The sequence below is a fragment of the Mesorhizobium sp. Z1-4 genome (genome assembly GCF_004000235.1).
Taxonomy (GTDB): domain Bacteria; phylum Pseudomonadota; class Alphaproteobacteria; order Rhizobiales; family Rhizobiaceae; genus RCIO01.
This window is the reverse complement of record NZ_RCIO01000008.1, coordinates 56,693-106,543: the sequence shown is the minus strand read 5'-3', so window position 1 is coordinate 106,543 and position 49,851 is coordinate 56,693. Positions and strand designations below refer to the sequence as shown.

General features: G+C 62.0%; 58 protein-coding genes (1 of these 58 running past the window's edge). 41 read left to right on the top strand and 17 right to left on the bottom strand.

The genetic code is table 11. The features are described from left to right. Positions 1–147 precede the first annotated feature (147 nt). The 4 genes from betB to EP165_RS19190 all read right to left on the bottom strand — a co-directional run bounded on the left by betB (position 148) and on the right by EP165_RS19190 (position 4,491). Positions 148–1,611 carry a betaine-aldehyde dehydrogenase gene (gene betB, locus EP165_RS19200; protein ID WP_127524466.1) on the bottom strand — a complete coding sequence of 488 codons (1,464 nt, stop codon included), beginning with the start codon at positions 1,609–1,611 and terminating at the stop codon, positions 148–150. Positions 1,612–1,626: 15 nt separating this feature from the next. After that, positions 1,627–1,773 carry a hypothetical protein gene (locus tag EP165_RS20460; RefSeq protein WP_164743101.1) on the bottom strand — a complete coding sequence of 49 codons (147 nt, stop codon included), beginning with the start codon at positions 1,771–1,773 and terminating at the stop codon, positions 1,627–1,629. Positions 1,774–1,835: 62 nt separating this feature from the next. Next, the gene (gene betA / locus EP165_RS19195) at positions 1,836–3,485 is read right to left on the bottom strand and encodes a choline dehydrogenase (protein ID WP_206075951.1); all 1,650 of its coding nucleotides are present in this window, start codon (positions 3,483–3,485) and stop codon (positions 1,836–1,838) included. Positions 3,486–3,498: 13 nt separating this feature from the next. Then, on the bottom strand, positions 3,499–4,491 hold the full coding sequence (locus EP165_RS19190) for a threonine/serine dehydratase family protein (protein WP_127524464.1): 993 nt from the start codon (positions 4,489–4,491) through the stop codon (positions 3,499–3,501). 144 nt (positions 4,492–4,635) lie between these two features. On the opposite strand from EP165_RS19190, the gene EP165_RS19185 reads away from it, so the two are divergent. After that, a complete protein-coding gene (locus EP165_RS19185) occupies positions 4,636–5,802 on the top strand; it encodes an acetyl-CoA acetyltransferase (RefSeq protein ID WP_127524463.1) in 1,167 nt (388 codons plus the stop codon). 9 nt (positions 5,803–5,811) lie between these two features. Here EP165_RS19185 and EP165_RS19180 read toward each other — a convergent pair whose 3' ends face one another. After that, positions 5,812–6,582 (bottom strand): DUF3750 domain-containing protein, encoded by a 771-nt coding sequence (locus EP165_RS19180; protein WP_127524462.1) that lies wholly within the window; start codon positions 6,580–6,582, stop codon positions 5,812–5,814. A gap of 88 nt (positions 6,583–6,670) precedes the next feature. On the opposite strand from EP165_RS19180, the gene EP165_RS19175 reads away from it, so the two are divergent. After that, a complete protein-coding gene (locus EP165_RS19175) occupies positions 6,671–7,675 on the top strand; it encodes an asparaginase (RefSeq protein ID WP_127524461.1) in 1,005 nt (334 codons plus the stop codon). Here the strand turns inward: EP165_RS19175 and EP165_RS19170 are convergent. Both EP165_RS19170 and EP165_RS19165 read right to left on the bottom strand, forming a co-directional pair. Further along, positions 7,672–9,039: a TIGR03808 family TAT-translocated repetitive protein gene (locus EP165_RS19170; protein ID WP_127524460.1), complete on the bottom strand. Its 1,368-nt coding sequence runs from the start codon at positions 9,037–9,039 to the stop codon at positions 7,672–7,674. The two genes, EP165_RS19175 and EP165_RS19170, sit on opposite strands and share 4 nt — an antisense overlap. 61 nt (positions 9,040–9,100) lie before the next feature. Then, positions 9,101–10,510: a methylmalonyl-CoA mutase family protein gene (locus tag EP165_RS19165; RefSeq protein ID WP_245440231.1), complete on the bottom strand. Its 1,410-nt coding sequence runs from the start codon at positions 10,508–10,510 to the stop codon at positions 9,101–9,103. A gap of 303 nt (positions 10,511–10,813) precedes the next feature. Here EP165_RS19165 and EP165_RS19160 point away from each other — a divergent pair, with 303 nt between their 5' ends. Next, positions 10,814–12,394: a helicase HerA-like C-terminal domain-containing protein gene (locus EP165_RS19160; RefSeq protein WP_127524459.1), complete on the top strand. Its 1,581-nt coding sequence runs from the start codon at positions 10,814–10,816 to the stop codon at positions 12,392–12,394. Here EP165_RS19160 and EP165_RS19155 read toward each other — a convergent pair. Together EP165_RS19155 and EP165_RS19150 are read right to left on the bottom strand one after the other, a co-directional pair. Beyond that, positions 12,391–13,098 carry a L,D-transpeptidase gene (locus EP165_RS19155; RefSeq protein ID WP_127524458.1) on the bottom strand — a complete coding sequence of 236 codons (708 nt, stop codon included), beginning with the start codon at positions 13,096–13,098 and terminating at the stop codon, positions 12,391–12,393. The genes EP165_RS19160 and EP165_RS19155 overlap by 4 nt on opposite strands. 150 nt (positions 13,099–13,248) lie before the next feature. Beyond that, positions 13,249–13,926: a haloacid dehalogenase type II gene (locus tag EP165_RS19150; protein WP_127524457.1), complete on the bottom strand. Its 678-nt coding sequence runs from the start codon at positions 13,924–13,926 to the stop codon at positions 13,249–13,251. Between the two features lie 138 nt (positions 13,927–14,064). Here EP165_RS19150 and EP165_RS19145 point away from each other — a divergent pair, with 138 nt between their 5' ends. The 4 genes from EP165_RS19145 to EP165_RS19130 all read left to right on the top strand — a co-directional run bounded on the left by EP165_RS19145 (position 14,065) and on the right by EP165_RS19130 (position 17,218). Further along, positions 14,065–14,931: a branched-chain amino acid aminotransferase gene (locus tag EP165_RS19145; protein ID WP_127524456.1), complete on the top strand. Its 867-nt coding sequence runs from the start codon at positions 14,065–14,067 to the stop codon at positions 14,929–14,931. A 132-nt stretch (positions 14,932–15,063) separates the two neighbouring features. Next, positions 15,064–15,666 (top strand): superoxide dismutase, encoded by a 603-nt coding sequence (locus EP165_RS19140; RefSeq protein WP_127524455.1) that lies wholly within the window; start codon positions 15,064–15,066, stop codon positions 15,664–15,666. 179 nt (positions 15,667–15,845) lie between these two features. Continuing rightward, positions 15,846–16,268, top strand: coding sequence for a c-type cytochrome (locus tag EP165_RS19135; protein WP_127524454.1), 423 nt, complete (start codon positions 15,846–15,848; stop codon positions 16,266–16,268). Positions 16,269–16,291: 23 nt separating this feature from the next. Beyond that, positions 16,292–17,218 carry a cytochrome c gene (locus EP165_RS19130; RefSeq protein ID WP_127524453.1) on the top strand — a complete coding sequence of 309 codons (927 nt, stop codon included), beginning with the start codon at positions 16,292–16,294 and terminating at the stop codon, positions 17,216–17,218. Here the strand turns inward: EP165_RS19130 and EP165_RS19125 are convergent. Then, complete coding sequence (locus EP165_RS19125) at positions 17,181–19,298, bottom strand: S9 family peptidase (protein WP_127524452.1); 2,118 nt, start codon at positions 19,296–19,298, stop codon at positions 17,181–17,183. The genes EP165_RS19130 and EP165_RS19125 overlap by 38 nt on opposite strands. A 116-nt stretch (positions 19,299–19,414) precedes the next feature. Between EP165_RS19125 and EP165_RS19120 the strand changes: the two genes are divergently transcribed. The 9 genes from EP165_RS19120 to EP165_RS19080 all read left to right on the top strand — a co-directional run bounded on the left by EP165_RS19120 (position 19,415) and on the right by EP165_RS19080 (position 26,582). Further along, entirely contained in the window at positions 19,415–19,777 is a 363-nt protein-coding gene (locus tag EP165_RS19120) for an SH3 domain-containing protein (RefSeq protein WP_127524451.1), read from the top strand. 251 nt (positions 19,778–20,028) lie between these two features. Next, entirely contained in the window at positions 20,029–22,383 is a 2,355-nt protein-coding gene (locus EP165_RS19115) for a putative monovalent cation/H+ antiporter subunit A (RefSeq protein WP_127524450.1), read from the top strand. 2 nt (positions 22,384–22,385) lie between these two features. Further along, positions 22,386–22,805 (top strand): Na+/H+ antiporter subunit B, encoded by a 420-nt coding sequence (locus EP165_RS19110; RefSeq protein WP_127524449.1) that lies wholly within the window; start codon positions 22,386–22,388, stop codon positions 22,803–22,805. Further along, positions 22,805–23,182 carry a Na+/H+ antiporter subunit C gene (locus EP165_RS19105; protein WP_127524448.1) on the top strand — a complete coding sequence of 126 codons (378 nt, stop codon included), beginning with the start codon at positions 22,805–22,807 and terminating at the stop codon, positions 23,180–23,182. Before EP165_RS19110 ends, EP165_RS19105 begins: the two co-directional genes overlap by 1 nt. Before the next feature lie 3 nt (positions 23,183–23,185). Beyond that, positions 23,186–24,748 (top strand): Na+/H+ antiporter subunit D, encoded by a 1,563-nt coding sequence (locus tag EP165_RS19100; RefSeq protein WP_127524447.1) that lies wholly within the window; start codon positions 23,186–23,188, stop codon positions 24,746–24,748. Then, complete coding sequence (locus EP165_RS19095; RefSeq protein WP_127524446.1) at positions 24,745–25,218, top strand: Na+/H+ antiporter subunit E; 474 nt, start codon at positions 24,745–24,747, stop codon at positions 25,216–25,218. The genes EP165_RS19100 and EP165_RS19095 overlap by 4 nt, the downstream gene beginning before the upstream one ends. Further along, the gene (locus EP165_RS19090) at positions 25,215–25,550 is read left to right on the top strand and encodes a cation:proton antiporter (RefSeq protein ID WP_127524445.1); all 336 of its coding nucleotides are present in this window, start codon (positions 25,215–25,217) and stop codon (positions 25,548–25,550) included. The genes EP165_RS19095 and EP165_RS19090 overlap by 4 nt, the downstream gene beginning before the upstream one ends. Beyond that, complete coding sequence (mnhG, locus tag EP165_RS19085) at positions 25,547–25,906, top strand: monovalent cation/H(+) antiporter subunit G (RefSeq protein ID WP_127524444.1); 360 nt, start codon at positions 25,547–25,549, stop codon at positions 25,904–25,906. The genes EP165_RS19090 and mnhG overlap by 4 nt, the downstream gene beginning before the upstream one ends. Positions 25,907–26,153: 247 nt before the next feature. Continuing rightward, positions 26,154–26,582, top strand: coding sequence for a Ros/MucR family transcriptional regulator (locus EP165_RS19080; protein WP_127524443.1), 429 nt, complete (start codon positions 26,154–26,156; stop codon positions 26,580–26,582). Positions 26,583–26,601: 19 nt separating this feature from the next. On the opposite strand, the gene EP165_RS19075 is transcribed toward EP165_RS19080, so the two are convergent. After that, positions 26,602–26,901: a cytoplasmic protein gene (locus EP165_RS19075; RefSeq protein WP_245440230.1), complete on the bottom strand. Its 300-nt coding sequence runs from the start codon at positions 26,899–26,901 to the stop codon at positions 26,602–26,604. A gap of 206 nt (positions 26,902–27,107) precedes the next feature. On the opposite strand from EP165_RS19075, the gene EP165_RS19070 reads away from it, so the two are divergent. Together EP165_RS19070 and EP165_RS19065 are read left to right on the top strand one after the other, a co-directional pair. Further along, entirely contained in the window at positions 27,108–27,512 is a 405-nt protein-coding gene (locus tag EP165_RS19070; protein ID WP_245440229.1) for a helix-turn-helix domain-containing protein, read from the top strand. 20 nt (positions 27,513–27,532) lie between these two features. Further along, positions 27,533–28,327: a DUF6456 domain-containing protein gene (locus EP165_RS19065; protein WP_127524442.1), complete on the top strand. Its 795-nt coding sequence runs from the start codon at positions 27,533–27,535 to the stop codon at positions 28,325–28,327. On the opposite strand, the gene EP165_RS19060 is transcribed toward EP165_RS19065, so the two are convergent. Together EP165_RS19060 and EP165_RS19055 are read right to left on the bottom strand one after the other, a co-directional pair. Next, complete coding sequence (locus EP165_RS19060) at positions 28,324–28,764, bottom strand: SufE family protein (protein ID WP_127524441.1); 441 nt, start codon at positions 28,762–28,764, stop codon at positions 28,324–28,326. The two genes, EP165_RS19065 and EP165_RS19060, sit on opposite strands and share 4 nt — an antisense overlap. A gap of 42 nt (positions 28,765–28,806) precedes the next feature. Further along, positions 28,807–29,121, bottom strand: a complete 315-nt coding sequence (locus EP165_RS19055) for a DUF5330 domain-containing protein (RefSeq protein WP_127524440.1) — start codon at positions 29,119–29,121, stop codon at positions 28,807–28,809. A gap of 495 nt (positions 29,122–29,616) precedes the next feature. Here EP165_RS19055 and EP165_RS19050 point away from each other — a divergent pair, with 495 nt between their 5' ends. Genes EP165_RS19050 through EP165_RS19040 form a run of 3 tightly spaced genes read left to right on the top strand, consistent with a single transcriptional unit; the run spans position 29,617 to position 32,557 of the window. Then, complete coding sequence (locus EP165_RS19050; protein ID WP_164743099.1) at positions 29,617–31,347, top strand: sensor histidine kinase; 1,731 nt, start codon at positions 29,617–29,619, stop codon at positions 31,345–31,347. Further along, positions 31,322–32,188 (top strand): peptidoglycan-binding domain-containing protein, encoded by an 867-nt coding sequence (locus EP165_RS19045; RefSeq protein ID WP_127524438.1) that lies wholly within the window; start codon positions 31,322–31,324, stop codon positions 32,186–32,188. The genes EP165_RS19050 and EP165_RS19045 overlap by 26 nt, the downstream gene beginning before the upstream one ends. Before the next feature lie 21 nt (positions 32,189–32,209). Then, entirely contained in the window at positions 32,210–32,557 is a 348-nt protein-coding gene (locus EP165_RS19040; protein WP_127524437.1) for a DUF1491 family protein, read from the top strand. On the opposite strand, the gene EP165_RS19035 is transcribed toward EP165_RS19040, so the two are convergent. The 4 genes from EP165_RS19035 to EP165_RS19020 all read right to left on the bottom strand — a co-directional run bounded on the left by EP165_RS19035 (position 32,544) and on the right by EP165_RS19020 (position 37,353). Further along, positions 32,544–33,554 (bottom strand): hypothetical protein, encoded by a 1,011-nt coding sequence (locus EP165_RS19035; RefSeq protein ID WP_127524436.1) that lies wholly within the window; start codon positions 33,552–33,554, stop codon positions 32,544–32,546. The genes EP165_RS19040 and EP165_RS19035 overlap by 14 nt on opposite strands. A 402-nt stretch (positions 33,555–33,956) precedes the next feature. Next, entirely contained in the window at positions 33,957–34,499 is a 543-nt protein-coding gene (locus EP165_RS19030; protein ID WP_127524435.1) for a DUF1254 domain-containing protein, read from the bottom strand. Continuing rightward, positions 34,492–35,076 (bottom strand): DUF1214 domain-containing protein, encoded by a 585-nt coding sequence (locus tag EP165_RS19025; RefSeq protein ID WP_127524434.1) that lies wholly within the window; start codon positions 35,074–35,076, stop codon positions 34,492–34,494. The genes EP165_RS19030 and EP165_RS19025 overlap by 8 nt, the downstream gene beginning before the upstream one ends. A 90-nt stretch (positions 35,077–35,166) precedes the next feature. Continuing rightward, the gene (locus tag EP165_RS19020; protein WP_127524433.1) at positions 35,167–37,353 is read right to left on the bottom strand and encodes a transglycosylase domain-containing protein; all 2,187 of its coding nucleotides are present in this window, start codon (positions 37,351–37,353) and stop codon (positions 35,167–35,169) included. 318 nt (positions 37,354–37,671) lie between these two features. Here EP165_RS19020 and EP165_RS19015 point away from each other — a divergent pair, with 318 nt between their 5' ends. The 20 genes from EP165_RS19015 to EP165_RS18920 form a co-directional block, all read left to right on the top strand. After that, on the top strand, positions 37,672–38,139 hold the full coding sequence (locus EP165_RS19015) for a hypothetical protein (RefSeq protein WP_127524432.1): 468 nt from the start codon (positions 37,672–37,674) through the stop codon (positions 38,137–38,139). Next, positions 38,036–39,385 (top strand): DNA-packaging protein, encoded by a 1,350-nt coding sequence (locus EP165_RS19010; protein WP_127524431.1) that lies wholly within the window; start codon positions 38,036–38,038, stop codon positions 39,383–39,385. Before EP165_RS19015 ends, EP165_RS19010 begins: the two co-directional genes overlap by 104 nt. A gap of 116 nt (positions 39,386–39,501) precedes the next feature. Continuing rightward, positions 39,502–40,680 carry a phage portal protein gene (locus EP165_RS19005; RefSeq protein ID WP_127524430.1) on the top strand — a complete coding sequence of 393 codons (1,179 nt, stop codon included), beginning with the start codon at positions 39,502–39,504 and terminating at the stop codon, positions 40,678–40,680. A gap of 418 nt (positions 40,681–41,098) precedes the next feature. Beyond that, entirely contained in the window at positions 41,099–41,446 is a 348-nt protein-coding gene (locus EP165_RS19000) for a hypothetical protein (protein WP_127524429.1), read from the top strand. Further along, the gene (locus tag EP165_RS18995) at positions 41,443–41,703 is read left to right on the top strand and encodes a hypothetical protein (RefSeq protein WP_245440228.1); all 261 of its coding nucleotides are present in this window, start codon (positions 41,443–41,445) and stop codon (positions 41,701–41,703) included. Before EP165_RS19000 ends, EP165_RS18995 begins: the two co-directional genes overlap by 4 nt. A gap of 10 nt (positions 41,704–41,713) precedes the next feature. Next, the gene (locus EP165_RS18990; protein WP_127524428.1) at positions 41,714–42,022 is read left to right on the top strand and encodes a DUF6107 family protein; all 309 of its coding nucleotides are present in this window, start codon (positions 41,714–41,716) and stop codon (positions 42,020–42,022) included. Between the two features lie 28 nt (positions 42,023–42,050). Next, on the top strand, positions 42,051–42,641 hold the full coding sequence (locus EP165_RS18985; RefSeq protein WP_127524427.1) for an HK97 family phage prohead protease: 591 nt from the start codon (positions 42,051–42,053) through the stop codon (positions 42,639–42,641). Next, the gene (locus tag EP165_RS18980; RefSeq protein WP_501981691.1) at positions 42,634–43,899 is read left to right on the top strand and encodes a phage major capsid protein; all 1,266 of its coding nucleotides are present in this window, start codon (positions 42,634–42,636) and stop codon (positions 43,897–43,899) included. Before EP165_RS18985 ends, EP165_RS18980 begins: the two co-directional genes overlap by 8 nt. Positions 43,900–44,006: 107 nt before the next feature. After that, on the top strand, positions 44,007–44,579 hold the full coding sequence (locus EP165_RS18975) for a head-tail connector protein (protein WP_127524425.1): 573 nt from the start codon (positions 44,007–44,009) through the stop codon (positions 44,577–44,579). After that, the gene (locus tag EP165_RS18970) at positions 44,576–44,911 is read left to right on the top strand and encodes a phage head closure protein (RefSeq protein WP_127524424.1); all 336 of its coding nucleotides are present in this window, start codon (positions 44,576–44,578) and stop codon (positions 44,909–44,911) included. Before EP165_RS18975 ends, EP165_RS18970 begins: the two co-directional genes overlap by 4 nt. Continuing rightward, entirely contained in the window at positions 44,908–45,087 is a 180-nt protein-coding gene (locus EP165_RS18965; protein ID WP_127524423.1) for a hypothetical protein, read from the top strand. The genes EP165_RS18970 and EP165_RS18965 overlap by 4 nt, the downstream gene beginning before the upstream one ends. Continuing rightward, the gene (locus tag EP165_RS18960; RefSeq protein ID WP_127524422.1) at positions 45,068–45,478 is read left to right on the top strand and encodes a DUF3168 domain-containing protein; all 411 of its coding nucleotides are present in this window, start codon (positions 45,068–45,070) and stop codon (positions 45,476–45,478) included. The genes EP165_RS18965 and EP165_RS18960 overlap by 20 nt, the downstream gene beginning before the upstream one ends. A gap of 44 nt (positions 45,479–45,522) precedes the next feature. Continuing rightward, complete coding sequence (locus EP165_RS18955; protein WP_127524421.1) at positions 45,523–45,936, top strand: phage major tail protein, TP901-1 family; 414 nt, start codon at positions 45,523–45,525, stop codon at positions 45,934–45,936. Then, positions 45,933–46,271 (top strand): gene transfer agent family protein, encoded by a 339-nt coding sequence (locus EP165_RS18950; protein WP_127524420.1) that lies wholly within the window; start codon positions 45,933–45,935, stop codon positions 46,269–46,271. The genes EP165_RS18955 and EP165_RS18950 overlap by 4 nt, the downstream gene beginning before the upstream one ends. Further along, the gene (locus EP165_RS18945) at positions 46,268–46,468 is read left to right on the top strand and encodes a rcc01693 family protein (RefSeq protein WP_281040024.1); all 201 of its coding nucleotides are present in this window, start codon (positions 46,268–46,270) and stop codon (positions 46,466–46,468) included. The genes EP165_RS18950 and EP165_RS18945 overlap by 4 nt, the downstream gene beginning before the upstream one ends. Then, positions 46,469–47,023 carry a phage tail tape measure protein gene (locus tag EP165_RS18940; protein ID WP_127524419.1) on the top strand — a complete coding sequence of 185 codons (555 nt, stop codon included), beginning with the start codon at positions 46,469–46,471 and terminating at the stop codon, positions 47,021–47,023. Between the two features lie 2 nt (positions 47,024–47,025). Next, entirely contained in the window at positions 47,026–47,676 is a 651-nt protein-coding gene (locus tag EP165_RS18935; protein WP_127524418.1) for a DUF2460 domain-containing protein, read from the top strand. A 4-nt stretch (positions 47,677–47,680) separates the two neighbouring features. Further along, a complete protein-coding gene (locus EP165_RS18930) occupies positions 47,681–48,544 on the top strand; it encodes a phage/gene transfer agent baseplate hub protein (protein ID WP_206075950.1) in 864 nt (287 codons plus the stop codon). A gap of 2 nt (positions 48,545–48,546) precedes the next feature. Next, the gene (locus tag EP165_RS18925; RefSeq protein WP_245440233.1) at positions 48,547–49,014 is read left to right on the top strand and encodes an NlpC/P60 family protein; all 468 of its coding nucleotides are present in this window, start codon (positions 48,547–48,549) and stop codon (positions 49,012–49,014) included. A gap of 1 nt (position 49,015) precedes the next feature. Further along, on the top strand, positions 49,016–49,851 hold the beginning of the coding sequence (locus EP165_RS18920; RefSeq protein WP_127524417.1) for a baseplate multidomain protein megatron. 3,073 nt of this gene lie beyond the right edge of the window; only the first 836 of its 3,909 coding nucleotides appear in the window; the start codon lies at positions 49,016–49,018; its stop codon lies beyond the right edge, outside the window.

Sequence of the window (49,851 nt, the reverse complement as noted above, 5' to 3'; positions counted from 1 at the left end):
GATTCGAACCTGCGACCCCATCGTCCCGAACGATGTGCGCTACCAGGCTGCGCTACACTCCGTAACCAGTGCGCGGGCTTATAGCGTCCGCGATGCGGCTCCGCAAGCGCATTGCAGGCGCCAATTGCCGCGTGTTCCGGCCTTCGCTCAATAGGGGCTGTCGACCGCGCCTGTTTCGACATAGACGGATTTGAGCTGCGAATAGTGCTCGAGCGCTGCGAGGCTGTTTTCTCGGCCGATGCCGGACTGCTTGAAACCGCCGAAAGGCATCTCCACCGGCGTGAGGTTATAGGCGTTGATCCAGCAGGTTCCGGCTTGAAGCTGCGCGGTGACCCGGTGCGCGCGGGCCATGTCGTTGGTGAACACGCCGGCAGCCAGACCGAACTCGGTGGCGTTCGCCCGGGCAATAGCCTCGTCTTCGCTTTCGAAGTCGAGCACGCACATCACGGGCCCGAAAATCTCTTCGCGCGCAATGCGCATATCGTCGGTGACATTGGCAAATACCGTCGGTTCGACAAAACAGCCTCCGTCCATACCTTGCATCGACGGCGTACCGCCGCCGGCAAGCAGCTCTGCGCCTTCCTGCCGGCCGATCTCGATGTACGACGTCACCTTCTCACGCTGGTCGCGGTTGATGAGCGGCCCCATCTGCGTGTCCGGGTCGAGCGGATCTCCGATGCGGATCGCCTTTGTACGCTCCACAAGGCGCTCCAGGAAACGCTGCCGGATGCCGGACTGCACGAAGACGCGTGTGCCGTTGGAGCACACCTGACCGGTTGAATAGAAATTGCCCAGCATTGCCCCGCCAATGGCGTTTTCGATGTCGGCGTCATCGAAGACGACAATCGGCGACTTGCCGCCGAGCTCCATCGTGGCGTGTTTGAGCTGGCCGCCTGCCGTGGCCATGACCTTGCGCCCTGTCGGCACCGAACCCGTCAGCGAAATCTTGTCGATGCGCGGATGGCTGGTAAGTGCTGCGCCCACCGGCCCAAGCCCCTGAACGACATTGAACAGCCCGTCAGGCAGTCCGGCTTCTGTGTAGATCTCGGCCAGCGCAAGCGCAGAAAGCGGCGTGTTTTCCGACGGTTTGAACACCATCGCGTTGCCCATGGCGAGCGCGGGCGCGGACTTCCAGCCGGCGATCTGGATCGGATAGTTCCAGGCACCAACGCCGAGGCAGACGCCGAGCGGCTCGCGGCGTGTGTAGCCGAAGGGGCCGCCAAGATCGAAATACGCGCCGTTGAATGCCGCAACGGCCCCGCCGAAGAATTCGAGCGCCTCGGCCGCCGAAGGGGCGTCGGCTACGAGTGTTTCCTGGATCGCCTTGCCTGTATCGAGCGTTTCCAGCCGCGCGAGATACTCGTTGCGCTGGAGCAGAATGTCGGCGGCGCGCCGCAGAACGCGCCCGCGTTCGACCGGCTTCAGCCGCGCCCATTCGCGTTGCGCGCTGGCGGCCGACTCGATCGCCAGCTCGATGATGTTGGGCGTTGCGGCGTGGACATGCGCGATTACCTCGCCGGTCGCCGGATAGGTCACCTGAATGAGTTCGCCCTGATCGTCCTCGACGAAGCGGCCGTTGATGTAGTGCGAGGCTTTAGGCTGTACCTGCATGTCGTTCCGTTCCGCCTAGTTCTTTTCGACAGAGATGCCGTTCTCGTCGAGCCTGATCTCGACTCCCTCGGGCTTGCTCTGTTCGCGCCAGATATAGGCGCCGAGACCGATCACGATGACGACGAGCAACGCGATGACGGCGTAAAGCTGATTCTGCTTCATTTCATAACTCCGGGCTGAATGCCTTCCTTAGCGCCTGGCGCCGGTTTCACAAAGTGCTGCCCTCAGCGGTCGCTCTCCTGCCAGTTGGGATTGATCCAGGGCTCCAGATTTTCCTGTGCGAGGGGCACCTTGCCGAGGATCAGGTCGGACGCCTTCTCTCCGACCATGATCGAAGGCGCGTTGAGATTGCCGTTGGTGATGCGCGGGAAGATGGAGGAATCGGCGACGCGAAGCCCCTCCACCCCGATAACCTTGCATTCGGGATCGATGACGCTCATCGGATCGTCGGCCCGGCCCATGCGGCATGTGCCGCAGGGGTGATATGCGCTTTCCACATGCTCGCGGATGTAGTCATCCAGCGCCTCGTCCGATGTTCTGTCTGCGCCCGGCGAAAGCTCTTCGCCGCGATATGGTGCGAATGCGTCCTGCGCGAAAATCTCGCGGGTCAGGCGAATGCAGTGGCGGAACTCGGTCCAGTCGTCGGGATGCGACATGTAGTTAAACAGGATGCGTGGCTTGTCCGCGGGGTCCGCCGAACGCAGCGTGACCGACCCACGCGATTTCGAGCGCATAGGGCCGACATGTGCCTGGAAGCCGTGCCCCTTCGCCGCCGCCTTGCCGTCATAGCGAACCGCGGCGGGCAGGAAATGATACTGAATGTCGGGATAGTCGACACCTGCGGCGGAACGCACGAAGGCAGCCGCCTCGAAATGGTTTGACGTGCCCGGACCTGAGCGCAGGAAAAGCCACTCGGCGCCGATCAGCGCCTTGGAGATAAGGTCGAGCTTGGAGTTGAGCGTGATCGGTTTCACCGAGCGCTGCTGCACATAAAGCTCCAGATGGTCCTGCAGGTTCTGCCCGACACCCGGCCTGTCAGCGACGACCTCGATGCCATGCTCCGCAAGATGAGCTGCCGGCCCGATGCCCGAAAGCATGAGAAGTTTGGGCGAGTTGATCGACGATGCCGCAAGCACGACCTCCCGTCGCGCTTTAACAAGTTGAATCTGTTTGTCAGCTAATATTTCCACGCCGACCGCGCGTTGATTCTCGATCACCACACGACGCGCCAAACCTCTGACGAGACTCACATTTTTGCGCTTGAGCGCCGGGCGCAGATAAGCATTGGCTGCGGACCAGCGGCGCCCTTGATGGATGGTCTGCTCCATTGGTCCGAAGCCTTCCTGCTTCGAGCCGTTGTAGTCTGCGGTGGTCTCGAAGCCTGCCTGCTTGCCTGCTTCGATGAAGGCGGAAAAGAGCGGGTTCTTCTGTGCCCCGCGCTGCACGTGCAGCGGGCCGGAGGTGCCGCGCCAGTGAGCCTCGCCGCCGTGCGAATGTTCCATGCGCCGGAAATAGGGGAGCACGTCGGCGAAGCTCCAGCCCCGGGCGCCGACCTCGGCCCAGTGGTCGAAGTCGCGCGCATGGCCGCGCACATATACCATGCCATTGATGGAGGAGGAGCCGCCAAGCACCTTGCCGCGCGGGGTGGCAAGGACACGGCCGCCGAGATGCGGCTCCGGCTCTGTTGCGAAGCCCCAGTCATAGACGCTGGTGTTCATGGGGATCGAAAACGCCGCCGGCATCTGAATGAGGGGGCCGATATCAGATCCGCCATGCTCGATCACGGCGACGCTGTTCCGCCCGTCTTCGGAAAGACGGTAGGCGAGGGCGCAGCCGGCAGAGCCAGCTCCGACTATGACGAAATCTGCTTCAATCATCGATTGCGTTTCAGGAGTCGGCGATGTGTTTCATGTAGTCCGAGAGCGAAACATTGCCGCCCGTGGCGACGACGACGACCGTCTTGTCCGCGACATCCGCCTTGCCTGAAAGCGCCGCGGCGAGCGCGGAGGCGCCCGATGGCTCCAGCACCAGCTTGAGCCGTTCGAACGCGAATTTCATCGCCGCGCGTACCTCAGCGTCCTGCACGGTGAGCCCATTGACGCCTGCCACGGTCACCGCGGCGAATGGCGCGTCGCCTGGCCGGCGCGCCATCAGGCCGTCGCAGATCGAAGGCGCGCCGAGCGGCATGGTCTCGATTGCGCCATGTGCGAGCGAAACGCCCATGCCGTTGAAGCGCTCGGGTTCGACAGCGAATATAGCCGTTTGCGGAGAGAGATAATGAAAGGCGAGTGCCACGCCGCCGATCAGCCCGCCGCCACCGACGGGGCAAAACGCGATGTCGGCTTCCGCGCCGTGATCGGCAAGCTGGTGCAGCGCTTCAAGTCCCGCGCCTGCTTGTCCCGCTACGATCTCGGGATCGTCAAAGGGATGGAGCAGCACCAGGTCTTTCTCGGCGGCGATCTCGCGCGCCTTCGCCAGAGCCACCTCTTCACGCGCCCGCTCGCCATGCTCGGTCTGGATGACGGTTGCGCCATAGCCGCGCGTTGCATCGCTTTTCGCCTTCGGCGCATCGATCGGCATTACGATTGTAACGGGAATGCCCAGCGCTTCGCCCGCGGCTGCCAGCCCCTGGGCGAAATTTCCGGAAGAATAGGCCACCACGCCGCGCTTGCGTTCCTCGGATGACAACTGCGTCAGCCGCCAATAGGCGCCGCGGATCTTGAAAGAGCCGGCCCATTGCAGCGATTCCGGCTTCACGAACACCTGCTTTGCGCCAGTGAGCCTTGCAAGTGGCCGGGATTCCAGCAAAGGCGTAACCTGCGTCGCTTTGGACGTTTCGGCATATGCGCGTTTCAGGTGGTCAAGCGAGGGGACGTTCATGAGCAGCTCCACTGGCCTTATCCTTTGCCGAAACTGACCGGGTGGTCCAGCTTTACGCAGGATCGAAAATAGTTCATTGTTGAACAAATTTGGAGGGCGCTGCGCCGTGCCCCATATGCAGGTGGTTCGAAAGGGAGAATACCCATGAGCGCATGCATCGTCGGTTGGGCCCATTTGCCTTTTGGCAAGCGCGAGGGCGAAACCCTTGAAGACGTGATCGTGAAGGTTGCGGCCGACGCCATCGGCCACGCGGGCATCGAACCCGATCAGGTGGACGAGATTGTGCTCGGCCATTTCAACGCTGGTTTCTCGGCGCAGGATTTTACCGCGAGCCTGGTTTTGCAGGCCGACGACCGGCTGCGCTTCAAGCCTGCAACGCGCGTTGAAAACGCTTGTGCAACCGGCTCTGCGGCCGTGCGGCAGGGCAAACGGGCAATCGATGCCGGCGCGTCGCGCGTTGTGCTCGTGGTGGGTGCTGAGCAGATGACCACGACGCCCGGCCGCGAGATCGGCCAGAACCTCTTGCGTGCCTCGTACTTGCCCGAGGATGGCGACACGCCGGCCGGATTTGCCGGCGTGTTCGGCAAGATCGCGCACGCATATTTCCAGCGTCACGGCGACCAGTCCGATGCGCTGGCGATGATTGCCGCCAAGAACCACAAGAACGGCGTCGACAACCCCTATGCGCAGATGCGCAAGGACCTGGGTTTCGATTTCTGCCGCCAGGAGAGCGACAAGAACCCGTTCGTTGCGGGACCGCTCAAGCGTACCGATTGCTCGCTCGTCTCCGATGGCGCTGCCGCTCTCGTCCTGGCCGATCTGGAAACTGCGCTCACCATGAAGCGCGCAATTGCCTTCCGCGCCAACGAGCACGTCCAGGACTTTCTGCCGATGTCGAAGCGCGACATTCTTCTGTTCGACGGCTGCGCCGAGGCGTGGTCGCGTGCGCTTGCAAACGCCCGTGTAAAGCTGGACGACCTGTCATTCGTTGAAACGCATGACTGCTTCACGATTGCCGAGCTGATCGAATACGAAGCGATGGGGCTTGCCCCGCGCGGCGAGGGTGCGAAGATCGTGCTCGAAGGACAGACGGACAAGGGCGGCAGACTGCCGGTGAACCCGTCGGGCGGGCTCAAGGCAAAAGGCCACCCTATCGGGGCAACGGGCGTCTCGATGCACGTGCTGACGGCCATGCAACTGGCGGGCGAGGCGGGCGGCATCCAGGTCGAGAACGCCAATCTAGGCGGCATTTTCAACATGGGCGGAGCGGCGGTCGCGAACTACGTTTCGATTCTCGAACGGATCAAATAGGGCCCCAGATCAAGGCTCGCGGGCTTCTGCCGTCATTGACGGCCTGAGCGCCACAAGCCCCGCTGCTGGTACCTTGATGCCGGCTTGATTGAAGTCGAGCCCGGCGACCAGTCCCATAAAGTGCAATTCAAGGCCCGACACCGCGCCGGCGGCGAAACCGATCATGCCGCCCAGCGTGACATGCAGGTCTTTTGCCTCTTCGGACCAGTCAATGGCCAGAAGTCCGGGCGCGAAGTCGCGCCCGGCGGCATTGGGCGGCAGGAAGCCTCCGAATTCAGGCACCTGCCGCAGCACATGAGCAACGAAGGTGTTGGAGTTCGGCCCGGGCCAGATGCGGTAGTCGCCCCGGTGGGAGAACGGGTAGTCCGCAATCGCTGCTTCAAATCGCGGGATAAGCCGCAGCGCTTCTTCGCCATGCACGGCATGAACGATCCACGGAGCGTTGGAGTACCATCTGCCGTCGGCAGGGTACGCGTTACGGCGCACCGGCGAACCCCAGCCGACCTTGTCATAGCGATCGTAGCGGCCGGCGCCGGGTTTCTTGACCACAATCCAGCTATGCACCGCGAACGCGCCTTTGAGCCCGCCCGTACGCGCGGCCATGAGGTAGATCGCGGCATCAGGATCGGAACTTGCGGCGGGCAATACGCCGCTGGCGGACCAGTCCGCAGCACGCCATGATCCCGGGCGCTCCTTGAACTGCCACCAGGCGAGCGTGAGCAGCGCCGGAGCGACAAAGACGGTAAGGAGGAACAGCATCAGCCGTTTGATGAGACGCATCGCAACCCTTGCGCAGATCAGGCACCAAGGCATAGTTGCCCGAAAACGTGTCGCTAAATGACTTTCTGGTGATGAGGCCTGACCCTAAATGACCAATCCGGTTCTGGTGGAAGTGCTGCGCGGCGGCATCGTGGAGAGCCAACACCGCGGTGCGGCCATCGTGTGCGATGACCGTGGCGCGGTCGTTGTGGAGGTCGGTGATGCCGGCCAGCCCGTGTTTCCGCGCTCGGCGGTAAAGGTAATCCAGGCTTTGCCGCTGGTTGAAAGCGGCGCGGCGGACAAATTCGGTTTCGGCAATCGCGAACTCGCGCTCGCTTGTGCCTCCCATTCAGGGGAAACAGCGCATGCCGAGCTTGCCGCCGCAATGCTCGCATCCGCCGGTTTGGACAAGGCGGCTTTGGAGTGCGGCTCGCACTGGCCGCTGGGCGATGAGGCGACACGGGCGCTGGCGCGCACGGGCGGCGAGCCTTGCGCGCTGCACAACAACTGCTCCGGCAAACACAGCGGCTTCATCTGCACCTGCGTACAGGAAGGCGTTGACCCGGCCGGTTATGTCGGCCGCAATCACATGTCGCAGCAATGGGTGCGCGAAGCCATGGAGGCGGTCACCGGCGCGCCTCACGGCGAGGACGTCTGCGCCATCGACGGCTGCTCGATACCCACCTATGCCGTGCCGCTGCGAAGCCTGGCGCTCGGCTTCGCCCGAATGGCGACCGGAACGTCCTTCGGCCCGGAACGCGCGCAAGCCGCGCAACGCCTGTTTGCCGCTTGCATGGCCGAGCCGTTCTTCGTTGCCGGAACGGACCGCATGGACACCAAGATCATGCAGGCGGGCAAGGGCCGCATCTTCACCAAGACAGGCGCGGAAGGCGTGTTCTGCGCTGCGTTGCCGGAGCTCGGGTTTGGCATCGCACTGAAATGCGACGACGGCGCCACCCGCGCGGCCGAAACCATGGTGGCCGCGCTTATCGCGCAGCTCTTGAAGGACGATGACGAGCTCTCGGCAACCATCAGTGCGCTTGCGCGTCCGAAGGTGCTGAGCAGGCGCGGCGCCGAAGTCGGCGAGATCCGACCTGCCGGAGCGCTCGCCTAGCTGGAGTGATTGCGTTCGATTAGCAGGCCGGGAAAGCCGGCCGCACCTTCATGCGCGAGATCACCGGTCACGGCTTCCGTCCAGCGATGGCCGACAATGGCGCCGTTCGGCGTGTCGTCGATCACATTGTCCGAGATAACTGCTGTTCCGGTGCCCTCGACAACGGATACCGCGATACCTTCGCCGGTCTTGCGGATCACGTTGCCGGTTACCACGACATTGCGCAGGAACGGTCCCCAGCCGAGATGCATGCCGTAGCGCGGGGCGTTTTCCACCACATTGCCGGTGACGCTGGTTTCGGCCTCGACCGTAATGCCTACACCGAAGCCTGGCGGGTCGGCCTGGTAGGGCCCTGAGGTCCTGAGATTTCGCACGATATTGCCGGAGCATACGGCGAGCCGGCCGCCCTCGTTGAAATTGACGATCGAGATGCCGTTGGCCGCGCCATCGACGATGTTGTTCGAGATCACCGCGCCTTCGAAGGAAAACTCGGCATAGACCGCTGTTTCGCCCGAACGCGAACAGTTGTTGCCGAGAACCTGCAGGTTGCTTGCCGCGTTTGCGCGAATGGCAGAAAAGGCGCAATCGGAAATCACGTTGTTGCTCACCACGACATTGCCGGCGCGGTAAATATTGATGCCGTTGCCGAAAGGTCCGGTGCCGCCATAGAGCGCGGCGATGCGCTCGACGCGGTTGCCCGACACGATTGTGCCGTCCGCGCCGATTTCGCTTCGGTGAACCAGAATGCCGCCATTGTCGCAATCGGCGACCGTGTTGTCGGCGATCCTCAGCCCGGTGGAATTGACAGCGTAAATCGCCGCTTCCGTTGCGGTTGTCACCGTTGTGCGTTCAACCCGTCCGCCGCAGGCGTCGAGCACCAGCCCGTATTTGCCGCTGTTCGTGATGCTGCAGTCGTCAATCGCAACCTGATGCACTGCGCCGAGATCGACGAGCCCGTGTACGCTGTCACCCATGTCGCGGCGCACGCCGTCAAAGCCGATGCCGGTTAGTTCGACGCGTTCGCAGGCACGGCCTGCGATCAGGAACTCGCCGCCGCCGAAGATGAGCTTGGTTGCGCCTGAAACGCCCGCAAGCCGTGTGCGGGCAGGGAGCCTGATGCCGCTTAGCACATAGCTTCCAGCCGCGAGAAAGACCATGAGGTCTTGCTCGCTGGCCTGCTCCAGCATGTCCTGAAACGCGCTGCTCTGATTGACAGGCGCGTTTGCAAATACTCCGAATAGGGTCGAATCGACCGCGCCCGCGGGCGACGCCGAACCGCTTGCGGCCGCGGCCCTGGCCGTGAGAGGCAGGCCGGCCGTGGCCGCAGCTGCCGAAACGCCAAAAAACTGCCGTCTGTTCCACATCGGCACACAAGCTCCCGTTGTCATGGGCAAACGAGCAGAATCCGTGCCAGTGGACTGATAGTCAGCCGGCTGCTTCGAGGAGTTCATCCAGGCGGATGGTGGGAAGCTGCTCGCAGAAGATCGTACCCTCGGGGGCTACAACTTCGGCGCGCACCGGCAGGCTGGCTAGGTCTGGGCCCGGGCCATCTGCATACAGAGTGGTTCCGATGATGGGAGGCTTGCCCTTGCGCAGGAATTTGGCCGCCGTTTCACGCGCCTCTTCTATCCGCTGCTGTATTTTGCCGTCGTGCACACTTCGCAGCACGCCGCCTTCGGCCTCGATGCGCTCGTATTCGGACCAGGCGGCATCGGCCATGGGAACGGCGAGTGCTGCGATGTCGGAATCGCTCGCGTCGCCCGCTAAGAACGTGTTGCCTTCCTGCTGAAAGATAAGCGGCGTGTTACGCGCGATGCGGCGTGCGCGTGCGTCGGGAAGACCTTGAAGCTGCGTATGCGGGATGACCGAAATCGTATTGGCACCGGCACGCAGGGCGGAAAAGCAGGCGACAGCATTGCGGAGGATGTTGGATTCGGGATCGCCCGCTGTCAGCATCCGGTAGGATGTCTCGGCGTGAACGACAGCCGGCATGTCCGGTACGGAATAGCTGGCCAGCAGCCGCGACCAGAGCGAGCGCAGCGCGGCGAACTTGGCGGCCGAACGTGCATGCGCCTGATCCACGCTCAGGGCGAAACCGATATGGGCAGCGGCGTAAAGCACAGGCTGCCGCGCTTTCTCGAACATTCTGAGATAAGTCTTTGCCGACGCGAGCATGATGCCGAGTTCCTGCTCGGCCGTTGCACCGGCATTGTGGAACACCCGGCCATCCGCCTCGAGCAGGATGCCGGGTACGCCAAGCGCGAAGAATTGTGCCAGCGATTGCGGCATCGATTCCAGCATCGCCTCGATCGACATGCGCAGCCGCCCGGTGCCTGCGAATGTGGCGGCAGGATCGATCCCGAAAGAGACATCGAGCCGCGAAGGGTCGATCTTTCGTTCGCTCAGGATTCGAACCAGCCAATCCACCGATGCCCGGCTGTGCGGATGCAAGTCCAGCCGCACATGCGTGCGCGCCAGCGGCACGTCAGCAAGCGCCACGGTCAGGGCTTCGGCGGTCGCGGGAAGGCCGAAGCCGAAAGCATTCGGCGCGTCCTGGAAAACGATCGCAATTCCCGTCGCGCCATTCTGGATGTCTTCGAGCGTCTGCCGGTTGGCGCGGCGCGGATCGCTGTCGTCCATCCGCTGCACGACATGCGGCAGCGCGGCCGCAGTACCTTTCCCGGCAACCTGCTTGTTGCCAGCGGTGGACGATGCCTCCCGCGCGCCAGCACCCTTTGCAGAATCGCCGTTCGAACCGCGCCACACGGCGGCACCTGTCCGCGCAGGCATGGGCGCAGGTGAAGCGCTGCCGCTAGAGGGTGAGGTCGGGTTCATCTGGTCTCCCATTCGGCCGGGGCAGGCGACAGGAGAGCGAAACGCCGGATGGGCACTGGCATAACCAGCGCCCGGCTCGCAGTGTCTCGCCCGCATGCGTGGCCTGCTGATCAGACATTAGGGGGCTGGCGGCTGTGTCGCAATCGCGAAGTCGCCACATACAAGCCAAAGGTCGGTTCGGTGAACCAGTGGTTGCATGCACTCCGAAAATTCTCGAAACCGCTTCGGCATTGTGGCCGGGCGCCCGGCTTACTATAGGGTTACGCTCACGAAACGAGCGTCCCAAACCTTCGAAAGAGACGTATGAGCGATAATCTGAGCCTTTTCATCGGTGCAAGTCGCAAACCGGACGACAGCTACCAGCAGGCCGAGGAGCTGTTGCTGAAATACGCCAACAGGCATGGCATCGTGACGGGCGCCACCGGTACCGGCAAGACAGTTACGCTGCAGATCCTCTCTGAGGGTTTTTCCAATGCGGGCGTTCCGGTTTTCTGCGCCGACGTGAAGGGCGACCTCTCAGGTATCGCGGTAATGGGCGAGGAGAAGGATTTCCTCACCGCCCGTGCAAATACGATCAAGCTCGACCCGTATGAGATGCAGGAATTCCCGGTCATCTTCTGGGACTTGTTCGGTGAAAAAGGTCACCCGATTCGTACCACGATCTCGGAGATGGGCCCGCTTCTTCTGTCGCGCCTGATGAACCTGACCGAGGCACAGGAAGGTGTGATGAACATCGCCTTCCGCATCGCCGATGAGGAAGGGCTTCTGCTTCTCGACATGAAGGACCTTCAGGCGCTGCTGAAGAACATGGCCGAACGTGCGGGCGAGATCAGCGGCCGGTTCGGCAATGTCTCGAAGCAGTCGATCGGCGCCATTCAGCGTTCCCTGCTCATTCTGGAAGATCAGGGCGGCGAACATTTCTTCGGCGAGCCGGCGCTGCGCATTGCCGACATTATGCGCACGACACCCGACGGCCGCGGCGCCATCAGCGTGCTGGCGGCGGATCGCCTGATGATGAACCCGCGGCTCTACGCGACTTTCCTGTTGTGGCTGATGTCGGAACTGTTCGAGGAATTGCCCGAAGTCGGCGATCCCGACAAACCTCGGCTGGTCTTCTTCTTCGACGAGGCGCACCTTCTGTTTGACGAAGCGCCGCCTGCGCTGATCGAGCGCGTCGAGCAGGTCGTCAGGCTGATCCGCTCCAAGGGTGTCAGCGTGTTTTTTGTCACGCAGAATCCGCTCGACGTACCCGAAACCGTACTTTCGCAGCTCGGTAACCGCATCCAGCATGCGCTGCGCGCCTATACGCCACGCGAAGAAAAGGCAGTCCGGACTGCCGCCGATACCTTCCGTCCCAATCCGGATTTCGACACGTTCAGGACGATTACGCAGCTCGGTGTAGGTGAGGCACTCGTTTCCACATTGCAGGCCAAGGGCATTCCGTCGATGGTGCAGCGTACGCTCATTCGCCCGCCATCCTCGCGCATGGGCCCGATCGGCGAAGAAGAAAGGCGCAAGATTCTGGCGGTGAGCCCCGTCGCTGCTCAATATGATGAAACGGTAGACCGTGAATCGGCATTTGAGTTGCTCCAGGCGCGCGCCGAAAAGACCGCAAGGGCTGAAGAAGAGGAGCGGCGTCGCGAAGAGCGCGAGGAGGACAAGGATGAGCGTGGCAGGCGTTCGCCCTGGACGCTGCCAGATTTCGATGATGACGACGACGACGATGACCGCCGCCGGCGGACCACCACCCGCCGCCGCACGACGCGCAGAACCTCGAACCGTCAGTCGGTTACGGAGGCAGCTATAAAATCGGTGGTACGCTCTGTCGGCTCATCGCTCGGCCGCGCGATCGTGCGTGGCATCCTGGGCAGCCTGAAGCGCTAGGCAACCCCGGCGCCACCGACGATGATCTTCGAGCCGTTTTTGACCCGGTCATAAAGGTCGATGACGTCCTGATTGATCATGCGGACGCAGCCGGATGAGACGGACTTGCCGATTGACCACCACTCTGGCGAGCCGTGGACGCGGTAGAGCGTGTCCACGCCATCCTTGAAGATGTAGTGCGCACGGGCGCCCAGCGGATTGTCGAGTCCGGGCGGCATCCCGCCATTGGCGGCGCTGTATTTCTCGAGCTCGGGCTTGCGCAGGATCATCTCCGCCGGAGGTGTCCATGTCGGCCATTTGCGCTTCCACTGAATAACGGCGTCTCCCGACCACTCGAAGCCGGCACGCCCGAGGCCGACGCCATATCGCATCGCCCGCCCACCGGGCAGAACCAGATAGAGGAAGTGGCTTGAGGTATCGACGACCACGGTGCCCGGCGCCTCGCCGGTCGGGTCGCGAACTTCCTGGCGGTAGTATTTGGAATTGACCTTCTCGATCGGTACTGCCGGAATCACGTAACCGCTGTCGACCTTCTCGCCGTACATGACACGGTAGTTTTCCGGCGCAGGCGGCGGTGCCGGCGGTGTTGGCGGCTCTCGCCTCGTCGTGCATGCCGCCGACAGGATCGACACAGCGCCCGCCGCGGAAGCACCGAGAAATCCTCGCCTCGTCAAATGCGAGTCGTACTGATCGGAATGCGACATGGGTCCCCGTCGAAAGGCTGGCCGGTCAACTGTGAATGGGCGCCTGCCGCGTCCCATCGATTTCTGCTGTTCTCGATTGTGCGTATTCTTGGTGAATGAATTGCTAACCCGTGTGCCGTGCGGAAGCCGCAAGACGCCCGGGCGTCGATATCATGTGGCTTTGGTCAGTCCTTCGAGCGAAGGCAGGATCAGTTCCGGTTTCAGGTCGAAATATTCGTCCGGTTGCGCCGTGCGGTTGATCCACACTGTCCGGAAACCAAACTTGGCGGCGCCCGCAATATCCCACCTGTTCGAGGACTGAAAGGAAATCTTCGACGGATAGAGGCGCCATGCCGTTGTTACCGTCTCATAGACGGAAGGATCGGTCTTGAAGCGGCGCAGCGCATCGACAGAAAATACCTCGTCGATGACGGTATCCAGCGCCGCGGAGCGGACCGCGGCCTCCAGCATGGCAGGTGAGCCGTTGGACAGGATCGCAACCTTCGCACCATCCGCCTTCAGCGCACGCAGGATTGCCGGAACCTCCGGGTAACAGTCGAGCTTCCAATAGGCGTCCAGCAGCTTCTGGCGCAGCAACCTGTCGGCGCTCGGAACCTTGGCAAATGCATAGTCGAGCGCCTGCTCGGTCAGCTCCCAGAAATCCTGATACGCACCCATGAGCGTGCGGACCCAGGAATATTCGAGCTGCTTGGCGCGCCAGATATCCGAGAGCTGCTGGCCGTCCGGGCCGATCTCGCCGGCGAAGCGCCGCACCGCGGCGTGCACGTCGAACAACGTGCCGTAAGCGTCGAAAACATAGGCGGAGTAGGGTGGTGTGGGGGTGGCCATGACGAACCGGTTGAAGCGCAACGGCCGGGCCCGGTCAAGGCCGTCGGCGGCTGGGCCAATCACTTCCGGGCGAACAATGATTGACGTGGCCGGAGAAAGCCTCTTCCATGCCTGGAATCTGATGCGGGAATTTTTCTTATGAGCCACGGGACGGCAGCCCCAACAACCACCTGGTCTTTTGTCGATGGCGACTGGCACGAAGGAAACGTGCCGCTGATCGGACCGCGCAGCCACGCGATGTGGCTGGGTTCGACCGTATTCGACGGCGCACGCTGGTTCGAAGGCGTTTCTCCCGACCTCGATCGCCACTGCCAGCGCGTCAACCAGTCTGCGACCGCGCTGGGCCTGAAGCCCACGGTCGCTGCGGAAGAAATCGCCGCCCTTACGGCTGAGGGCCTGAAGAAGTTTGATGGCAAGACGGCGGTCTATATCAGACCGATGTACTGGGCCGAGGCCGGAGGCTACATGGGCGTGCCTGCCGACCCCGAATCAACGCGGTTCTGCCTATGTCTCTACGAGGCGCCGATGATCGAGCCGACCGGTTTTTCGGTCACCGTATCGCCGTTTCGTCGCCCGACCTTCGAAACCATGCCCACCAACGCCAAGGCCGGTTGCCTTTACCCCAACAACGGCCGCGCGATCATGGACGCACGGATGCGCGGCTTCGACAACGCACTCGTGCTCGACATGCTGGGCAACGTTGCCGAGACTGGCTCCTCAAACATTTTCCTGGTCAAGGACGGTGTTGCTATGACTCCGGCGCCGAACGGCACGTTTCTGTCCGGCATCACACGCTCGCGCATCATCAAGCTGCTCGGTGAAGCGGGTATCGAAGTGCACGAACGCACACTTTCGGTCCAGGACTTCATGGATGCCGACGAGGTGTTTTCGACCGGCAACCACTCGAAGGTTGTGCCGATCACACGTGTCGAAGACCGACATTTGCAGGCCGGTCCGGTGGCGAAGAAAGCGCGTCAGCTTTATTGGGACTGGGCGCACGCCTGAGTGCGATTACGTCAACAGGCCTGTAAATCGCCGCCAAGGTGTCTTATGTCCGCAACCGAGTTGACGTAGCACCGGCTGCCCACGCCGAGTACGTCCGCGCACATGAATGATCATACCGAAGGGAGACCCGCAATGGCATTTGAACTTCCCGAGCTGCCCTACGACTACGAGGCGCTGCAGCCTTACATGTCGAAGGAAACGCTGGAATACCACCACGACAAGCACCACAAGGCCTATGTCGACAACGGCAACAAGCTTGCCGAAGAAGCCGGCATGTCGGGCAAGTCGCTCGAGGAGATTGTCAAAGCCTCTCATGGCTCCAACGCGGGTCTCTTCAACAACGCGGCGCAGCACTACAACCACGTCCATTTCTGGAAGTGGATGAAGAAAGGCGGCGGCGGGAAGAACCTGCCGGGCAAGCTTCAGAGCGCGTTCGACAGCGATCTTGGCGGCTACGACAAATTCAAGGCTGACTTTCAAGCCGCTGGCGCAACCCAGTTCGGCTCCGGCTGGGCCTGGGTCGCCGTGAAGAACGGCAAGCTTGAGATCATGAAAACGCCGAACGGCGAAAACCCGCTTGTTCATGGCGCAACGCCGATCCTTGGTGTCGACGTGTGGGAACACTCCTATTACATCGACTACCGCAACGCGCGGCCGAAATACCTCGAGGCGTTTGTCGACAATCTCATCAACTGGGATTACGTGCTGGAACTCTACGAAAAGTCCGGCGCCTGATCGGCGCTTATACGGAATCAAGAAAGCTCCGGTTCGCCGGAGCTTTTTTTGTTTCAGGCCAGGCGTGGAGATAACGCAAGCGTGATTTTCAAGTCAGGTGATTTGACTTTCCCGTGGCGGTGTATCCGCCATGATCGAAGTCCCGCGCTAGCGGATGTTAAAGCCACGGAGTCGAATTGATGAAGTACCTTGCAATTGCAGCCTCGATGCTCCTGCTCGGCACGACCGCCGCGTCGGCGGACGCCGTTGAGGACCGGCAGGCCTACATGAAGGAGCGCGGCGGCGCCATGCGTGTGCTGGTTCCGATCGCGCAGGCGAAGAATCCTTTCGACGCAGCAGCCGTTATGGATGCCCTCCAGGCGCTGGAAGCCAACGCGGAGAAGCTGGATATCGACGCGCTATGGCCGGCTGGCAGTGAAGGCGGCAAGTCGTCGCCGAAAATCTGGGAAGATATGGATGGCTTCAAGGCCGCCCATGAAAAGTATGATGCCGACGTGGAAGCTGCCATTGCAGCCAATCCGCAGGATCTGGCCTCGTTCCAGGCCGTTTTTGGAACCGTCGCCAGCAATTGCGGTTCCTGTCACGAGGCGTACCGCCTCTAGTCTGACCGACAATTCCCGCTAAGATGCCATCTATGCGCAAACTGATTGCGGGGGCGGTCGTTCTGGCCGCCCTCGGTGCCATTGCAGGGTGGGTTCTTTCGGCGCCGAGGTCACTGGACGATGCCGGAATCGCCCCCGTCTCTGACGGGGCCGAGGCGCGTGGCGAACGCATTTTCTGGGTGGCCGGCTGCGCGTCCTGCCATGCTGAATCCAAGGCCGAGGGCGAGGAGCGGCTGCGGCTGGCCGGCGGTCTCGAACTCGCCACCCCCTTCGGCACCTTTGTTGCCCCCAACATTTCGAGCCACAAGACGGACGGCATCGGTGGCTGGTCGCTGGTGAATTTTGCCAACGCGATGCAGCGCGGCATCTCGCCCGATGGTGCGCATTATTACCCGGCCTTCCCCTACGCCTCCTACACGCGCATGGACCCGGCGGACATTGCAGACCTCTACGCGTTCATGAAGACGCTGCCCGCTGTCGAAGGCAAGGCGCCCGACCACCAGTTGGGCTTTCCGTTCAACATCCGCCGCGGACTTGGGCTTTGGAAACTGCTTTATATGCGCGAGAAGCAGGTCGTCGAACTCGATGCGGAAGTGAGCGATGCGGTCGTTCTCGGCAAATATCTTGTCGAGGGGCCGGGCCACTGCGGCGAATGTCACACCCCGCGGGATATGTTCGGCGGAACGCAATATGATGCCTGGCTGTCAGGCGCGCCCGCGGCCACCGGCGAGGGCACCATCCCGAACATCACGCCCGGCGGCGATGTCGGGGGCTGGTCGGAAGACGAAATCGCCGAATACCTGAACTCTGGCTTCACGCCGGATTTTGATTCCGCGGGCGGCGAGATGGTTTCGGTTATCAAGAACCTCGCCAATCTCGAGCCCGGGGATCGCGCCGCCATCGCGGCATACCTCAAGCAGGTGCCTTCGCTTCCTGACGGGCACCCGTGACCCTGATCGCGAAGGCGTAATTCAACGCGACTTCTTCCAGCCGCGAAAATCTTCCCGACGCACCGGCATGGCCGGCGGACAGGTTGATGCGGAACAGCACGGGATTGTCGCCTGTCTTGCGGTCCCTCAGCCGCGCCACCCACTTCGCCGGCTCCCAGTAAGTCACGCGCGGATCGGTAAGGCCGGCGACCGCCAGGATCGGCGGATAGTCATACGCGCCGACATTGTCGTACGGCGAATAGGACGCGATGCGTTCATAGTCGGTGGCCGATTCAATCGGGTTTCCCCATTCGGGCCATTCCGGCGGGGTGAGGGGCAAGGAAGCGTCGAGCATTGTATTGAGCACATCGACGAACGGCACCTCGGCGATGATCGCGCCGAACTTTTCCGGTGCCATGTTCGCGACGGCGCCCATCAACATGCCGCCGGCCGATCCGCCTTGCGCGACGATGCGGTCATGCGCGGTGAGGGTCTCAGAAACGAGATGATTCGATGCGGCAATGAAATCGGTGAAGGTATTGACCTTATTGTCCTTCTTGCCGTCTTCGTACCAGCTGTAACCCTTGTCCTTGCCGCCGCGAATATGAGCGATGGCGTAGATGAACCCACGGTCGGCGAGCGACAGGCAGTTGGTGTTGAACGAGGCGGGAATGGCGATGCCATATGCGCCGTAACCGTAGAGCAGGCACGGCGCGCTGCCGTCCAGGGGCGTGTCGCGATGGTGGAGGATAGACACCGGTACGAGCTCGCCGTCGGGCGCGGGCGCCATCAGCCGGCGGGTGACATAGTCGTCCGGGTCGTGGCCTGAGGGCACTTCCTGCGTCTTGAGCAGAGTGCGCTCACGGGTGCGCATATTGTAGTCGAATACCTGCGCTGGCGTCGTCATCGAGGAATAGTTGAAGCGGAAGACCTCGGTATCGAATTCGAGCGATTCGCCGATGCCCAGCGAATAGGCTTCTTCCTCGAAAGCGATCGCATGCTCCGTGCCCGAAGCACGCTCACGGATGACGATGCGCGGCAACCCGTCCTTGCGTTCCAGGCGAACCAGATAATCCTTGAAGCCGACAATGGAGAGGATGAGCCGGCCGGGCTCATGCGGCACGATTTCGGTCCAGTTCGATCTCGACGGATCGCTGGCTGGCGCCGACATGATTTTGAAGTCCTTCGCACCGTCGGCATTGGTGAGGATGAAGAAGACATCTCCGCCTTCCTCGAGCTCGTATTGAAGTCCGGTTTCGCGCGGCGCCACCACGACAGGTTCTGCATTCGGGTCGTTTGCCGGCAAGAGCCGATACTCGGTTGTCTCGTGGTCGTTGATGGCGATCAGAATGTGATCGTTGTTGCGCGTGCCGCCGACGCCCATGAAGAAGCCGGGATCGGTTTCCTCATAGACAAGTCTGTCCGGACCGGTGCTGCCCAGATGGTGATAGAAGACCTTGGAAGGGCGGTGGTTCGGATCCAGGGCGGTGTAGAAGAAGCCTTCATTAGCCGCGTCCCACGTGCCGCCCCCACCGGTATCGCTGACCACATCTTCCAGGTCCTTGCCGGTCGCAATGTCACGCACGCGCAGCGTGTAGAATTCCGAGCCTTTGTCGTCGCAACCCCACAGAAGCCGCTTGTGGTCGGAGGAGTGATCGACGCCGCCGATCCGGAAATAGGCTTTGCCCTCGGCTTCCACGTCACCGTCGAGGAGGACGTGTTCTTCGCCGCCGTCGCGCGCTGTCCGGAAGTAGCGCGGCTGCTCGCCGCCTTCCCGGAAACCGGTGCCATAGGCGTATTCACCGTCGGCCATCGGGACGGAGGAATCGTCTTCCTTTATCCGCCCCTTCATTTCCGAAAACAGCGTTTTTCGCAGCGCCTCAATATCTGCGAGCATGCTCTCCTGATAAGCGTTTTCCGCTTCCAGATGTGCGCGGATATCGGCATCGAGCAGGCTCGGATCCTTGAACATCTCCTGCCAGTTGTCGGCGCGAAGCCAGGCATATTCGTCTGTCCGCGTGATGCCATGACGCGTGTCCTCGACAGGGCGCTTCGGCGCGACGGGCGGAACGATGGAAGGGAATGTGCTGGGATTGGACATTTGAGCCTGTTTGAAATTCGTGAATGGCGAATGAACACACCTCTCAGAGGCGGTTCAAGAGGCGGGGACTAACCGGAAATAGTCAGTTCAACAAATTTTCCAGAGGAGGAAAGACGATGTTTGCGAAAACCAGAACAATGCTGGCGTCGGCCGCTTTGCTAACCGTTGCGGCGCTGCCTGCCAATGCGACGGCATTTTCGGCCTGGGAGGTCGCTAACGTGCCATGGGGCGATACGCTCTTCGTCCGCAAGTACCCGTCATCCAAATCGCAGAAACAGTCTGCATATCCCAACACGACGCTTCTGGCGATGACCGGGCGCTGCACCAAGGGCCTCAATCTCTTCGACATCGAACTCTTGCCGACATGGAAAAAGACACAGGCGGTTCGCTACCGCTGGTGCGAAGTCTGGCACGATCCGGCGAGGGACGGCAATTACGTCACCGGATGGGTTTATGGGCGTTACATCGCGCCAAAGTGAGTGCGGCTATGCGTCGCCATGCGGCTCCAAAGCAGCGGCGGCGCTGTCGCATCATGTGACTGCATCAATTGCCTGATGTGCCCGGTTCGGCTGAACCGGGCACGCTGTCATTGTGCAGATTAGCTGGTGTGTTCAACGCCTGACCCAAAGCCATTGCCGGACCGGCCGGTCTTGTCGGTGAAGTTTTCAAACGCTAAGTGATCGAAAAGCCTCGAGAGGGCGCGAACGGGGCCGGGAGGCAGAACGAGCGAATGGAAACAGCCGGGCAATCGCTGACCCTTCTTGCGCTTTTTCTGCCGTTTCTCGCCGCATGCGTTGCACCGTCGCTGGCGCGCGCTTTTGGCCACAACGCGGCCTGGATACTCGCAGCCGTTCCGGCATTTCTTTTCATCCACTTCGCCGGTTTCGTGCCGCTGGTTGCCGAAGGCGGGCACGCAAGCGGCGGCTACGACTGGATACCGAGCCTCGGTGCACGCTTCTCATGGTATCTGGACGGGCTCTCCATCACGTTCGCGCTTCTGATCTCCGGTATCGGCACGCTGATCGTTCTGTATTCGGGCGGCTACCTCAAAGGCCACGAACACCAGGGCCGGTTTTTCTCGTTCATTCTTATGTTCATGGGCGCCATGCAGGGGCTGGTCGTCGCGGACTCTTTCCTGACCCTGTTTGTGTTTTGGGAGCTGACCTCGATCACCTCCTTCCTGCTGATCGGTTTCGATCACCGCCGCGAAGCGTCGCGTCGTGCAGCCATCCAGGCGTTGATCGTGACGGGGGCAGGTGGCTTGTCGCTTCTGGCCGGGCTGCTGCTGGTGTGGTCGGTAACCGGGATCGGTGATCTTGGAACGCTGCTTGCAAGCGGCGATGTCATGCGCGAGAGCCCATTTTATATCGCCGCCCTGCTGCTCCTGCTCGGTGGCGCCTTCACCAAATCGGCTCAGGTGCCGTTTCATTTCTGGCTGCCCAACGCAATGGAAGCGCCGACGCCCGTTTCGGCCTACCTTCATTCTGCGACGATGGTGAAGGCTGGCGTTTATCTGGTCATGCGCCTCAACCCGGCCTTCGGCGAGACCATTGCGTGGGAGACCATCCTGCCGATCTTCGGCGGCGCCACGCTGCTGACTGGCGGTCTTCTCGCCGTGCGCCAGACCGACCTGAAGCTGATGCTGGCATACACAACCGTGGCGTCGCTCGGGCTGCTCGTGATGCTGACTGGCTTCGGATCCGATAAGGCGATCGAGGCGGCAGTGCTTTATCTGATCGCGCACTCGCTGTTCAAAGGGGCGCTGTTCATGGTCGCCGGAACGATCGACCACGAGGCGGGCACACGCGATGTCACCAAACTCGGTGGGCTGCGGACCGCGATGCCGATCACCTTTGCTACGGCCCTGGTGGCTGCCGTTTCAATGGGTGGCTTGCCGCCGCTGTTCGGATTCCTGGCAAAAGAGGAAATCTACGCGGCACTCGGATTCGCCGATAGCTGGACAACGGTTTTGACCCTTGTTGCCATCGGTGGCAACGCGCTGATGTTTGCGATTGGCTTCGCCGTGGCGTTGAAGCCGTTCCTGGGCGCCAAGGTCGAGACACCGAAACACGCGCACGAGGGCCCGGTGCTGCTGTGGATCGGGCCGGCGACGTTAGGCCTGGTCGGGCTTGGCGCCGCGATTTTCTCAAGCTGGTCGCACGAACACCTGACCGACCCCATGGCCAGTGCGGTCGCCGGCACCGCGGTCCACGCGCATATTTCGCTGGTCCCGCATATCGGCTTGCCGTTGTACCTGTCGCTGGTCACCGTTGCGGTCGGCATCGCGATCTATGTCGGGCTCGCTGGCTTCAGAGCCGCTGTGGCGTCGGTTTTGAGCACGATAGGTTGGGGGCCGGATAGAGGTTTCGACCAACTTGTCCGCGGCACGATACGAGTTGCGAGAGTTGTGACCGCGTTTTTCCAGCATGGTCATATGGACCGCTACATGACGGCAACCTTCCTGGTGATCGCAGCTGCCTTGCTGGTGACACCCGCTATGTATGGCGAGTTCCCGGATTGGCCGGCAATGCCGAAACTGCCGTTTTACGAATGGGTGGTTCTGCTGATTGCCGTGATCGGCCTGTGGTCCGTGCTGGCGGCGAGCAACCGGCTGACCGCCATCGTGTCGCTCGGCATTCAGGGTTTTGCCGTGGCGCTGATATTTGCGCTCATGGGCGCGCCGGACCTGGCCTTCACGCAGTTTATGGTCGAAACACTGAGCGTCGTCATTCTGGCACTGGTCATGACCCGTCTGCGCCTGTCACCCGCGGATCACCGGCCCGTGGGCGAGCGCACTGTCGATGCCGTGATTGCAGCGGCCTGCGGTATCGGATTCGGGCTCTTTCTGCTGCGGGTCACGCAAGGCGCATTTGACGACACGCTGCCGCGCTTCTTTGCCGAATATTCCTACGCGATTGCACATGGCCGCAACATTGTGAACGTCATCCTCGTAGACTTCCGCGGCCTCGACACGCTCGGCGAGATTGCAGTGGTGATGATCGCCGGGCTGGCGGTTCTGGCCCTGATCCGGATCCGATTGCGAAGCGGAGACGAAGCCGCACCTGAACCGGGTAAGGGGGGCTGACAATGCGGACGCTCATTTTCCGCACGATGGCGCCGTACCTCACCAGCCTGATGGTGTTGTTCTCGGTTTTTGTGCTGTTGCGGGGCCACAACGAACCTGGCGGGGGCTTTATCGGCGGGCTGATTGCCGCGTCCGCATTCGCAATCTACGGCATCGCGTGCGGCGTTTCGCCGGTTCGCCGGGCCCTCTATTTCCACCCGATGAGCATTTCGGGTTTCGGGCTTTTCATCGCGGCCGTGTCGGGTGCGCTGTCGATGTTCGGAGCGGTGCCATTCATGACGGGTTTGTGGACCGAGGCCTCCATCCTCGGTGTGACCGTCGATCTTTCGACGCCGCTGGTTTTCGATATCGGCGTTTACCTGGTCGTGTTGGGGTCTTTGACCAGCATCGCCCTTGCACTCGAAGAGCGCGAGGAAGACTGATGGAAACGGCCTTCTCTGCTCTTGTAGGTATCTTCTTCGCGGTGGCGGTGTATCTGCTGCTGTCCAAGCACATCATCCGCATCCTGCTCGGAACGGCGATACTGAGCAATGCCGTGAACCTGCTCATCTTCACGGCTGGCAGGCTGACGCGGGAAGTGCCGCCGATCATCCCCGATCACCTTGCTGTGCCTGAAGAGACGATTGCAAACCCGCTGCCGCAGGCGCTGGTGCTGACGGCAATCGTGATCTCGTTTTCGCTGTTCGCGTTCCTCCTGGTGCTTACCTACCGCGCCTATCAGGAGCTGGGCACAGACGACACCGAAGAAATGCGCGTTGCAGAGCCGGTCGATGACGGTCTGCCGCCGATGGGGTATTGATCGATGGCGGTGTCGAAGTCAGTAGATCTGTCGCAGGCAATGATCCTCGACCCGGTGCCAGCGCTGGATTGGCTGGTTATTGCGCCGGTCGCGCTGCCGCTGCTCTTTGGCGCGGTACTGCTGATGCTGCGGCATCGCACGGAAACGCAGCCGCGGATCGCCATTGTAGCGCTCGCCATACTCTTTGGGGCCGATGCAGCTCTGCTGGTTCATGTCTGGACCGGCGGACCGGTCGTTATGACAATGGGCCGCTGGTTGCCGCCGTTTGGTATCTCGTTCGTGGCGGACATGCTGGGGGCGACGCTGGTTGCCACGGCAGGGCTTGTTGCCCTGGTCTGTGGGATATTCTCGGTCGGAACCGTCAATTTCGTCGGCCGCCGGTACGGTTTTTATGCCTTTATGCTGCTCATGCTAGCCGGCGTGAACGGTTCGTTCCTCACCGGCGATATCTTCAATCTTTACGTATGGTTCGAAGTATTCCTGATCGCGTCGTTCGGCCTGATCATCCTGGGGTCGGGCAAGCGGCAGATCGATGGCGCGACCAAATATGCGATTCTGAATCTCGTCGCGACGACGCTCTTCCTGATCGCGACCGGTTATCTCTACGGCATATTCGGCACACTCAATATGGCCGACATCGCTTTGAAGGCGTCGCAGCTGCGCTCCAGCGCGCCGCTGATGACCTTGGCGACGCTCTACCTGATTGCGTTCGGTATGAAGGCTGCGGCCTTTCCGTTGAACTTCTGGCTTCCGGCTTCCTATCACACACCGCGCATTGTGGTGGCTGCGCTCTTTGCCGGTCTACTTACCAAGGTTGGCGTTTATGCGCTGATGCGCACGCTCGTTATGCTGTTCCCGCCGGAGCGTGCTGTTCTCTCCAGCCTGATCGTCTGGCTTGCAATCGCAACAATGCTGATCGGGATACTGGGCGCCTTGGCGCAATCGGACATCCGTCGACTGCTGGGCTTTGTCGTGGTGTCGGGTATCGGCTTCATGCTGGCCGGTATCGGGCTGGGATCGGATGTCGGCCTCGCAGGCTCGATTGTATATGCGGTTCATTCGATGCTTGTGATGACGGCTCTCTACCTTCTCGCCGGGCAAATACGCCGCGCCGGCGGGAGCTATGCACTCACCGAACTTGCCGGGCTGTACCGGACGAATCCGATGATGGCAGCGATAGCGCTGTTTCTTGTTCTGGCGGCCGCGGGGCTTCCGCCGGGATCCGGCCTGTGGCCGAAGGTTATGTTGGTTCAGGCGTCGTTGGCCGACGGAAGCTGGTGGCTTGCTTTGGCGATACTCGTCACGGGTCTGCTGACGACGCTGGCGCTGGGCCGTCTCTTCGTCCTGGTGTTCTGGCGTGTTCGCGACAATGCCGGCGATTCAGGCGGAGGCGCATTGACGGTCACAGCAAGTACGCAGGCAGCGGTTTTGTTGCTATGCATACCCATTGCAATATTGGGCGTTTGGCCCGAGCCGGTTATTGCGGCAGCTCAATACGCAGCATCCGGCCTGCTTGAGCCTGGCGCATATGCCAACGCTGTTTTCCCTGCCGAGGTCATGCAATGAGCCTGTTCCTGATAAATCTGCTGCTGGCAATTGCCTGGGCCGCGGTATCTGCTTCGTTCACGCTGGCCAACCTCATCTTCGGGTTCATCCTCTCGGCCGTCGCGCTGTATCTGATCCGCGAGCAGGTCGGTTATGTCGGCTACCTGACCCGGTCGTGGCGCGTAATCTCGCTGGCTGCCCTCTTTGTGTATGAACTCATCCTTTCGGCCTGGCGCGTGACAACGTTGGTCCTGTCGCCGCGCATGAAAGTCAGTCCCGGCATTTTCGCCTACCCGATGAAGGTGGACCGCGACGGGGAAATCACCCTGCTCGCAAACCTGATCACCCTGACACCCGGTACGCTGTCGGTGGACGTGTCCGACGACAGGCGGACGCTCTACGTCCACGCGATTGACTGTTCCGACGTCGATCAGACGCGGGCGGACATCGCCGAGGGTTTCGAGCGCAAGATATTGGAGGCATTCCGTTGAGCGCAGGAGAGCATTTCAGGGACTTTGCCGAACTGATTGCGCTCGTGCTGCTGTGCATGTCGTTTCTGGTTACAGTGTTTCGTTTCGTGGTCGGGCCAACTTTGCCGGACCGCGTTCTGGCGCTTGATCTGCTGGTTACCGTTGCGATCGGCTTTCTGGCCGTAATCGGGATCCGCACCGGCTTCACGCTCTATCTCGATATCGCGATCGCGCTCGGGCTGGTCGGCTTCCTCGCCACCGTTGCCCTTGCGCGCTTCATTCTCTCGCGCGGGCCCGCCGGCGAAACCAGCATCGAAGAGGACAGCCAGCCTGAGGCCGGGAGCACAAAATGATCTTGGAAGCCCAGAACTATATTTCGGGATTTCTTATCGTTATTGGCGCGGCCTTTGCGCTCGTGGCGGCGATCGGTGTGATCCGTTTGCCTGACATCTATTCGCGAATGCACGCTGCCTCGAAGGCCGGAACCGTCGGTTCCGGTGCCATGCTGATCGCGCTTGCTGTGGTTTCCGACGATCCTGCAACAACGCTCCGTGCGCTGGCTGCAGTGGCCTTTGTTATGCTTACGGCACCCGTGTCCGCCCATCTGCTGGCCAAAGCCGCTTATGCGGTTGGCTACAAGCTCTGGAGCAAGTCCGTTCTCGATGAAATGCCCAAAAACCAGAGCACCGGACGCAAACAATCTCCCTAGGTATGGGACTCCAATCCCGAGTTGGGGGTAGCTGTAATAAAAGTTGATTAATTTTTATGCAGCCTCTTGCGGGTGAAATAGTGGAATTATGTATGTAGATACAAGAATGATTTGACTTTCACCTTTGCAAGAGCAATTGAGGGGATGCGATCAATGCACAAAATACGCTGGGGAACGGCGAGAAAGATCGTATCAACCGTGAAAGGTGCGTGGCGCCTTGTGACACTAGAATACATTGGGGCTAAAGATGGAAAATGCAGTCGCTGCATCTCAACAACCTGACGACAATCTCATCGAACTAACAGCGGACGTAGTAGCCGCGTATGTGAGCAACAATCCCGTTCAAATCGGCGATTTGCCGGGGCTGATCTCCGATATTCACGCCGCACTTGCCCGCGTTGGCGGTGGCGCCGACAGTGTGCCGGCCGAAAAGCCGAAGCCTGCGGTAAACCCGAAGCGTTCTGTTTTCGATGACTACATCATCTGTCTTGAAGACGGGAAAAAGTTCAAATCGCTGAAGCGTCACCTGATGACGCATTACGGCCTGACCCCCGAGGAGTATCGGGAAAAGTGGGGCCTGGACGCCGGCTATCCCATGGTCGCGCCGAGCTATGCGGCAGCGCGTTCGCAACTTGCAAAGAAGATGGGACTCGGCCGCAAACGCAAGTCCAAATAAGCGGTCCCTCAGGATCGTCTCAAAGGCGGGCTCTGGGCCCGCCTCTTGTTTTTCTGGCCAGCCGATCGTGCGCCTGTTTGAGTGCGATATGGCGGTTGAGGTCGTAGCTCCAGTGTTTCTGGAGCCCACGCAATCGCTCTCGCCTGAGAAGCCGTTCGATACGTTTGCAGAGTTCCAGACGGGCCGGAGCAGATGCTCCAAGTGCCGCGAAGAAGTCGATACCGCAAGAAAGCTGAAGTGCCGCCGCCGCACGAGCGTCGCTCATCTCTTTTTCCTTGCGGCCCTGGAATACCGCTACTTCCGTATCTAGTTCAGCCATCGGTTCCTCGAAGAATGATCTCGAGGAAAATCGCGCCAGCGCGGGAAGCGTGGATAAATCCTGGCAGATATTTTGCCGCCGGGACAAAGATGCGTTCTATTTCAACTAGATAAAAACAAGCTGGTCTCGGAGTGTTCCTGTAATGTTCACAATTGCTGCGCCTCACGGTACAAGGATAATATTCCTAAATCCGGGAGGCGGCATTCGTGTCAACTGCAAGTTATGCGCAAGTATCGGGAACCGGGTTCGGGCCAGCTGACCATTGCGCCGCCACGGCGCCGGATCTGCGCGAGGAGCGGGTGATCGAAGCCTGCGACTGTGTCATTGAAATAGCGGCCGCCATATTTGAGATTCCGAGCCGCGAACTGCGCCGGCCGGGAAGATGTGCGGACACGATATCGCGGGCGCGCCAGATCGCCATGTATGTGGCTCACGTTGTGCTCGGCATGTCGATGACCGAGATCGGCAAGGGATTTGGCCGGGACCGCACCACCGTCATGCATGCCTGCCATCTGGTTGAGGATCTGCGCGACGACGACGATTTCGACCGGATAATCGCCCGCGCAGAGCATATCGTGACCGCAGCTTTCCGCGGTCGAACGCTTGCCTGATTCAGCTTCGGAGAAGAACAATGGCGGCTGATGAGCTCCGCATCGTGCGGTTCCTCGGCGCGGGATGCGCATCCTGTACGCAGGTCTCGGGTCGAGAGAGGCTGATCCTTAAAAACAGCCGCGGGTCGATCACCGTATCTGCGGCATCTCTGGCGTCCATTGCCCGCCGCGGGCTGCTGACAAAGCGGGGAACATTTCTTTCGCTGTCCGAAACCGGTGAGGCATGTGCTCGGCGCCACATGAAAGGCCAAGAGGATTTCCTGGCCCAGCACCGTGAAGTGGCGACACGCCATTTGGAGGTGGAGGGAACGAGAACGGCAGTCGAGTTCAATCACCGCGAATCGCCACTCACGGCGATCGCTCGGCGAAAGAACCGCAACGGCAAATCGTTTCTGACGGCGGACGAGTTCGAATCCGGCGAGAGGCTGCGATCCGACTACACGCGCGGACAATTGCTGCCGGCAATTGGAGGCAGCTGGCGCGCGCCCGTGGCTTCAGGCAGGAAAAGCGGCGGGCGGGGCGGCAAGGCAGAATTGACCGAGGCGGCCATCGCGGCACGGCAGCGGGTCGAAAGTGCGATAGGCTCCCTGGAACCTGAACTGGCCGGAGTTCTGGTCGATATCTGCTGTTATCTGAAGGGACTGGATCAGGTCGAACGGGAGCGCGGTTGGCCCGCACGCTCCGCCAAGGTCGTTCTCAAAACGGCGCTTGGCGCTCTTTCCCGGCATTATTTCCCGGAGCGGAAGAAGGCAGCTGCGCGTCGCGCTTTTCTGCTGCACTGGGGCACGGAAGATTACCGGCCCAGCATCGGCTAAGCCGGGGCACCCAGTGCCGCCTGGGCTTCGTCGCGGATACGCTTCACCATGGAACGAAGGCCGTTTGCGCGCTGCGGCGTCAGGTGTTCATCAAGCCCGAACTGCCGGAATGTGGCTTCGGCATCGGTTGAGACGATTTCGGATGCTCTACGCCCGGAAAAAAGTGCAAGCACGATGGCCACCAGGCCGCGGACAATATGTGCGTCGGAATCCCCCCGCAGACGGATGGTAGGGTCCGCGCCGCTGTCCCGATCGACTGTCAGCCAAACCTGGCTCACGCAGCCGCGGACTTTATGAGCGTCATCGCGGAGCTCGTCGGGGTAGGGCTGCAGGGCAGCCCCGAGGTCGATTATGTAGCGGTAGCGCTCTTCCCAGTCGTCGAGAAACTCGAAATCCTGCCGAATGCTGTCAATGGATGTATCGCTCATAGCCCCCATTTAAGGGGCAAGCGGCCATTCGTCACCTAAATCCCGACGGAATTATTCGCTGGCCGGTACGCTGCCTGTGGTGAGTTCCGTATCGGCCTCGACCGCGTCCTTTTCTTCGATCGCCGCCATTGCCATGCGTGCACCCTCGCGCGCCCGCACCCCGATCGTGTGGATCGCGGACTTGCCGACTTCGCAAACCTCAGGCTTACGCTCGCACATGCCCGTAATGTCGCTGATCGCACCGCGCGCCGCGAAAAATGCCTGCAGCGGGCCGACCGTGTCTTCGTTGTCTGCGCCGGTGCCGCCGATCGGAACCAGCAGAAGCACCAGCGAAAGCCAGAACACTGATCTGATGATGAAACCCATGATGTCCCTCTTTGGCGCTCCCCACGCCTTTGCATGGCGGCAATCTAGCGCCCGGTTGCGAAGGACGCCTTGAGCGCGGAGAGAGCTTTTTAGCGAGATTTGATTCGAATTTTAGCGATCGCGGGTCCAGGCAACATCGAACCAAATGCGACATTGTCTGATTAGGGTTCTGTAACCACATAACACATTGAAAAACAAATGTTTTCGGTCATTCATGGTGGCCGCCTGGCTAAAGTCGGAGCCGTGACCGCACCTTACCCTCTGTTTACCATCAGACGAACTCTGTCGGTATTTGAAGCAATTCCGGCCAAGTTTCGGCTTTTCGTGGGGTCGTGTGCGGGCGGATTTATCCATTCCTTAAAAGCTGGATGCGAGGCTCGCATTCAACCAATTCGACCCGCCAGGCGGGCACAGTGCGAGCGCGTTCAGTTGAGTATGACAGAAACCCGAAACGGATCCTGGCCCGCTGGCATCGACGCCGGATTTGAGCGCCTGGTGACCGGTCAGGTTCGCGACGATGCCGAGCGGGCCCGGCTGCGGCGGCTGGTCGGCGTTCTGCTCGCAACGCCGTTCGTTGTCGTTCCAGCGGTTTTGCCGGCATTTGCGGCACTTGTCTCCGGGCCTGTCCTGATGGCTGCTGCGTGCGCCATTTTCGCGCTGGCATGGATGGGTGCAGCCATTGTGGCCGCAACCGGCAACAGATCGTTTGTCGAGCCGGTTGCGCTTTCTGTTGCCGTTGTAGCGATCTCAGTAGCCATTGCCGGAAGCGGAGGCATCGTGACACCGGCTGCGCTGCTGGCTGCCGCGCTTGTTTTCGAACCGTGGTGGATTTCCTCTTCGAGGAAGCGGGCTGTTACCGGCGCTGCCGCTGCATGCGGCACGTTCGTGCTTTCTGCGGCTGTTGCACCCCACTTCACGCAATCCTGGCTTTCCCTATCGGCCTGGGGGTGGCTGGCGCCATGCCTCTACATTGCCCTCACCATTCCGCGACTCGCGGTCGCTGACCGCAGCGCCCAGATTGAGGAAGGGAAGGTGCCCGGCCTCGACGGCAGGTTCGATGCGCCGGTCATCTCGCTGTCCCGCAGCGGGGAGATCACTGATGCAACGAAAGCTGCGGGAAAACTATTCGGCCTCACGGGAGGTCTGCTCGTCGGCCGTTCGTTGTTTGAGCGCGTCCATGTGGCCGACCGCATTGCGCTGGTGAATGCACTCGCCGACTTCGAAAACGATAAGGACACGGCTGCCACGGAACTGAAAATCCGCGTTCGCGACGACCGGGTTTCACATGGCGGTGAGCGCTTCGTGCCTGTCGCTTTCGATCTGCTTCATGTGTCGCGGGCCGAAGGGCTGATTACACTCTTTGTTCGCGATATTAGCGACGTGATGCGCATGCGCGACGAACTCGCGGAAGCGCGACATGCTTCCGACAGCATTGAAGTCGCCAAGAGCAGGTTCCTAGCCGCGGTCAGCCATGAGCTGAGAACCCCGCTGAACGCCATCATCGGTTTCTCCGACATGATGCTGAACGATCTTGCCGGAAGCCTTGCCGACCGGCAGCGCGAATATGTCGGAATGATCAGTCAGTCGGGTCACCATCTGCTTTCGGTGGTCAACGCGATCCTGGATGTTTCCAGGATCGAGGCCGGAACCTATGGCATCCGGCCCGAGCCGTTCACAGTCACTGACGCCGTCGAGTTGTGCGGCTCGATGATGGCGCAGCAAGCGGCGGCTCAGGACTTGGAACTCAGTGTGACGGTGCGTCCGGGCGTTCGCGAGATGATTGCGGATCGGCGGGCGGTTCAGCAGATCATCATCAACCTTCTGACCAACGCGATCAAGTTCACACCTGCTGGCGGCGCAGTATCGCTGGATGTTTATCGCCACGGCGAAGAAGTGTGTTTTGCCGTGACGGACAATGGCATAGGCATCGCTAGCGACGACCTGTCGAAGCTTGGTCAGCCGTTTACGCAGCTGAGCAACGATGTTTCGCGTCAGTTCGAAGGTGCCGGTCTCGGCTTGTCGCTCGTGAAAGGCCTGGTCGCCCTGCATGGCGGCAGCCTGGAGATCAGCAGCACGCTTGGAGAGGGCACGGAAGTAAAGGTTGCGCTCCCGTTGGAAGGCCCGCGGCCAAACAGTCAGGACGCGGATGGAGCAGCGCCGGCCGGTGCGGTGGCCGAAGTGCCGAGAGTGAGGTTTGAAGATGAGAAAATCCGTAAGACAGCTTGAGGAGCCGACCGGCGTTGGCGCGTTGCTGCGCGAGGGCATCGCACTCTCGGCTGCGGCGGTGATACGCAACCCGTTGGCCGTGGGCGGTACAACCGCATTTCTGGTCGCGTTCAGCTTCGTGTCTGCAAACGCACTTTGGTATCAGCCGCACTTTCACCAGGGCGCACTGTTTTCAACGCGCGCTCCGGCGCCGGCACCGTTGGAGAACGGTGGAACAGCCGCAAATGTGCTTCTGCGTGAGCCCGCTCCGGCACCTCAACTGCTGGAGCGTACGCCGGCGGCCCTGACGACCGACGCCCAGGCGACGGAGAGCATAACACCCACCCCGCCGGTGCAACCCGGCGATGCAATGGTGGCCAAGGTGCAAGCAACCCTCAAAGGGCTGGAGCTTTACGCAGGTGAGGTTGACGGTCTCGCCGGACCGCAAACGAGTGCTGCTGTGGCGACATACCAGAAGATCGTCGGTTTGCAGCCAAGCGGGGAGGTCAACGACGCGCTTTTGACCCAGTTGGGCATTTTGCAGCCGCCGGCAAACGAAGTTGACCTTCAGCAGGTTGCAGCACTTCCCGAGATCGCGCCAGCCGCCCCGGCGCCTGCTCCGCGATCGGCGGCGCCAGACCGGGTGAATACGGTTGCCGTATCGGCTCCCGACCCGCGTGTTGTGCGCATTCAGGCGGGGCTGCGAGCATTCGGAAATGACGGTATCGAGCTTGATGGTGTCGTGGGGGCACGGACACGTACGGGTATCGAGGAGTTTCAGTCGCTGTTCGGCCTGCCGATTACCGGTGAGCCCGATAACGCGGTCTATGCAAAGATGCGTGAAATCGGTCTGACCGACTGATCCTCACCGGAGCCGCATCTCATGCGCGTCACATCCGACCTTTGGGTTTCGGCTCTATTGCGCAGATTGCAGAGCGGTGGCGATTTTGGCGCGGTCATACAGCGCGGCGCGACTGAAGCCGGCGCTATCTTTCTCATACTCAGATCGCGGCTGGGCGAGTTAGACCTATTCGGGCCTGCGCCGCAGACGGGTTATGACGATGCCCGCCCGAGCGAACGCTATTTCTTGCAGCTGGTGAGTTCCGGCGCGCAGGATGACGTTGACGCCAAGCTTGAGCGCGAAATGCGGTTCGATCCCGATATCTGGGTGGTGGAGCTTGAGATTGAGGCTGAGAAGCTCGCCGAGCTGATCGAGATCAGGACGCCCTGAGGCTGTTGCGGGCAGCGGTGGCGTCGTTCGCTGCGGTCTGGTCCATGATCGGCTCCCAATCGCGGGCAACTGCCTGACGCGCGCGTGCCTGCCATTCGCGCCAGGCGGATACACTCGCACGTGCCGTATTCAGCTCGAGCTTGCGATAGTCGTCGACGAAGCTTCGCACGGCTTCATGCCCGACAGCGCCGTAGGGGTAGGCCAGTGTCGCAATCAGGAATGCCTGTTCGACGCTGAGGTCAAACGACCTGAGTACGGTCGAAAGACCGGGCGCGTCGTCTTCTTCCAGCAATTGCGCCGCGCCGAATTTGATGTCGAGCGCGTCGGCAATCGTGGTGTGGAAGAACGCCTCGGTTCCGGTGAGCGCGGTAGAGAGCAATTGCGCAAATATCCTGGTCGGCTCCGGCCAAACAAACGGTTCCGCCGCGGGCGCCGTTTCCCCCTGACGCGAGGGGGTCATCATCTCGCGCAGTTCGACGCGAACAGCTTCGGCGGCGCCGGTTTCCGGCTCACGGGTCGGCTCGCTGAGCGTCTCAACCGCGGGCGTCTCGACCCGGTCGACATCAGTCTGTTCAGCAGATCGTTCCATGGCACCCAGCACCTTGATTACTTTGGCGATGTTTGCGTTGAGATGCGCCCGCTTGCCGATCGCCTGAGCGTGGCCGATACCGTGGCGGCCGATGATCCCGATCAAATCGACATCGCTCAGATTGACCGAGCGTGTGAGAAGCGGCGCCGAGATCTCGATCGGTTCCTCGGCGAGGCGGCGTACGAGTGCCGTCGTTTGCGGCCCTGTTTCCGACAGCGCTGCCGCAGCAAAGCGCCGGCCCTCGGGCGACACGAGTGGCAGCAGAGGCAATGTAAGGTCATCGAGCTGGGCGGCATCGCGTTTGGTGGGGCGCACGATCGAGCAATAAGCCTCGATGGCCGAGCGGAAGAGGCGCTCGGGCTTGTCGACCCGGTTGCCAGCTTCATTCGAAATGGAATCCCTAATCACGCCGCTACCCGATACACAAATAGTCAGAAACCAGACCTCTGAAACCCCGATCAGAAACGGTCCGCCCGGTAGCGACAATTAAACGAAATACGTTAGCAAGCTGTTAACCCTGACAAGTGCTTACTCTGGCCGATGATGTGTTGAATTATTGTGCGTTTGCGTCCCGAAGCCATCGACGATGGAGAACGCGGAACCATGGCTGACATCATATCGATCAGGTCCCATCCCACTTGGGGGTCCGAACCACTGTCGCGAATTGCGCGTGGAGAGGGAGCGATCATCATGTTTCCAGGCGTGCGCTACGAACGCACGACGGAAACAGCCTCCGATAAGAGGGCGGCGAAGGCTCCCCGGGCGAGAACAGGCGACAGGGGCAAGCGCAAGTCGCAGGCCTGATGGGGCTCAGGCAGACTCACATCTTATTCTTGCCAGAAAACCTTCAATAGCGGCGCGCCATGTCGGGTCCGGCACAAAGGCCCGAACCACAACGATGCCCTCTTCCAGATCGGCTTCCACAAACACGGCGTCGACGAAACTTTCGGGGAGGGTTTTGCGGACTTCGATCGTCTGCACAGGCGTGAGGACGACAAAGTCCATCATCCCATCCGTGGCCGTACGATCATTGAAGCTGTAGATGTTCTGGCCGTTTCGATCGTAGACCGACATCGACCAGAAGGGCACCGTTCCGTCGCCGTGAACATGCACGACCCCGTCCTTGAGATCGAAGCGGCAGGCAACCGCAGCAAACAGCGGATCGACCGAGCGTACCAGCGGTGTTGTCGCCCCGGATCCACCGATGCGGGTGACCGCATAGTGATCCGAGGACTGAGACAGCAGAGACCAGGCGTCGCGCTCGGTATAGTAAGGCAGAAGCATCAGCACAGCGATGTGAACGATGCCGGCACCGAACAGGCTCAGGACCGCCGTGTAGGCAAGCCTATTCATCGCAGCTTACCTTGAGCACCTGGGGCAGGGATATTTCGAACACACGTGCCGATGTGGCGGCCGGCGTGTCGTAGAGCGTGAGCACGAACTGCATTGCGCCCTGTCCGCTCAGACCCAACCAGTTTCCAGGAGCGGCATGGCGGCTCGCTACAATACTGATGGCGCCGTCTTCGGTGCGCAACATCTCTTGCGAGTGGAGTGCCGGGATACGACGCACGGTGGGTGGCAACACAACCCGCTGATCATCTGCCGCATAAAGGGTCCAGAAGCGCGCCGAGGGGATGGGTCCCTCGATCTGATAGGTGCATTCGCGCTTGAGAGCCGCTCCGGTGGTGTCGTGACTGGCGACGAAGGTGATGCCCTCCGCACGCCCCAGTGACAGGCCGCCCTCGCGCGCGAAACGAGCTTTGGAATATGTGTCGGCGTCAGGTGTGCCAACGTCGGGGAAGGCCGTCCATCCGCTGATGATGACCGCGCCGATGCCCTCGCTGGCATTGAGTGCGAGCCAAACGCTTGCGGCCCCGCCGCCAATGGAGGTGATCAGAACCACCGCTATCGTGGCGAAAAGGCGGATCATGAACGGCTCTGCCGGGTTGGGCGAAGTCCGGGGGGCTCCGGCAGAGCGGTTTGGGTGTTCTGCATAATGTTTCGCGACAGGCTGGAGCGATCAGTTGGAGCTGGGCTGGTTCTGTTCGTCAGCTGCCGGGCTGAGGGCCGACAACGTTTCAGGCGCGGCGGGAACTTCCATGGGCGGCGTGCGGTGGAAAATCTCTGCCATTTCATTAAGGAAATCAGTGGTGGCGGACGACATCACCGGCGGGCGCTCCAGAGTTTGGGAGGGATCGGGATTTTGCGGCTTGGCCCTGGCGACACCGATCGGTGCGACGAATGGATCGTCGATCCCTGGAATAGGTTTCAGCTCGGTATTCTGGTGCGCGTAGCTCATGAGGCGCTGCCACGTCATGGCGGGCAGAGAGCCGCCGGTCATACGCCGGGTGACCGAGAAGTCGTCATTTCCCAGCCACACGGCGGCCGTGTAATTTCCGGTGTAGCCGACATACCAGGCATCGCGGTAAGCCTGCGTGGTACCGGTCTTGCCGGCCGAACGAATGCCCTCGAGCGCGGCCCGGCGGCCAGTTCCCCATTCGGGTATCTGCACCATGATGCTGTTCATCTTTGCGGCCGTGTCTTCCTTCAGCACGCGGTGCGGCGCGGGCTCGTCTTCGCTGAAGTCGTAAAGCGTTTCACCGGTATGGGAGATGAGCTGATTTATTCCGTGCCGGGTGCCGGCGATGCCGCCATTGGCCAGCGTGAGATAGCCGGTCGCCTGGTCGAGTACGGTCATGCTGGACACGCCGAGCACCATGGTCTTGTGATTTTCGATCGGCGATTCCACGCCCATCGCATAAGCGAGTTCGCGGATCGGCTTGATGGACAGGAAATCGCGGGCCAGGCGGACCGGTACGGTGTTGATCGACTTGACGAGCGCGGTAGTCAGAGTCATCCGGCCGGAATAGCCGCGCGTGTAGTTTTTGGGCGACCAGCCGCCCCAGCTTATCGGCCCATCGGATACCACTGAATCCGGTGTCAGCCCTGCCTCCATGGCAGCGGTGTAGACATAGGGTTTGAACGACGAGCCGGTCTGGCGGAGCGCCTTGGTTGCGCGGTTGAACTGGCTGGCGCCATAGTCCCGGCCGCCGACCATCGCGCGCACCGCACCGCTGTTGTCGAGCACGACGATTGCGCCTTCCTCGACGCCGTAGCTCTTGCCGTGCTGACGCAGATTGTACTCGAGCGACTCTTCGGTGGCACGCTGGATGCCCATGTCGATTGTGGTGCGCGCAACAAGGGAATGGTGTGGAATTTTGGAAGCCGTGGCGACGCGCTTCACTTCGTCGAAAGCCCAGTCGAGGAAATGGTCGGGGCTTTCCTGATCGCCGCGGTCGACCGGCGTTGCAGGGCGAAGCCGCGCCGACAGTACCTGACCTTCCGTCATGTAACCGGCTTCGACCATTGCCGACAAAACAATGTTGGCGCGTTCGCGCGCCGCGGGCAGATTGACATGCGGTGCGTAGCGCGCAGGCGCCTTGAAGAGGCCCGCCAGCATTGCGGCTTCAGCAACCGAAACGTCGGTGATCGGCTTGTCGAAATAGAAGTCGGCCGCCGCCGCTATGCCGAAGGTGCCGCCGCCCATATAGGCGCGGTCGAGGTAGAGTTGCAGGATTTCGCGCTTGCTGAGGTTCACCTCAAGCCAGAGCGCAAGGAAGGCTTCCTTTATCTTGCGTTCGACCGTGCGTTCATTGGTGAGGAACAGGTTCTTGGCGAGCTGCTGGGTGAGCGTGGAGCCGCCCTGTACGACGGAATTGGCGCGCACGTTCTGCGCCAGGGCGCGGGCAAGACCGACAAAGTCGATGCCGAAATGCTCGTAGAACCGCCGGTCCTCGGTTGCCAGCACCGCGTTGACGACATGTTCCGGCAATTCCTCGACGGGAAGTGAATCGCGTTGGATGATGCCGCGCTGGCCGATTTCATTGCCGTAGCGGTCTAGGAATGTGACGGCATATTCGCCCTGGCTTTTCCAATCGCCTGCGGTTTCCTCGAATGCGGGGAGGGCAAGTGCGAACAGAAGCACGGCGCCAGCTGCACCGAGGGTCATGCCTTCACTGGAGAGCTCGAAAAATGCGCGGCTGAAACCTGTAAAACGGAACCGGCGAAAGAAAATGGTGATGGATTCCCAGAATTCCGCGAGCTTGAAACCGGCATCGTACAGGGTCGAGTCGAGCCATGCGTCAATCTCGAGCAGGCGCGTGGCGCGCGGGCTCTTGGATTTGCGAGGCTCGAACGGATTGTCCATGCGTGGCGCGGTTCCCTGGCTGTCCAGTTGAATCTGTTATCAGATACGGGCCATTTCGGGGCAAGGTCTTTACCGGACAGACGCGGACTCTTCCCGATTTTGGCCCGCTCCACAAGGGTAAAGAGCCGGAATGGTAACCGCTGCAGAAAAGAACAAAGTCCTAGGAATTTTTTCTTGACACCGTGACGGTGCTGCTGTAGGGTTTAGATATCGTCCGACAGTTGCGTTTGACGCGGCGCTGGCCCGAAAAATTGCCGGGGGTGGCAGGCGTAATGCACTCGGACAGTTCAGTTTTCTCGCAAATCGATGGAGCGCGCGATGACCTCGGCCGGAACGGTTGCGGCATGGTCTGCCATGCGCGCTGTCTACGAGGGGGCTCTGCCGAACGCGGAACTGCTGGCAGCGATTTCGCGAAAACGCCCGAAGACGATCGAATGCCGCGCAGTCCGCGAGGGTTGGCTCAAGGCCGAGGAAAGCACGGAAAGGCTGACGCTGGCGGAGCGGATTTCGCGACTGGCGAACGCGCTGGTCGGCGAGATGGAAACGATCGAAAAGGAAGGCAAGGGCGGCGTCTACGACAAGGCGCGCATCGAGACGGTGGCGGCGTTGATGCGGGCGCTTGAAAAGGCCGGCGAGCTGATTGGCGCCGAGCCCGGCAAACAAGAACAACAGAAAAAGACTGATGCCGAAAAGGCCGACATCCTGCGCCGTATCGACGAGCGTATCGTGGAACTCGCGCGCTTCTTCGCCGAAGAAATCGTGGCCGGGCGGGCTGACGCAGGATGAGGCAGCACTCATTGAAAATGAGTGGGTCTCCAACGCGATAAGCTGGCAATACCCGTTCGGCGGCGCGCCGGATCGCTGGCTGGTGCTCGGTGGGCGCGGTGCGGGTAAAACGAGGCTCGGCGCCGAATGGGTGAATGCTCTTGTACTGGGTTTGGCGCCCTTTTCGCTGAGCCGCTACGGCCAGATCGCGCTTGTTGCCGAAACGTTGGGCGATGCGCGCGAGGTGATGATCGAAGGGCCGTCGGGCATCGCCACGATCGCCCGCGGCGACCGACCGAAATATGAGACAAGTCGCCGGCGGCTGGTCTGGCCGGCAAGCGGCGCGGTGGCGCAGGCTTTTTCGGCGGAGGACCCGGACAGCCTGCGCGGGCCGCAGTTCGAGGCGGCCTGGTGTGACGAGATCTGCAAATGGCGGCACGCCGACGCGACGTATGACATGCTGCAATTTGCGCTGCGGCTGGGCGAGCGGCCACGCCAGATCATAACGACGACACCGAAGCCGGTGCCGATCCTGCGGCGGCTGCTGGACGACCGTGGCGTTGTCGCGCGGCGGCTGAAAACACATGACAATGCGGGAAATCTGGCGCCGGGATTTCTGGCAGCACTTGAGGAGCGCTACGGCGGAACGCGCCTCGGCCGCCAGGAGATCGACGGAGAGCTGATCGATGACCGTCCTGACGCACTGTGGAACCGCGCCGCGCTCGAGGCGCTGACTGGCGGCGCGCCACACGAACTGAAGCGCATCGTCGTTGCGGTCGACCCGTCAGCGACTGGTCATGCCGGGTCGGCGGCCTGCGGCATCGTCGTTGCGGGCACGACAATGAATGGCGACGCCCTCGTGCTGGCCGATGGCACGATTGCCTCCGCCAGCCCGACCGAATGGGCAGCGAAGGCCGTAGGATTCTACCATCGATATGAGGCCGACAACATCGTCGCCGAGGTGAACCAGGGCGGCGACATGGTGGCGACGGTGATCCGCATGGTCGATCCCGATGTGCCGGTGAAGCCGGTGAGGGCGAAACGCGGCAAATGGCTGCGCGCCGAACCGGTGGCCGCGCTCTACGAACAGGGCAGGGTGCACCACGCGAAGCGCATGCCCGAACTGGAAGATGAAATGTGCGACTTCGGCCCCGACGGACTGTCCAACGGCCGCTCGCCGGACCGCGTCGATGCGTTGGTGTGGGCGATCACGGAACTGCTGATCGCGGGGCGGGGAGAACCGAAAGTCAGGGCAATAGGGCAGTAAGGCAGTAAGGCAGCAGGGCAGTATGGAGGCCGACATCGGCCGCATTGCCCAATCGCAGACCTATTGCCCTACTGCCATGTTGCCGTACTGCCCTCGAAACTGAGGAACCATCTGACATGCAATTCAACTGGCCCTGGGCGAGGCGCCCCGGAACGATTGCGGCTGCCGAAAAGAAGGACGCAACACCGGGTTTCGTTGCACTGCACATGCAAGGCGAGGCGATCTGGACGCGGCGCGATTATGCGACGCTGGCGCGCGAGGGCTTCATGCGCAACCCGGTCGCGCATCGCTGCGTGCGGTTGATTTCAGAAGCTGCCTCCGCCATTCCCTGGCTGCTCTACGAGAGCGCCTCGGAGCTGCAGCAGCACCCGTTTCTGGAATTGCTGGCGCGGCCGAACGCACGCCAGTCGGGCGCGAGCTTTCTGGAAACGCTTTACGGGCATCTGCTGATTTCCGGGAACGCGTATTGCGAGCTGGTCGAGGCCGGCTCAGAGGCGCGCGAGCTTCATTTGCTGCGGCCCGACCGGGTGACGGTCGTGGCCGACGCGGAAGGCTGGCCGACCGCGCTCGAATACCGGACGGGTAGCGCCAAACGGCGTATTTCTCTGGGCAATGAGGGCGAAGGCGGCGCGCTGCATCTGACGACATTCCACCCGCTCGACGACCATTACGGCTTTCCGCCGATCGAGGCGGCACTCACCGCTCTCGACTTGCACAATGCATCAGGACGCTGGAACAAGGCGCTGCTCGACAATTCGGCAAGGCCGTCGGGCGCGCTGGTCTACGCGCCGAAGGACGGCGGCAACCTGACCGAAGAGCAGTTCTCGCGGCTCAAGGCCGAGTTGGAAGACGGCTACACCGGTGCTGCCCGCGCCGGCCGGCCGCTGCTGCTGGAAGGCGGGCTCGACTGGAAAGCGATGGGCCTGACGCCGAAGGACATGGATTTCGTGGAGGCGCGCAACGGCGCAAGCCGCGATATCGCGCTCGCCTTCGGTGTGCCGCCGATGATGCTGGGCATCCCCGGCGACAACACCTATTCGAACTATCAGGAGGCGAACCGCGCTTTCTATCGCCTGACCGTATTGCCGCTGGCGCTGCGGGTGGCGGCCGAATTCACTGCCTGGCTCGGCGCGCGCTTCGGCGAGGGGCTGCGCCTCGATCTCGACATCGACCGGATCGAGGGCCTATCGGCAGAGCGCGATGCGCTGTGGGCGCGCCTCGAAGGCGCAAGCTTCCTGACCGACGATGAAAAGCGGGAGGCGGTGGGGTATGGCGCACGGGGTGAAGGCCGATGAGTGTCGCGCTTCTGGCGACTATCGCCGAGGCGCGTTTGCGCGATGATGCCGCTCGGTTCCGGCTGCATCTTGCAGCGGAGCGGGTGCGTGCTGCGCTAAAGTTCAATCCGAACTGGGCAAGCCAGCCTCGGGTGCCGGCAGGCAACTCCGACGGCGGGCAATGGTCGAATGAGCATGCAAGGTCCAATCCGGGGACATCATCGTCGCCTAGGCTAGCCAACGCTGGGGATTTTGGCACTCTAGTTGCACAACTGGGAAGGGGCAGGAACAAGTTATGTGTCTACAAATTCTCGAGTTTTTCCGTTGTGGTTGATGGACCTTTGGTCGGCGACGTATGTTGGCCATCCCTACACTGGTCAGCAACGACGCACGGTCGACTATTGAACGACAACTAGTCGGTGGATTTGAGTATCACGACATGAGCGACATATTGCCGATCAACTTCTCCTTGTCGGACGCAGCTCGACGGCGCCTTGAGGAGCTGGAGGATAGTTTCAACGAGCGTTACCCGGATGATCCCGCAGCCATTCTAGGCTTCGGATGGGGTTACATGCTGGGAACCAGCCCCGACAAAGGAAATGTCGCTATCGGATTTCATCGCCAATCGGAAAAACGGGCGGTGGTGGCTGGCGCCCAGGAAGCATTCGGGCGGCAGGTCATCTTCGCGGTCAGCGAGGCGAACCATCGTCGCTTCGAAGGCAAGATCCTTGATCTGGATGACCAGAACCAGCTCTATTTGCGCGATCCTGGCGATACAGGCCAGTGACCTACGAGAAAGTCCGCAAGGTTCTGCTGAACGATTGGGACCCGATCGGGATCAACGATCAGGCGGGCGCTGATGACGAGTACGATGCGTATGCCGGGCGTCTCCATGCGCTGCTCGCAAGCGGCTCATCTGCCCGCGATATCGAAGCGTATCTGATCAGGATCGAAACGACCGAAATGGGCCTGGTGCCAAACCGCGAGCGGGCAAGGCGGGTTGCCGAGCTGTTGGTGCAACTCGATCGCGAAGAACACGACTAAACAATCGACCATGACCGAAACCGAAACCTTATGGCTTTGGCTTGCCAAGGCCGGCGGAGCCATTGCGGGGTCGGCAATCTCGCTCGCTTATGTGCTGCCTGATGACCGCCGCGAGGCCGCCATACGCTTCGCGGTCGGCGTCGCCTGCGGGCTGGTCTTTGGCGGTACGGCGGGCCTGAAGATTTCGGCCGAGCTCGGCATTGCCGGCGCGCTGGGGCCGGGAGAGCTGATGCTGATGGGTTCGGCGGCGGCAAGCCTGTGCGCCTGGTGGGCGCTGGGTCTGATCATGCGCGTGCTGACCAAGCCCCGGCGCAACTGACGTTCAATTCAAAATTCGGAGACAGACAATGGGTCACCGGCAGATGCTGGCTGGCGAGCGCAAACGTGTGGAATTGCGGCTGGGCGACGTCGAGAGCGACGGGTCGTTCTCAGGCTATGCCAGCCTGTTCGGGCGCGTCGATCTCGGCCGCGACATCGTGGAGCGCGGCGCGTTTGCGAGATCGCTTTCGAGGCGGGGCGCGTCTGGCATCCGCATGCTCTTCCAGCATGACCCCGCGGCGCCGATCGGAGCCTGGAGCGAGGTGCGTGAGGACGCGCGCGGGCTCTTCGTGCGTGGCCAGCTCGCGCTGGACTCCGCCAAGGCGCGTGAAGTGCATGCGCTGATGCGCGGCGGCGCGCTGGACGGGCTGTCGATCGGCTTTCGCACGGTGCGTGCCCGCAAGGAAACCAAGTCCGGCGTGCGGCGCATCCTGGAGGCGGATCTCTGGGAAATCTCCGTCGTCACTTTTCCGATGCTGCCTGAGGCGCGGGTCGAGTCCGTGAAGAGCCGCCGCCGTGCGCCAATCGAAGAGTTCGCCCCTGACCGGCTGATGGCCTCCATCCGCCGCGCAACGCGGATGCTGAATGAAACCGTCTGCTCAACGAAAGGAAATGCCTGAGATGCAAGAGCTGAGCCCGGCAGGCGCGCCGGAAACCAAAAGCGCGACCACGCATGAACTGAACGACGCCTTCGACACCTTCATGACCTCCTTCGAGAGCTTCAAGGAGGCGAATGACGAGCGCCTGCAGCAGATCGAAGCGCGCATGAGCGCGGACGTGATCACTTCCGACAAGGTGGATCGCGTTTCGCGCGCGCTCGACGAACAGAAGCGCGCTATCGACCGGCTGGTGCTGAAGCGTTCGCGCCCGCAGCTCGACGGCGGGTTCGATCTTTCGCCAGTCGCACTCGAGCATCACGAGGCATTTGATGCCTATGTGCGCAAGGGTGAGGAGCGCGGCCTGCGCTCGGTCGAGGCGAAGGCGATGTCCTACGGCACGCCGGCCGATGGCGGCTATCTGGTTCCGGACGAGACGGAGCGCGAAATCGGCCGCAGGCTCTCCACGCTGTCGCCGATCCGGTCGATCGCGTCCGTGCGGCAGGTGTCAGGCGCGGTGCTGAAGAAGCCGTTTGCGATCACCGGGCCCTCTGTCGGCTGGGTGGCCGAAACCGCAAGCCGCGCGCAGACCAACACGCCGACGCTGGACGAGCTGCAGTTTCCAACCGCCGAGCTCTACGCGATGCCGGCGGCGACCGCGACGCTGCTTGAAGACGCCGTTGTCGATATCGACCAGTGGCTGGCGGCGGAAATCGAGGTAGCGTTTGCCGAGCAGGAGGGCGCAGCCTTCATCTCCGGCGACGGCACCAACAAGCCGAAGGGCTTCCTCGACTACACGCAAGTGGCCGAAGCCAGCTGGGCCTGGGACAAGATCGGTTATGTGGCGACCGGCGTGGACGGCGACTTTGCCGCTTCCGATCCAGCGGATGTGCTGATCGATCTGATCTACGCGCTGAAAGCCGGCTACCGGCAGAACGCCAACTGGGTGCTCAACCGCAAGACGCAGGCCGCACTTCGCAAGCTGAAGGACGACCAGGGTAATTACATCTGGATGCCGCCTGCGGCACCCGGCAGCCGCGCCATGCTGATGGGCTTCCCGGTGGTGGAAGCCGAGGACATGCCTGACATAGGCTCCGACACGACGCCGGTGGCGTTCGGCGACTTCGCGCGCGGCTACCTGGTGGTCGACCGCACCGGCGTGCGGGTACTGCGCGATCCCTATTCCGCCAAACCCTATGTGCTCTTCTACGTGACGAAGCGCGTTGGTGGCGGCGTGCAGGATTTCGACGCGATCAAGCTGCTCAAATTCGGCACCGCGTAACTCCGTTGCCGGCGGTCCACCCCTGCCGCCGGCATAGGTGCCGAGGCGGTCCCGGTTTTCCCTCCCGCCGGGACCGCTCCCTCCATTCCTGACACACGGATATTTGCATGACGCTCTTCCGGACCGCGGGTCCAGACGTCGAGCCGGTGACGCTGGCCGACGCCAAGGCCGCGCTGCGCATCGATCACAGCTCCGAAGACGACCTGATCAGCGGGCTGATACGCGCGGCGCGCGAAGAGGTGGAAGCGACCACCGGGCTCGCCATGATCGACCAGGACTGGCGGCTCGTGCTCGACGGAATACCGCCGAACGGGCTGGTTCTGCTGCGCCGCGGGCCGATACGCGCTCTGACGGCCGTGACGGCATATGGCGCCGACGGCGAGGCATCGCTGATCGCAGCCACTGACTATCAGCTCGACGCGCTTTCGCGACCGGCGAGGTTGCATTTCGATACGCCGCCAGGCGACTTGCGCACACTCAACGGCATCGAGGTCGATTTCACTGCCGGCTATGGCGAGGCTGCGACGGATGTTCCGGATCTGCTGAAGCGCGCCGTGCTCATGCTGGTGTCGCACTGGTTCGAATTTCGCGCTTCCTTTGGTGCCGACCAGCAGCCGGTTTCGATGCCGGATGGCTACAGCCGGCTTCTGTCGTCATTCATGTCGCGGAGGCTGGATTGAGGGTTGAATTCATCGATCCCGGCCAGCTTCGTCATGAGGTTGCGCTGGAAAGTGCAACGCTGACGCCCGACGGGCTGGGCGGTCACACGGAAAGCTGGGCGGAGGTGGCGACAGTCTTCGCGCGTATCGAGCCGGTCGGCGCGACGAGCCGGTTCGGCGCCGGGCAGACGCGTGAGACGGCCTCGCATCGCTTCACGATCCGCCATCGCGCAGACGTGGCCAGCGGCATGCGTTTCACGGCCAGCGGCCGCATCTTCGAAATTCTGACCGTGAGCGACCCGGACGAGACCGGGCGCTATCTGGTCTGCAGAACCAGGGAGGACGGCCTGTGAACGTGACGATGACGCTGACGATGGAAGGCATGTTGCGCGCCCTCAAGGGACGTGCCCATAGTCTCGCCGAGGAGATCGAAAGCGCCGCGAAAGCCAGGCGAGATACAAAGGTCTCGACCGAAGCACCGACAACACCCCGACTGAAGGCACGCCGCGATGACCGCGCCAGCCGCTGAAGTCCAGAAGGCCATCCACACGGCATTGTCCGGAGATGCCGGCGTGCTTGCGCTGCTTGGCAGCGCTCGCGTCTACGACCACGCGCCGCCGAACGTTCCGTTTCCCTACATCACCTTCGGCCGGACCAGCATCTACGATTGGAGCACGGGCACCGAGAGCGGCACCGAGCAGCTGCTGACGCTGCATGTCTGGTCGAAAGGCAAGGGCAAGAAGGAAGCGCATGCGCTGGTCGACGCGGTGGGCGAGCGGCTCAACAAAGCCGACCTGGCGCTCGACGGGCATGAGCTTGTCAATCTGCGCCTCGAATTTTCCGAGGTGCGCTTCGATGAAGACCAGTCCGTGCACCACGGTCTGCTGAGGTTCAGGGCCGTGACCGAGCCTTCGGCCTGACACGCGCAATTTAGCGACATCACCAGAAAAGACAGGAGGCCCGCGTGACAGCGCAGAAGGGCAAAGACGTGCTCATCAAGCTCGATGAGGACGGGTTGGGCAGTTTCGTGACCGTGGCCGGGCTGCGCACGAAGCGGCTCGCTTTCAACAGCGAGACGGTGGACGTAACCGACGCCGACTCGGTCGGTCGATGGCGCGAACTGCTAGCCGGCAGCGGCATGCAGCGCGCTTCGCTGGGCGGCTCAGGCATCTTCAAGGATGCGGCGTCGGACGCGCGTATGCGCACGGCATTTTTCGATGGCGAGATCATCGACTGGCAGCTCGTCATTCCCGATTTCGGCACGGTGGAAGGACCGTTCCAGATCACCGCGCTCGAATATTCCGGCAATCACGACGGTGAAGTTGCGTTCGAGCTGGCTCTGGAATCGGCGGGCGCGCTGACCTTCGGTGCCATGTGATGGCGGTCAACCGACGCCGTGGCGAGGTGGCCGCGATTCTGGATGGGCGCGAGCGGCGGCTTTGCCTGACGCTGGGCGCACTGGCCGAACTGGAGGCTGCCTTTGCCGCTGCCGATCTCAACGCGCTCGTGGAGCGCTTTTCCGCAGGCCGTTTCACTGCGCATGACCTTACCAGGATCATCGCGGCGGGGCTCAGAGGTGCCGGCGAAGACGTCGGCGACGAAGATGTTCGCGCCATGCAATGTGAAAACGGTGCGGCGGGTTTCGCGCGCATCGTGGCCGACCTTCTGACGCAGACATTCGGCGCGCCAGCGCAGGGTGTGGCGACCGAGTGAACGGCAAGCCGTTTCCCTGGGACGAAGTGATGGCGTTCGGCCTTGGTCGGCTGAAGCTTTCGCCGCAGGCCTTCTGGGCCATGACGCCGCGCGAACTGGCGGCGGCGATGTCGGCATATGCGGTGCAGGTGGCAGCACCGGAGCGCAGCGCGCTGGCCGAACTGATGAACCGGTTCCCCGACCGAAAGGCGGACTAAATGGCAGAAGAAATGAAGGTCGACGTGGTTGCCGATACCACATCGTTCCGCGACGAACTGATCCTGCTCAAGGATCTGTCAGCGAGCTTCGGCGCGCAGCTGACGGGTGCGCTGAAGACGGCGGCAGTGAGCGGCAAGTCGCTCGACGACGTGCTGCGGCGCATCGCGCTCAACCTGGCCGGCATGGCGCTGAACAAAGGGCTGCAGCCGCTGCAATCGCTGGCCGGTTCGTTTTTCTCGTCGTTTTTTGGGGGTATCCCCGGCTTCGCGAAAGGCGGCGTTGTGCCGTTCGCCTCGGGCGGCGTGGTGAACACGCCCACCTACTTCCCGCTCGGCGGCGGCGCAGGCCTGATGGGCGAAGCAGGGGCGGAAGCGATATTGCCTCTGCAGCGCTCCGCCGACGGGCGGCTCGGCGTTTCGGCTGGCGGTGGCGGCAAGCCGGTGACGGTCGTCTTCAACGTTTCGACACCAGATGTAGGCTCGTTCCGCAAGTCCGAAGCGCAGGTGTCTGCGATGCTGGCGCGAGCGGTCGGCCGCGGGTCGCGGGGGCTATAGAGATGCCTGACCTTTCGAGCTTTCACGACGTGCTTTTCCCGACCGCCATCTCCTTTGGTGCGACCGGCGGGCCAGAGCGGCGCATCGAAATCGTCCAGCTCACCTCGGGTGCTGAAAAGCGTAACGCGCGGCTGGAGGCTTCACGGCGGCGTTACGATGCCGGTACCGGCATTCGGTCGCTCGACGACCTTTACGAACTGACAGCGTTCTTCGAGGCGCGGCGCGGCAGTTTGCATGGCTTCCGTTTTCGCGACCCTTTCGACCGTAAATCCGTGCCGCCGGCGGTTGCGATCTCGCCGACCGACCAGGCTATCGGCACCGGCGACGGTTCGAACGCTGAATTTGCGCTCGCCAAGACTTATGGGTCGGGCGCGGACGCCTATGTGCGGCTGATCACCAAGCCGGTGGCCGGCTCGGTACGCGTCGCAGTCGGCGGTGCCGAGAAGACCGAGGGCGACGACTTCACGGTCGATGCCACAACCGGGCTGGTCACATTCGGTGCCGGCAAGGAACCGGCGGTCAGCGCGCTCGTGACGGCGGGCTTCGAGTTCGATGTTCCGGTGCGCTTCGATGTCGAGCACCTTTCGGTGAGCCTGACGGCCTTCGAAGCCGGGCAGATACCCACAATTCCACTTGTCGAGATAGCGGGCTGAGGCTGTGACGTTCGAGAACCATCTGGCCGGCACGGCGACGACGCTGTGCTACTGCTGGCGGCTGACGCGGCGCGACGGCACGGTGCTGGGCTTCACCGACCATGACCGCCCGCTGACCGTGGACGGCACCTTATTTGAACCAGAGGCCGGGTTCTCCGCCAGCGAGGCGCGCAGCGCGCTTGGGCTCGGCATCGACAGCGCGGAAGTCGACGGCGCGTTGTCCTCCGACAAGATCACCGAGACGGATATCTCCGATGGGCTCTACGACGGGGCCGTGGTCGAAACGCTGATCGTCAACTGGAACGCGCCTGCGCAATTTTCTGCGATCGGGCGCGCAACCATTGCCCGTATCACGCGGTCAGACGGCCGCTTTGTCGCCGAACTCGAAGGGCCGGGGCGGGCGCTCGACTTCGTGCGCGGGCGCTACATCCATCGCCACTGCTCCGCGGAGCTGGGCGACGAACGCTGCGGTGTGAACCTCGGCCTGTCGCAGGGCGAAGTGGTATCACTGTCGGGCACCGACACGCTGGTGGTGACCGGGATCGAATCCTTCGCGCAGGGCTGGTTCGCCAATGGCGTTCTTACCTGGATGACCGGGGCACGGACCGGCCAGACCGAGCGGGTGGTCGACTTCAGGCACGATGCGGCAGGTACGATACTGATCATCTGGCAAGCGGCTTCGGTGCTGCCGGCGCCTGGCGATCAGTTTACAATCGTGGCCGGCTGCGACAAGCGCTTCGCGACCTGCAAATCGAAGTTCGGCAACAGTCTCAATTTTCGCGGCTTCCCGCATCTGCCGGGCAATGATTCCGCCTACGCCTATGTCACGTCAGACGGCGAGTTCGACGGCGGACCGCTGGTTCCATGAACATGCGCGAGATGACCGCTGCGGCCGATCCTGATCTGGTGGTTGCCGAGGCGCTGCGCTGGGTCGGTACGCCCTATCGCCATCAGGCGAGCAGGCTGGGTGTCGGCTGCGATTGCCTCGGCCTTGTGCGCGGCGTCTGGCGGGCGCTGCTGGGCGACGAGCCGGAAAGCGCCGGACCTTATGCGCCCGACTGGGCAGAGACATCGAGGGAGGATCCGCTTTTCGCCGCCGCGACGAAGCACATGCTTGCAACGGCTGGCCTCGAGCCGCGCCGTGGCCATGTGCTGCTCTTTCGCTGGCGACCGCACATGGCAGCTAAGCATGCCGGCATAGCCCTCGACGAGAAGCGGCTGATCCACGCCTATCAGGGACATGCGGTGATGATCTCGCCGCTGGTGCCGCAATGGCGCCGACGCATCGCAGGCCTGTTCGCGTTTCCCGCCGCAGGCGGTTCAACCAGCAAGCGATAATATGGCGACGATACTTCTACAGGCAGTCGGCGGGCTGATCGGCGGCGCACTAGGTTCGACAGGTGCGGCTATCGGCACGGCCGTCGGCGCGCTTGCCGGTTATGCGATCGACCGCGCCCTGATCAACAGCACGCGGCATGTCGAAGGGCCGCGCCTGAGCGGCGCAAGGCCGTATTCCGCGGAGGAGGGCGCATCGCTGCCGCGCGTTTACGGCACGGCGCGAATCGGTGGCACGATGATCTGGGCGACTCGCTTCGAGGAGCAGAGCCAGACCGAGCGGCAGGGTTCGAAAGGCGGCGGGCCGCGCACGACCACCTACACCTATTTCGCCAATGTGGCGTTCGCGCTGTGCGAGGGCGAAGTGGCAGGCGTGCGGCGGGTCTGGGCCGACGGGCTTGAGCTCGATCTCGCCGCTGTCGAGATGCGCATGTACCAGGGCTCGGGCACGCAGCCGGCCGATCCTCTGATCGAGGCCAAGCAAGGCGCGGGCAACACGCCTGCCTATCGCGATACGGCCTATGTGGTGTTCGAGCGGCTGCCGCTTGAAACCTATGGCAACCGTATCCCGCAGTTTCAGTTCGAGGTTATGCGCCCCGTTGGCGGACTGAGCGAGCGGGTGAAGGCAGTGACGCTGATACCCGGCTCGACGGAATACGGCCTGTCGCCGGCCGTGGTGACGCGGACGCTCTCACCGGGCGAGGTCGTGCCCGAAAACCGCAACGTGTTGCACGCCTCTAGCGACATCGTGGCCGCGCTGGACGAATTGCAGGTGCTTTGTCCGAACCTCGAACATATCGCACTTGTGGTGACCTGGTTTGGCGATGATCTACGGGCCGG

What these genes read in the sequence shown, in the direction of transcription:
- betB (WP_127524466.1), bottom strand. Translation starts at nt 1,611, where the DNA reads ATGCAGGTACAGCCTAAAGCCTCGCACTACATCAACGGCCGCTTCGTC.
- EP165_RS20460 (WP_164743101.1), bottom strand. Translation starts at nt 1,773, where the DNA reads ATGAAGCAGAATCAGCTTTACGCCGTCATCGCGTTGCTCGTCGTCATC.
- EP165_RS19190 (WP_127524464.1), bottom strand. Translation starts at nt 4,491, where the DNA reads ATGAACGTCCCCTCGCTTGACCACCTGAAACGCGCATATGCCGAAACG.
- EP165_RS19185 (WP_127524463.1), top strand. Translation starts at nt 4,636, where the DNA reads ATGAGCGCATGCATCGTCGGTTGGGCCCATTTGCCTTTTGGCAAGCGC.
- EP165_RS19180 (WP_127524462.1), bottom strand. Translation starts at nt 6,582, where the DNA reads ATGCGTCTCATCAAACGGCTGATGCTGTTCCTCCTTACCGTCTTTGTC.
- EP165_RS19175 (WP_127524461.1), top strand. Translation starts at nt 6,671, where the DNA reads ATGACCAATCCGGTTCTGGTGGAAGTGCTGCGCGGCGGCATCGTGGAG.
- EP165_RS19170 (WP_127524460.1), bottom strand. Translation starts at nt 9,039, where the DNA reads ATGTGGAACAGACGGCAGTTTTTTGGCGTTTCGGCAGCTGCGGCCACG.
- EP165_RS19165 (WP_245440231.1), bottom strand. Translation starts at nt 10,510, where the DNA reads ATGAACCCGACCTCACCCTCTAGCGGCAGCGCTTCACCTGCGCCCATG.
- EP165_RS19160 (WP_127524459.1), top strand. Translation starts at nt 10,814, where the DNA reads ATGAGCGATAATCTGAGCCTTTTCATCGGTGCAAGTCGCAAACCGGAC.
- EP165_RS19155 (WP_127524458.1), bottom strand. Translation starts at nt 13,098, where the DNA reads ATGTCGCATTCCGATCAGTACGACTCGCATTTGACGAGGCGAGGATTT.
- EP165_RS19150 (WP_127524457.1), bottom strand. Translation starts at nt 13,926, where the DNA reads ATGGCCACCCCCACACCACCCTACTCCGCCTATGTTTTCGACGCTTAC.
- EP165_RS19145 (WP_127524456.1), top strand. Translation starts at nt 14,065, where the DNA reads ATGAGCCACGGGACGGCAGCCCCAACAACCACCTGGTCTTTTGTCGAT.
- EP165_RS19140 (WP_127524455.1), top strand. Translation starts at nt 15,064, where the DNA reads ATGGCATTTGAACTTCCCGAGCTGCCCTACGACTACGAGGCGCTGCAG.
- EP165_RS19135 (WP_127524454.1), top strand. Translation starts at nt 15,846, where the DNA reads ATGAAGTACCTTGCAATTGCAGCCTCGATGCTCCTGCTCGGCACGACC.
- EP165_RS19130 (WP_127524453.1), top strand. Translation starts at nt 16,292, where the DNA reads ATGCCATCTATGCGCAAACTGATTGCGGGGGCGGTCGTTCTGGCCGCC.
- EP165_RS19125 (WP_127524452.1), bottom strand. Translation starts at nt 19,298, where the DNA reads ATGTCCAATCCCAGCACATTCCCTTCCATCGTTCCGCCCGTCGCGCCG.
- EP165_RS19120 (WP_127524451.1), top strand. Translation starts at nt 19,415, where the DNA reads ATGTTTGCGAAAACCAGAACAATGCTGGCGTCGGCCGCTTTGCTAACC.
- EP165_RS19115 (WP_127524450.1), top strand. Translation starts at nt 20,029, where the DNA reads ATGGAAACAGCCGGGCAATCGCTGACCCTTCTTGCGCTTTTTCTGCCG.
- EP165_RS19110 (WP_127524449.1), top strand. Translation starts at nt 22,386, where the DNA reads ATGCGGACGCTCATTTTCCGCACGATGGCGCCGTACCTCACCAGCCTG.
- EP165_RS19105 (WP_127524448.1), top strand. Translation starts at nt 22,805, where the DNA reads ATGGAAACGGCCTTCTCTGCTCTTGTAGGTATCTTCTTCGCGGTGGCG.
- EP165_RS19100 (WP_127524447.1), top strand. Translation starts at nt 23,186, where the DNA reads ATGGCGGTGTCGAAGTCAGTAGATCTGTCGCAGGCAATGATCCTCGAC.
- EP165_RS19095 (WP_127524446.1), top strand. Translation starts at nt 24,745, where the DNA reads ATGAGCCTGTTCCTGATAAATCTGCTGCTGGCAATTGCCTGGGCCGCG.
- mnhG (WP_127524444.1), top strand. Translation starts at nt 25,547, where the DNA reads ATGATCTTGGAAGCCCAGAACTATATTTCGGGATTTCTTATCGTTATT.
- EP165_RS19080 (WP_127524443.1), top strand. Translation starts at nt 26,154, where the DNA reads ATGGAAAATGCAGTCGCTGCATCTCAACAACCTGACGACAATCTCATC.
- EP165_RS19075 (WP_245440230.1), bottom strand. Translation starts at nt 26,901, where the DNA reads ATGGCTGAACTAGATACGGAAGTAGCGGTATTCCAGGGCCGCAAGGAA.
- EP165_RS19065 (WP_127524442.1), top strand. Translation starts at nt 27,533, where the DNA reads ATGGCGGCTGATGAGCTCCGCATCGTGCGGTTCCTCGGCGCGGGATGC.
- EP165_RS19060 (WP_127524441.1), bottom strand. Translation starts at nt 28,764, where the DNA reads ATGGGGGCTATGAGCGATACATCCATTGACAGCATTCGGCAGGATTTC.
- EP165_RS19055 (WP_127524440.1), bottom strand. Translation starts at nt 29,121, where the DNA reads ATGGGTTTCATCATCAGATCAGTGTTCTGGCTTTCGCTGGTGCTTCTG.
- EP165_RS19045 (WP_127524438.1), top strand. Translation starts at nt 31,322, where the DNA reads ATGAGAAAATCCGTAAGACAGCTTGAGGAGCCGACCGGCGTTGGCGCG.
- EP165_RS19040 (WP_127524437.1), top strand. Translation starts at nt 32,210, where the DNA reads ATGCGCGTCACATCCGACCTTTGGGTTTCGGCTCTATTGCGCAGATTG.
- EP165_RS19030 (WP_127524435.1), bottom strand. Translation starts at nt 34,499, where the DNA reads ATGAATAGGCTTGCCTACACGGCGGTCCTGAGCCTGTTCGGTGCCGGC.
- EP165_RS19025 (WP_127524434.1), bottom strand. Translation starts at nt 35,076, where the DNA reads ATGATCCGCCTTTTCGCCACGATAGCGGTGGTTCTGATCACCTCCATT.
- EP165_RS19020 (WP_127524433.1), bottom strand. Translation starts at nt 37,353, where the DNA reads ATGGACAATCCGTTCGAGCCTCGCAAATCCAAGAGCCCGCGCGCCACG.
- EP165_RS19015 (WP_127524432.1), top strand. Translation starts at nt 37,672, where the DNA reads ATGACCTCGGCCGGAACGGTTGCGGCATGGTCTGCCATGCGCGCTGTC.
- EP165_RS19010 (WP_127524431.1), top strand. Translation starts at nt 38,036, where the DNA reads ATGCCGAAAAGGCCGACATCCTGCGCCGTATCGACGAGCGTATCGTGG.
- EP165_RS19005 (WP_127524430.1), top strand. Translation starts at nt 39,502, where the DNA reads ATGCAATTCAACTGGCCCTGGGCGAGGCGCCCCGGAACGATTGCGGCT.
- EP165_RS19000 (WP_127524429.1), top strand. Translation starts at nt 41,099, where the DNA reads ATGAGCGACATATTGCCGATCAACTTCTCCTTGTCGGACGCAGCTCGA.
- EP165_RS18990 (WP_127524428.1), top strand. Translation starts at nt 41,714, where the DNA reads ATGACCGAAACCGAAACCTTATGGCTTTGGCTTGCCAAGGCCGGCGGA.
- EP165_RS18985 (WP_127524427.1), top strand. Translation starts at nt 42,051, where the DNA reads ATGGGTCACCGGCAGATGCTGGCTGGCGAGCGCAAACGTGTGGAATTG.
- EP165_RS18980 (WP_501981691.1), top strand. Translation starts at nt 42,634, where the DNA reads ATGCCTGAGATGCAAGAGCTGAGCCCGGCAGGCGCGCCGGAAACCAAA.
- EP165_RS18975 (WP_127524425.1), top strand. Translation starts at nt 44,007, where the DNA reads ATGACGCTCTTCCGGACCGCGGGTCCAGACGTCGAGCCGGTGACGCTG.
- EP165_RS18960 (WP_127524422.1), top strand. Translation starts at nt 45,068, where the DNA reads ATGACCGCGCCAGCCGCTGAAGTCCAGAAGGCCATCCACACGGCATTG.
- EP165_RS18940 (WP_127524419.1), top strand. Translation starts at nt 46,469, where the DNA reads ATGGCAGAAGAAATGAAGGTCGACGTGGTTGCCGATACCACATCGTTC.
- EP165_RS18935 (WP_127524418.1), top strand. Translation starts at nt 47,026, where the DNA reads ATGCCTGACCTTTCGAGCTTTCACGACGTGCTTTTCCCGACCGCCATC.
- EP165_RS18925 (WP_245440233.1), top strand. Translation starts at nt 48,547, where the DNA reads ATGCGCGAGATGACCGCTGCGGCCGATCCTGATCTGGTGGTTGCCGAG.